This window comes from Pseudomonas sivasensis (assembly GCF_013778505.1).
GTDB lineage: Bacteria > Pseudomonadota > Gammaproteobacteria > Pseudomonadales > Pseudomonadaceae > Aquipseudomonas > Aquipseudomonas sivasensis.
Map to the genome: position 1 here is coordinate 57,672 of NZ_JAAOWU010000015.1, position 57,671 is coordinate 115,342.

At 60.1% G+C, this 57,671-nt stretch carries 47 protein-coding genes and 2 tRNA genes (2 of these 49 cut by a window edge); 18 read left to right on the forward strand and 31 right to left on the reverse strand.

The features are described 5' to 3' along the window. Positions 1–41: the 3' portion of a DMT family transporter gene (locus tag G9Q84_RS21815; protein WP_181644086.1), read on the forward strand. The gene continues 838 nt to the left of window position 1, outside the view; only the last 41 of its 879 coding nucleotides appear in the window; its start codon lies off the left edge, out of view; its stop codon occupies positions 39–41. Here G9Q84_RS21815 and G9Q84_RS21820 read toward each other — a convergent pair. After that, the gene (locus tag G9Q84_RS21820; RefSeq protein WP_122764184.1) at positions 38–928 is read right to left on the reverse strand and encodes an esterase/lipase family protein; all 891 of its coding nucleotides are present in this window, start codon (positions 926–928) and stop codon (positions 38–40) included. The genes G9Q84_RS21815 and G9Q84_RS21820 overlap by 4 nt on opposite strands. 175 nt (positions 929–1,103) lie before the next feature. Here G9Q84_RS21820 and G9Q84_RS21825 point away from each other — a divergent pair, with 175 nt between their 5' ends. Continuing rightward, positions 1,104–1,634, forward strand: coding sequence for a ferritin-like domain-containing protein (locus tag G9Q84_RS21825; protein WP_032890557.1), 531 nt, complete (start codon positions 1,104–1,106; stop codon positions 1,632–1,634). Positions 1,635–1,743: 109 nt separating this feature from the next. Here the strand turns inward: G9Q84_RS21825 and G9Q84_RS21830 are convergent, their stop codons facing one another. Continuing rightward, the gene (locus tag G9Q84_RS21830) at positions 1,744–3,813 is read right to left on the reverse strand and encodes an AsmA family protein (RefSeq protein ID WP_032890555.1); all 2,070 of its coding nucleotides are present in this window, start codon (positions 3,811–3,813) and stop codon (positions 1,744–1,746) included. Between the two features lie 345 nt (positions 3,814–4,158). On the opposite strand from G9Q84_RS21830, the gene G9Q84_RS21835 reads away from it, so the two are divergent. Together G9Q84_RS21835 and G9Q84_RS21840 are read left to right on the forward strand one after the other, a co-directional pair. Continuing rightward, positions 4,159–4,530 carry a hypothetical protein gene (locus G9Q84_RS21835; RefSeq protein WP_032890553.1) on the forward strand — a complete coding sequence of 124 codons (372 nt, stop codon included), beginning with the start codon at positions 4,159–4,161 and terminating at the stop codon, positions 4,528–4,530. A 153-nt stretch (positions 4,531–4,683) separates the two neighbouring features. Further along, entirely contained in the window at positions 4,684–5,316 is a 633-nt protein-coding gene (locus G9Q84_RS21840) for a TetR family transcriptional regulator (protein WP_032890551.1), read from the forward strand. 5 nt (positions 5,317–5,321) lie between these two features. Here the strand turns inward: G9Q84_RS21840 and G9Q84_RS21845 are convergent, their stop codons facing one another. Continuing rightward, positions 5,322–5,852 (reverse strand): C40 family peptidase, encoded by a 531-nt coding sequence (locus G9Q84_RS21845; RefSeq protein WP_032890549.1) that lies wholly within the window; start codon positions 5,850–5,852, stop codon positions 5,322–5,324. 341 nt (positions 5,853–6,193) lie between these two features. On the opposite strand from G9Q84_RS21845, the gene ureE reads away from it, so the two are divergent. The 5 genes from ureE (at position 6,194) to G9Q84_RS21870 (ending at position 9,884) form a co-directional block, all read left to right on the forward strand. Next, positions 6,194–6,694 (forward strand): urease accessory protein UreE, encoded by a 501-nt coding sequence (gene ureE / locus G9Q84_RS21850; protein WP_032890547.1) that lies wholly within the window; start codon positions 6,194–6,196, stop codon positions 6,692–6,694. Beyond that, positions 6,691–7,365, forward strand: coding sequence for an urease accessory protein UreF (locus G9Q84_RS21855; RefSeq protein ID WP_181644087.1), 675 nt, complete (start codon positions 6,691–6,693; stop codon positions 7,363–7,365). Before ureE ends, G9Q84_RS21855 begins: the two co-directional genes overlap by 4 nt. A gap of 24 nt (positions 7,366–7,389) precedes the next feature. Next, complete coding sequence (gene ureG, locus G9Q84_RS21860; RefSeq protein WP_032890544.1) at positions 7,390–8,007, forward strand: urease accessory protein UreG; 618 nt, start codon at positions 7,390–7,392, stop codon at positions 8,005–8,007. A 22-nt stretch (positions 8,008–8,029) separates the two neighbouring features. Next, positions 8,030–8,602, forward strand: coding sequence for a HupE/UreJ family protein (locus G9Q84_RS21865; protein ID WP_095186053.1), 573 nt, complete (start codon positions 8,030–8,032; stop codon positions 8,600–8,602). Positions 8,603–8,765: 163 nt separating this feature from the next. Next, positions 8,766–9,884 (forward strand): AGE family epimerase/isomerase, encoded by a 1,119-nt coding sequence (locus G9Q84_RS21870; protein WP_095186054.1) that lies wholly within the window; start codon positions 8,766–8,768, stop codon positions 9,882–9,884. Here G9Q84_RS21870 and G9Q84_RS21875 read toward each other — a convergent pair. The 9 genes from G9Q84_RS21875 to amaB all read right to left on the reverse strand — a co-directional run bounded on the left by G9Q84_RS21875 (position 9,856) and on the right by amaB (position 20,947). Next, entirely contained in the window at positions 9,856–10,761 is a 906-nt protein-coding gene (locus G9Q84_RS21875; RefSeq protein WP_095186055.1) for a cation diffusion facilitator family transporter, read from the reverse strand. The two genes, G9Q84_RS21870 and G9Q84_RS21875, sit on opposite strands and share 29 nt — an antisense overlap. Positions 10,762–10,965: 204 nt before the next feature. Next, on the reverse strand, positions 10,966–11,730 hold the full coding sequence (locus tag G9Q84_RS21880) for an SDR family oxidoreductase (protein ID WP_032890536.1): 765 nt from the start codon (positions 11,728–11,730) through the stop codon (positions 10,966–10,968). 785 nt (positions 11,731–12,515) lie between these two features. After that, on the reverse strand, positions 12,516–13,232 hold the full coding sequence (locus tag G9Q84_RS21885) for an ABC transporter ATP-binding protein (protein ID WP_032890534.1): 717 nt from the start codon (positions 13,230–13,232) through the stop codon (positions 12,516–12,518). Then, positions 13,229–14,104, reverse strand: coding sequence for an ABC transporter ATP-binding protein (locus tag G9Q84_RS21890; protein ID WP_027607703.1), 876 nt, complete (start codon positions 14,102–14,104; stop codon positions 13,229–13,231). Before G9Q84_RS21890 ends, G9Q84_RS21885 begins: the two co-directional genes overlap by 4 nt. After that, entirely contained in the window at positions 14,101–15,378 is a 1,278-nt protein-coding gene (gene livM / locus G9Q84_RS21895; protein ID WP_032890532.1) for a high-affinity branched-chain amino acid ABC transporter permease LivM, read from the reverse strand. The genes G9Q84_RS21890 and livM overlap by 4 nt, the downstream gene beginning before the upstream one ends. A gap of 2 nt (positions 15,379–15,380) precedes the next feature. Next, positions 15,381–16,295 carry an ABC transporter permease subunit gene (locus G9Q84_RS21900; protein WP_003188099.1) on the reverse strand — a complete coding sequence of 305 codons (915 nt, stop codon included), beginning with the start codon at positions 16,293–16,295 and terminating at the stop codon, positions 15,381–15,383. 184 nt (positions 16,296–16,479) lie between these two features. Then, positions 16,480–17,616, reverse strand: a complete 1,137-nt coding sequence (locus G9Q84_RS21905) for a branched-chain amino acid ABC transporter substrate-binding protein (protein WP_099602068.1) — start codon at positions 17,614–17,616, stop codon at positions 16,480–16,482. 374 nt (positions 17,617–17,990) lie between these two features. Continuing rightward, positions 17,991–19,286 (reverse strand): L-pipecolate oxidase, encoded by a 1,296-nt coding sequence (gene amaA, locus G9Q84_RS21910; RefSeq protein WP_181644088.1) that lies wholly within the window; start codon positions 19,284–19,286, stop codon positions 17,991–17,993. Positions 19,287–19,456: 170 nt separating this feature from the next. Further along, positions 19,457–20,947 (reverse strand): L-piperidine-6-carboxylate dehydrogenase, encoded by a 1,491-nt coding sequence (gene amaB / locus G9Q84_RS21915; RefSeq protein WP_032890526.1) that lies wholly within the window; start codon positions 20,945–20,947, stop codon positions 19,457–19,459. Between the two features lie 154 nt (positions 20,948–21,101). On the opposite strand from amaB, the gene G9Q84_RS21920 reads away from it, so the two are divergent. The 3 genes from G9Q84_RS21920 (at position 21,102) to nadE (ending at position 24,243) form a co-directional block, all read left to right on the forward strand. Beyond that, positions 21,102–21,992, forward strand: coding sequence for a LysR family transcriptional regulator (locus G9Q84_RS21920; protein WP_032890523.1), 891 nt, complete (start codon positions 21,102–21,104; stop codon positions 21,990–21,992). Positions 21,993–22,197: 205 nt separating this feature from the next. Beyond that, positions 22,198–23,412 carry a nicotinate phosphoribosyltransferase gene (gene pncB / locus G9Q84_RS21925; protein WP_032890522.1) on the forward strand — a complete coding sequence of 405 codons (1,215 nt, stop codon included), beginning with the start codon at positions 22,198–22,200 and terminating at the stop codon, positions 23,410–23,412. A 3-nt stretch (positions 23,413–23,415) separates the two neighbouring features. Further along, positions 23,416–24,243 carry an ammonia-dependent NAD(+) synthetase gene (gene nadE, locus G9Q84_RS21930; protein WP_181644089.1) on the forward strand — a complete coding sequence of 276 codons (828 nt, stop codon included), beginning with the start codon at positions 23,416–23,418 and terminating at the stop codon, positions 24,241–24,243. Positions 24,244–24,379: 136 nt separating this feature from the next. On the opposite strand, the gene azu is transcribed toward nadE, so the two are convergent. Beyond that, positions 24,380–24,826, reverse strand: a complete 447-nt coding sequence (gene azu / locus G9Q84_RS21935; protein ID WP_032890518.1) for an azurin — start codon at positions 24,824–24,826, stop codon at positions 24,380–24,382. 332 nt (positions 24,827–25,158) lie between these two features. Here azu and G9Q84_RS21940 point away from each other — a divergent pair, with 332 nt between their 5' ends. Next, entirely contained in the window at positions 25,159–25,341 is a 183-nt protein-coding gene (locus G9Q84_RS21940) for a hypothetical protein (RefSeq protein ID WP_032890516.1), read from the forward strand. A 47-nt stretch (positions 25,342–25,388) separates the two neighbouring features. On the opposite strand, the gene G9Q84_RS21945 is transcribed toward G9Q84_RS21940, so the two are convergent. From G9Q84_RS21945 to G9Q84_RS21970, 6 genes are all read right to left on the reverse strand, one after another. Further along, the gene (locus tag G9Q84_RS21945; protein WP_032890514.1) at positions 25,389–26,279 is read right to left on the reverse strand and encodes a transglutaminase family protein; all 891 of its coding nucleotides are present in this window, start codon (positions 26,277–26,279) and stop codon (positions 25,389–25,391) included. Next, a complete protein-coding gene (locus tag G9Q84_RS21950) occupies positions 26,279–28,765 on the reverse strand; it encodes a circularly permuted type 2 ATP-grasp protein (protein ID WP_181644090.1) in 2,487 nt (828 codons plus the stop codon). The genes G9Q84_RS21945 and G9Q84_RS21950 overlap by 1 nt, the downstream gene beginning before the upstream one ends. Positions 28,766–28,913: 148 nt before the next feature. Next, positions 28,914–32,204 (reverse strand): transglutaminase family protein, encoded by a 3,291-nt coding sequence (locus G9Q84_RS21955; protein ID WP_181644091.1) that lies wholly within the window; start codon positions 32,202–32,204, stop codon positions 28,914–28,916. A 187-nt stretch (positions 32,205–32,391) separates the two neighbouring features. Next, on the reverse strand, positions 32,392–32,841 hold the full coding sequence (locus G9Q84_RS21960; protein ID WP_095186062.1) for a hypothetical protein: 450 nt from the start codon (positions 32,839–32,841) through the stop codon (positions 32,392–32,394). Next, the gene (locus tag G9Q84_RS21965; protein ID WP_032890506.1) at positions 32,838–33,770 is read right to left on the reverse strand and encodes an Ssp4 family T6SS effector; all 933 of its coding nucleotides are present in this window, start codon (positions 33,768–33,770) and stop codon (positions 32,838–32,840) included. Before G9Q84_RS21965 ends, G9Q84_RS21960 begins: the two co-directional genes overlap by 4 nt. A gap of 209 nt (positions 33,771–33,979) precedes the next feature. Beyond that, positions 33,980–36,283 carry a YgiQ family radical SAM protein gene (locus tag G9Q84_RS21970; protein ID WP_032890504.1) on the reverse strand — a complete coding sequence of 768 codons (2,304 nt, stop codon included), beginning with the start codon at positions 36,281–36,283 and terminating at the stop codon, positions 33,980–33,982. A 218-nt stretch (positions 36,284–36,501) separates the two neighbouring features. On the opposite strand from G9Q84_RS21970, the gene G9Q84_RS21975 reads away from it, so the two are divergent. Beyond that, positions 36,502–40,497, forward strand: coding sequence for a dermonecrotic toxin domain-containing protein (locus tag G9Q84_RS21975; protein WP_181644092.1), 3,996 nt, complete (start codon positions 36,502–36,504; stop codon positions 40,495–40,497). Between the two features lie 5 nt (positions 40,498–40,502). On the opposite strand, the gene dnaB is transcribed toward G9Q84_RS21975, so the two are convergent. The 7 genes from dnaB to rnr form a co-directional block, all read right to left on the reverse strand. Further along, the gene (dnaB, locus tag G9Q84_RS21980) at positions 40,503–41,897 is read right to left on the reverse strand and encodes a replicative DNA helicase (protein ID WP_003217484.1); all 1,395 of its coding nucleotides are present in this window, start codon (positions 41,895–41,897) and stop codon (positions 40,503–40,505) included. Positions 41,898–42,007: 110 nt separating this feature from the next. Beyond that, entirely contained in the window at positions 42,008–42,454 is a 447-nt protein-coding gene (rplI, locus tag G9Q84_RS21985) for a 50S ribosomal protein L9 (RefSeq protein WP_003171376.1), read from the reverse strand. Between the two features lie 18 nt (positions 42,455–42,472). Continuing rightward, the gene (locus G9Q84_RS21990; protein WP_032890500.1) at positions 42,473–43,363 is read right to left on the reverse strand and encodes a YybS family protein; all 891 of its coding nucleotides are present in this window, start codon (positions 43,361–43,363) and stop codon (positions 42,473–42,475) included. A gap of 36 nt (positions 43,364–43,399) precedes the next feature. Then, positions 43,400–43,630 carry a 30S ribosomal protein S18 gene (gene rpsR / locus G9Q84_RS21995; RefSeq protein ID WP_003171373.1) on the reverse strand — a complete coding sequence of 77 codons (231 nt, stop codon included), beginning with the start codon at positions 43,628–43,630 and terminating at the stop codon, positions 43,400–43,402. Positions 43,631–43,659: 29 nt separating this feature from the next. Further along, complete coding sequence (rpsF, locus tag G9Q84_RS22000; protein ID WP_003171371.1) at positions 43,660–44,082, reverse strand: 30S ribosomal protein S6; 423 nt, start codon at positions 44,080–44,082, stop codon at positions 43,660–43,662. Positions 44,083–44,393: 311 nt separating this feature from the next. Next, positions 44,394–45,155 carry a 23S rRNA (guanosine(2251)-2'-O)-methyltransferase RlmB gene (gene rlmB, locus G9Q84_RS22005; RefSeq protein ID WP_095186064.1) on the reverse strand — a complete coding sequence of 254 codons (762 nt, stop codon included), beginning with the start codon at positions 45,153–45,155 and terminating at the stop codon, positions 44,394–44,396. Continuing rightward, the gene (rnr, locus tag G9Q84_RS22010) at positions 45,152–47,785 is read right to left on the reverse strand and encodes a ribonuclease R (RefSeq protein ID WP_122682076.1); all 2,634 of its coding nucleotides are present in this window, start codon (positions 47,783–47,785) and stop codon (positions 45,152–45,154) included. Before rnr ends, rlmB begins: the two co-directional genes overlap by 4 nt. 224 nt (positions 47,786–48,009) lie before the next feature. Between rnr and G9Q84_RS22015 the strand changes: the two genes are divergently transcribed. The 4 genes from G9Q84_RS22015 (at position 48,010) to G9Q84_RS22030 (ending at position 51,069) form a co-directional block, all read left to right on the forward strand. Beyond that, positions 48,010–48,096: transfer RNA gene (locus G9Q84_RS22015), tRNA-Leu, on the forward strand. 153 nt (positions 48,097–48,249) lie between these two features. Next, a tRNA-Leu gene (locus G9Q84_RS22020) sits at positions 48,250–48,336 on the forward strand. Positions 48,337–48,478: 142 nt separating this feature from the next. After that, positions 48,479–49,504, forward strand: coding sequence for an iron ABC transporter substrate-binding protein (locus G9Q84_RS22025; RefSeq protein ID WP_181644093.1), 1,026 nt, complete (start codon positions 48,479–48,481; stop codon positions 49,502–49,504). Next, positions 49,504–51,069: an ABC transporter permease gene (locus G9Q84_RS22030; protein WP_181644094.1), complete on the forward strand. Its 1,566-nt coding sequence runs from the start codon at positions 49,504–49,506 to the stop codon at positions 51,067–51,069. Before G9Q84_RS22025 ends, G9Q84_RS22030 begins: the two co-directional genes overlap by 1 nt. Positions 51,070–51,088: 19 nt before the next feature. Here G9Q84_RS22030 and G9Q84_RS22035 read toward each other — a convergent pair whose 3' ends face one another. From G9Q84_RS22035 to hflK, 5 genes are all read right to left on the reverse strand, one after another. Then, the gene (locus G9Q84_RS22035) at positions 51,089–53,023 is read right to left on the reverse strand and encodes a methyl-accepting chemotaxis protein (RefSeq protein ID WP_095186067.1); all 1,935 of its coding nucleotides are present in this window, start codon (positions 53,021–53,023) and stop codon (positions 51,089–51,091) included. Between the two features lie 139 nt (positions 53,024–53,162). Beyond that, positions 53,163–54,452: an adenylosuccinate synthase gene (locus G9Q84_RS22040; protein ID WP_032890489.1), complete on the reverse strand. Its 1,290-nt coding sequence runs from the start codon at positions 54,450–54,452 to the stop codon at positions 53,163–53,165. Positions 54,453–54,506: 54 nt separating this feature from the next. Next, entirely contained in the window at positions 54,507–55,694 is a 1,188-nt protein-coding gene (locus tag G9Q84_RS22045) for an ATP phosphoribosyltransferase regulatory subunit (protein WP_032890487.1), read from the reverse strand. Between the two features lie 293 nt (positions 55,695–55,987). Then, on the reverse strand, positions 55,988–56,854 hold the full coding sequence (gene hflC, locus G9Q84_RS22050; protein ID WP_010213607.1) for a protease modulator HflC: 867 nt from the start codon (positions 56,852–56,854) through the stop codon (positions 55,988–55,990). Then, a protein-coding gene (gene hflK / locus G9Q84_RS22055) for an FtsH protease activity modulator HflK (protein ID WP_032890485.1) crosses the window boundary here: on the reverse strand, positions 56,854–57,671 show its 3' portion. The gene runs 358 nt beyond the window's last position; only the last 818 of its 1,176 coding nucleotides appear in the window; the start codon falls outside the window, past its right edge — the gene reads right to left on this strand; the stop codon is at positions 56,854–56,856. Before hflK ends, hflC begins: the two co-directional genes overlap by 1 nt.

Genomic DNA, 57,671 nt, shown 5'->3' on the forward strand with positions numbered 1-57,671 from the left:
TGTCGGAGCGCTGGACCACACCGGTGCGCCGCCTGGCTTAAACACCCGCCGCTTTCAAGCGCCGGGCATGCTCCACAAACAATCGGATCGGCTCGGCGCCCTTGCCCACCAGCCCCATGGACTGATTGACGATATCAAAATGGTCCAGGGCAAAATCATCACCAATCACCGTGCCCAGGTGTGAGCTGTAGCGCCCGACCATGCCATCACACTGGCCCTTTTCCCGCACAAAGCTGCGGGCGAACAAGCGGCAACTGCGGTGGGTACCATCAAACAAATTACGGCCCCGATCCGTGATGCCCGGCTGCAACGTGCCGGACCACGAGTAATAGCGCACGCCGTTGACCACCTCCGCACCCTGCCCGCCCCATGTCTCGGGTAAGCCTTGGGGATAACGGCGATTGAACAAAGCCACACCTTCACTGGTGAGGGAATGGTGAGACGCCTGCAGATCCGCTTTAAAGCGCGGCCCGCGATAACCGGTTTCCAGCACACCCATCACCCAGGCGACCAGGTGAAACAGTGCGCTCATGATCCGGCCCTTGGCGCCGTCGATGGGGTAATGGAGGTGGATATGGTCCGCCAGCTCAGAACCGTGGTTCGGCCCCGCCACCGAAGTCACCGACGCCACCCAATCCGGGCGCAGGGCTGCTGCATAGCGCGCAGTCAGTGAGCCTTGGCTATGGCCGATCAAGTTGACCTTTTCCGCCCCAGTCTCGCGGCGTATGCGCTCGATCTGCACCAGCAGTTGCTCGCCACGCACCTCGCTGGAGTCCAGCGGTGCCACCTGTATCGGGAATACCTGAGCCCCACCAGCCCGCAAAGCCGGGACGATGCCATACCAGTAGGGAAAAAACCCGATGCGCACAAATCCGAGCATGCCGGGCACCAATACCAGGGGATAGCGTGTGGCCAACGACTGTGACATGAAGCGAATATCCTCGCAGCGCGTTTGATGCAATGCAGCCTAGCCCAGTTGCAAGTCGGGCTCGTGACGCGCGAGGTAAATCCGATAAAACTTTTTGCGCTGCCCGGCACTCACAACTTGGAGCGATCACGCCGACAGAGCGTGGCGTAACCCGGATTAGCCCCAGGAGATTGAGATGACTGAAGCAAACTTGACCGACGTTGCGACCCTGCGCAGCCGCGCCCGCCAGAACGTCGAAAACGGTGCCGTGACCGAAGGCTACGACGCCGACCGCGAAGAAATTATCCGCCTGCTCAACGCGTCGCTGGCTACCGAGCTGGTGTGCGTGCTGCGCTACAAGCGCCACTACTTCATGGCCAGCGGCGTTAAAGCAGCCGTCGCTGCAGAGGAATTTCTGGAGCACGCCACCCAGGAAGCCGAACATGCCGACAAACTGGCCGAGCGCATCGTGCAGCTGGGCGGCGAGCCGGAGTTCAACCCCGATCTGTTGTCGAAGAACTCCCACGCGCAGTACGTGGCCGGTAACAGCTTGAAGGAAATGGTCTACGAAGACCTGGTCGCCGAGCGCATCGCGGTGGACAGCTACCGCGAGATCATCCAGTACATCGGCGACAAAGACCCGACCACTCGCCGCCTGTTTGAGGAGATCCTCGCTCAGGAAGAAGAGCATGCGGACGATATGGCCGACATCCTCGAAAGTCTTTAAATAGCGTAAATCCCATGTGGGAGGGGGCTTGCGCCCGATAGCGGTGATTCAGTCTCAGAGGTACTGACTGACATACCGTTATCGGGGGCAAGCCCCCTCCCACATTTGGTTAGCCTTTAACGGTCTTCGGCGCCTTGCCTTCTTTCATCTGCTGCAGCAGCGGCGCGCACTCATTGGGCTCGCCACCACTTGGGGCGACCAACGCAAGCAAGCCGGCAGCAGGACCAGCGATCACGCCCAGCGCCACCATGCCCGCGCCGCGCAGGGCTAATGGAATGGCCTTGACCCCTGCATTCGGCTTGATAAAAGGCCCGTTCACATACAGCGGCGAGCGCAGGGAGAAGAGACGGAAGCCTTTGGATTCCGGGGTGACCGTCAGGTCCAACTGCTCAGTCGCCATGTTCGCGGTGCCATCGATGTAGATGATGGCGTTCTCGGTATCGAACACAAACAGCCGCGTAGTCGCCAAGCCGGTCTTGATGCCGAAGTCCGCGGCGGCACAGTTAATCTTCACTTCCTTATCGCCGAACAAGCGGCCCACCACGTAGTTGCCCACGTTGAGCCCGGCGATTTCCATCAGGCCACGGCTGATGGCGCCGTCGTTGATCAGCATCTTCAGGTCACCATTGGAGCTGCCCAGCAGCGCCGCCACGGAGTTACCTCGCCCGGCAATATCGGCATCGCCGTTGAGTTCACCGAAGCTGGTTTTCATCGGCTCGAAGCTCGGGAACAGTTGCTTGAGCTTGAAATTGCGCGCGGTCAATTTGGCGCGACCTTCCATCGGTGTGATGCGGCCATTCAGGCGAATCTGCGCATCGAGCTTGCCACCAGCGACGCCGAAACGCAGTGGCTCCAGGCTCAGCTCGCCGTCGTTGAGCACCAGATGGGTATAAAGATCGGTAAAGGGTAATTCGGCACTGTGCACGATACGTTTACCGGTGAATTCCACATCGGCATCCATGTCGCGCCAGCGTTCGGTGCGGAACTCTTCCACCGGCAGCACTTTGGTCGCCGGCTGTTTGCTTTCGCCGCCACGGGCCTTTTGCTTGGCGTTGGAGTCGGCGCCGATCAAGGGTGCAAGGTCAGTCATCAGCAACTGGTTGGACACCAGCGCGCCGCTGAGCTTGGGCCGTGGCTGGCTGGCGACGTAGGCGAGGTTGCCGTGAATGTCGCTGTTGCCGATCTTGCCGTTGAAGTTGTCGTAGCGGAAGGACGCGCCGCTGGCATCGTGCAGCTTGGCGATCAAGTGACCGTCGGTGGCGTAGGCCGGCGAGTCCGGCAGAGTGACGCCGGTCAGTGGATACAGGTTGCCCAGGCTGCTGCCGGACAGCTTAAGGCGCAGGTCAAGAGCGCCGAGGTTGAGCGGGTCGGTCAGGGTGCCAGCCAGGGCGATGTTGGTGTCAGCGATCTTGACTTGGGCCTGTAGCGGGAACGGCTTGGCCGCATCCTGCAGGGCCAGCAGGCCGCCGATCTTGCCGGTGCCGTCGAGCTTCTGGCCGTGGTACTGGCCTTTGACCTTGAGGGCGAACGCATAGTCCTGGGGCGCCGAGCCTTTCTCCAGAGCCTTCTTGGCATCGGCATCGCCGACGATTTCACCGAAGGGAATCGGTTTGCCCAAGGGGTCAATGATCACGTCGAGCTGGGTCTTGAGGGTCTGGTCATCCAGCGTCACGTGGCCTTTGTCAAAGCCGATGGCACCGATGTCCACCACCCAGTTGGAGGGTTCGGCATTGGGGTCTTTAGGGTCGAACGTGAAGGTCCAGTTGGCGCGACCATCAGCCAGGCGCTGTAACTCTGCACTCGGTTCGGTGAGATCGATACGCGGGATAACCACACGCTGTGCCAGCAGAGCCAGGGGCGAAATACGCAGCTCGACTTTCTTCAACGAAACCATCTGCGGTTTTTTCGACCAGTCCGGGTTACCTAGGGTCAAGTCTTCGGCAATCACATGAGGCCACGGTACCCAGGCACGCCAGCCGCCTTCATCGGGCTCTCGCTGCCACACCACGGCGAGGTTGCCGTTGATGGCAAACGGGCGATGCAGTTCTTCGGAGACTTTGGCATTGAGGGGCGGTTTGATGCGATTCCAGTCAAAAAACACCAGGACCAGGACTGCAACGGCGATTAACAGAACGAAGCTGGCGCAGCTCCAAGCGACGATTTTACGAGTGCGCGTCATTGCACAGGACTCCTCAACACGAATAGCTGAAATACAGCTCATAAGAGTACGACTGGCAAACCGTCCGGGGGTTTAACCCAGTGGTCAATTTAGTCGCAAAAAGCCATTTTCCTGATCGATCAGACAAATCCAATCATCAACGGCGCACCATTGTTACCCAGGTTCGTGTCGAAAATACCCACCACGGTGCAAAACCGCGTGCTTGAGAGGTCCGGTCTAGAGCCTCTGCGAGGAACAATCAATTCTGTTGATTATTACCATTGTGTTTATGAACTTTTATATCGACATATCGAGAGTAGCATTAGCCCTGTACCCACTTTATCGCCCTCCCAAGGAGCAACCATCATGAAACGCCAAGTACTCGCTACCGTCCTGTTGTCCATCATGGCTTCCAGCGCCTTTGCCCTGCCAGCCGCCGAACAAGTGACCCCACAAGTCAAAGCCGACGCCGTGCACGCCAGCCAAACTCTGGCCCGCAGCGGTTCGCAAGAAGAAGATAGCCGTGACTACGCCAAAGGCGCTGTTGCAGAAAACGGTTCGGATCAGATCAGCAAACGCGCTCACGCCGAAGGCCTGACCGAAAACGGTCGCGATCGCCTGCAAGAGAAAGGTCTGGTTGAAGACGGTGCCGATCAAATCAGCAAGCGCGCTTACACTGAAGGTGTTGCCGAAGACGGTTCTGATCGCCTGAAAGAACAAAACCAAGCACAGAGCTAACCCTGTGGTAGCCCAGAAAAAAGCCCGATCACCCGACCGGGCTTTTTGACTTTTTGTAGAACCTGTCACGCAACGCGCCCCCGCCAAGTTCGACGCCAACAGAGCTGTTTTGCTAGAGTGCGTCGCTGTACTTGCCGACAAAGCCCCCCGCCCATGCTGCCCCGCGCCGAACAGAAGCAACAGACCCGCCTTGCCTTGATGGACGCTGCCCGCCATCTGATGGAGTGTGGCCGTGGGTTTGGCAGCCTGAGCCTGCGTGAAGTAGCCAAGACGGCCGGCATCGTTCCCACTGGTTTCTATCGCCATTTTGCCGATATGGACCAGCTTGGACTTGTCTTGGTGAGTGAGGTCGGCCAGACCTTTCGCGCTACCATCCGCCTGGTGCGCCACAACGAATTCGTGATGGGCGGCATTATCGACGCCTCGGTGCGGATCTTTCTCGATGTGGTCTCAGCCAACCGTTCGCAATTCTTGTTCCTGGCCCGCGAGCAATACGGTGGCTGCCTGGCCGTGCGCCAAGCCATCAGCGCCCTGCGCGAAGACATCACCCGCGACCTGGCGGCGGACCTGACGCAAATGCCCAAGTTGCAGCACCTGGACCCCGATGGCCTGCACGTGATGGCGGACCTTATCGTCAAAAGCGTGTTTGCCACCCTGCCCGATATCATCGACCCGCCGGCTCATGCGTTGCCGGCTCACCTCACGCCCCAGGCGAAAATCACCCAGCAACTGCGCTTTATCTTCATCGGCCTCAAGCATTGGCAGGGCTTGGGCAGTACCGAGTAAACCGGTCACCCGGCCGAATGGAAACGCTTGGCGGTGGTGTAGTTTTTGCTCCAATAGCGATTGCTCAGTGAATCGATACGCACCGTCTTACCGGTTCGGGGTGAGTGAATGAATTTGCCCTCGCCTATATAGAGGCCGACATGGCTGACCTGACCGCGCCCATTACCTTTGAAAAACACGGCATCCCCAGGTTTCAGCGCATGACGCTTGATCGTCATCGCATCTGAACGGTGCATTGCCGCCGTGGTGCGGGGTATACGGATATTGGCCTGGGTCTTGAACAGATAAACCAGAAAGCTACTGCAGTCGAACCCCTGCTCTACCGTGCTCCCTCCCCACTTATAGGGTGTGCCCAGCAACTCATGGGCGCGGTCGATCACATCGTTGATGGACGGTTTGGACGGCAAGGCCTGTAGGGCTTGCAGGGGAGTGCTGGCCGCGATCGGAGCCACCGCACGCTTTTGGACATTGGCCGAAGATGAGGGCGTAACCAGATAAAGACTGAACACGAATAAACACAAAATTGATCGAAACATGATGGAACCCGTCGTGAATGTTTAGCACGCGGCGAATCCTAAAGATCCTGCGCGTAAGCCGACGAACTCCAAATCCTCAATTCCCGTAGGACTAATCCGAAAACACCCAGAAACGAAAAGGACGAAAGGAACTTCATACACGCCGCATCGCCCTCGACGCCAAAATGCCCCTCTTTGGCGCTATAAACGTGTCAACGCACCAATTTGAAACACTCCCACCAAGCACTAACGCCCTATTCGGTAGCACTCCCCCGCGTACCGACAGAGATTTCCTACATCAACCCGTGATTGGCAAGCCACTTGCTCTAGCTGTTTCATCGCTCATAGCTGGAAGCTTCCTGATGCTGGTGATCCACCGCCGAATCGCCCCCCAAGCCCTCTGGGCCGCTGAGTTGCTGCTCACTTTCGAAGCGCGCAGCAAGAGCCGCCTGCGCTGTTTCAGTACTGACGGCGAAGACGTTGGCCTGTTCCTGGAGCGCGGCCAGCCGCCGTTGCACGATGGCGAATGCCTACAGGCTGAAGACGGACGTGTCGTACGTGTATGCGCACGGCCTGAACAACTGCTGCACGTCACCTGCGCCAATGCCTTTGAACTGACACGCGCGGCCTATCACCTCGGCAACCGCCATGTGGCGTTGCAGGTTGGGGATGGCTGGCTACGCCTGCTCGACGACTACGTGCTCAAGGCCATGCTTGAACAGCTGGGCGCCACCACGCAGACCCTCGAAGCGCCATTCCAGCCGGAGCACGGCGCCTATGGCGGTGGCCATCATCATTCGCGCCATGGCGATGAAGACTTCAACTATCCGCCCAAGCTGCACCAGTTCGGCGTGCGTTTATGAACCCAGCCTGGGCGTTGCTGCGTCTGGCCAGTCCGCAATTGCCGATTGGCGGCTACAGCTATTCCCAAGGGCTGGAAATGGCCGTGGAGAACGGCCGCGTGAAGGATGCGGCCAGCGCCCGCCGTTGGATCAGCGACCAGTTGCTGCTGAACTTGGCACGTTTCGAAGCACCGTTGCTGCTCGCCCATTGCCGCGCCGCTGCCGCCGAGGATTGGCCGACACTCTCGCAACTGTGCGAAGAGCACCAAGCCAGCCGCGAGACCCGCGAGCTGTATCAAGAGAGCCGACAGATGGGCTACTCCCTGCAACAACTGCTCAACGGTCTGCCGGAACTGGACAGCCAGGCCCACACCTTTCTTGAGCAACGCAGCGAACCTCATCTGGCTCTGGGCTGGGCCCTGGCCGCACGCGCCTGGACCATCAACCCCGACGACGCCCTCGCCGCCTGGCTGTGGAGCTGGTTGGAAAACCAATTGGCGGTGCTGATGAAAACCCTGCCCTTGGGCCAACAAGCCGCCCAGCGCCTGACCAGTGAACTGCTGCCGCTGCTGCAACAAGCCCAGCAGGACGCGGGCCGCGTCGACCCCCACCATTTCGGCAGCGCAGCGTTCGGCCTGTCACTGGCGTGCATGGCCCACGAGCGCCAGTACAGCCGCCTGTTCCGTTCCTAGGAGCTCTTTATTTTGGAGAAGCAAATGAACACACAACCCCTGCGCGTCGGCATCGGCGGCCCGGTCGGCTCCGGCAAAACCGCCCTGACCCTTGCCCTGTGCCTCGCGCTGCGCGACCGCTACAACCTGGCAGTGGTCACCAACGACATCTACACCCGCGAAGACGCCGACTTCTTGGTACGTAACGAGGCCTTGGCGCCCGAACGCATCATCGGCGTGGAAACCGGCGGCTGCCCGCACACGGCCATCCGAGAAGACGCCTCGATCAACCTGGAAGCGGTGGACCAACTCAACCGTCGCTTCCCCGGCCTGGACCTGATCCTGGTGGAGTCCGGCGGCGATAACCTGTCGGCCACGTTCAGCCCGGAGTTGTCAGACCTGACCATCTACGTGATCGATGTCTCCGCTGGCGACAAACTGCCGCGCAAAGGCGGCCCAGGTATCTGCAAGTCAGACCTGCTGGTGATCAACAAGATCGACCTGGCGCCCTTGGTCGGCGCCTCGCTGGAGCTGATGAACAGCGACACCCAGCGCATGCGCAACGGCAAACCCTTTGTGTTCAGTAACCAGAAAACCGGCGTCGGCCTGGACGAGATCGTCGCTTTTATCGAGCGCCAGGGCCTGCTGACCACTGCCGCCTGATCAACCCATAAGGAACCTGTTTATGAGCCTCAACAAACTCTTCGCCGCCGCCGCTCTGCTGCTCGCTCCGGCCCTGGCTTTCGCTCACCCCGGCCACGGCGACAATGGCCTGATGGCCGGTATCAGCCACCCACTGGGCGGCCTTGATCACCTGCTGGCCATGGTTGCAGTCGGCCTGTGGGCAGCCCAGCAAAAAGGCGCCGCCCGTTGGGCCCTGCCGTGCACCTTCGTCGGCACCATGTTGATCGGCGGCGTGCTGGGTTTTGAAGGGCTGGCATTACCCGCGCTGGAAAGCGGGATTGCCGCGTCGGTGCTGGCGCTGGGCCTGGCAGTGGCGCTGGCGGTGCGTCCACCACTGTTCATGGCTGTGGGCGCTACGGCGTTGTTTGCGCTGTTCCACGGGGTGGCGCATGGCCTGGAGCTGCCGGACATGTCCAGCCCTTGGACGTATGCGGCCGGTTTTGTCGGGGCAACTGCTGCGTTGCACGCTGCCGGCTATGCCGTGGTGCGGTTTCTGCCTGCGGCGGCGGCCCCGTTGGTGCGGGTTGCCGGTGCTGCTTCAGCGGCGACCGGGGTTTGGCTGCTCGCGGGCTGAGTTGCGGGGCTATTGAGGGCCTCATCGGCCCCCTCCACATTTTGATGCGTGAACACCTTCAAAGGTGGGTGGGGGCTTGCCCCCGATAGCGCTGGCACAGACACCACAGAACGCAAGCCTGCTACCATGCGCGCCTACACCCCTGCCGTGACGACGCCAGCCAATGCCCATCGCTTCCCAGCCCACGTTGAATTCTGTGCTCACCCACTTCCATACCTTGATCGTGCCGCTCTGGCAGGGCCCGGGCTGGAATGCCGAGTTGGCGTTGCCCTATGAGGCGCTGGATGCCGATCATCGGCCTTTGCCGCCGCAACGCTACCGCGCCATGGCCTGTGCTCGACAGCTGTACCTGTTCGCCAGTCTGATCGGCGAGCCCGGTGCTGCCTTTGCCGAAGAACGTGCCGCCGCGTTGTTCCGTTCCCTGCAACGGCACTTCCACGACGCCGAATACGGCGGCTGGTTCTACAGCGTCGACCCCGCCGGGCAGCCGCTGGACAAGCGCAAAGACCTCTACACCCACGCCTTCATCATCTTCGCCTGCGCCCATTACTGGGCCAAAGTGCGCGAGCCGCTGGTGGAATCGGTGCTCAATGCCGCCCTTGAAGTGGTCGCCGAGCGTTTCGCCACGGGCGATGGCCTGTATGAAGCGGTACTTGAGCGTAACTGGTCTTCCCTCAAGTCCGGCCCCCTGCAAAATCCCTTGATGCACCTGGCCGAGGGCTTCCTCGCCACCCTCGCCGTGCGTGAAGACGCCGACGTACAAGCGGCCCTGCTGGGCTTGGCGACGGCCATGCAGCAGCGCTTCATCGACCGCCAGCATGGCGTGATGATGGAAAAACCGCTGGGTGCTGTGGATAACTGGTTTGAGCCAGGGCATCAATTCGAGTGGTTCTTTTTACTGGAGTCGTCGCCCGCCTTACGCGGCACGCCGTTGCATGCCTCACTGACCCGGGCGTTTACCTACGCCGAGCAAAAGGGTGTGGATCCGTTAAGCGGCGCGGTCAGCGGCATGCTTGCCCTCGATGGCAGCGTGCGTGACGCCACCCAGCGTATCTGGGCCCAGGCCGAATACCTGCGGGCACTGACCTTGCGGCCCGACAGCGAAGCGGTGCTGCAACGCCAATTGCTGGCACTGCAACAGCATTTCCTGCATGAGAAAGGCTGGCACGAATGCCTGGATGCCAACGGCGCGGTGAGCCGACGGGATATGCCGTCGACCACGCCTTATCATCTGGCGACCTGCTATCAGGGCCTCACGCAATCCATTTACGGTCGCCCGTAAAACTGATCGTTAACCAGCGCGCCGCATCCGGCGTGCCGAGCCCTGTGGATATCTCTTCGCGCAACCTATCCAGGGTGGCGACGTTATCCACCGGGTAATCCGCCGGCAGCACCACGTGAATCTCGATAAACCGCGCCCGCCCGTGCTTTTGCACGTAGGACACGTAGTCGTCGAAACCATGCCTGGCGCGGACCGCATCCATGACTTCGCGAACCTTGTCGTCCAAATGGTCGGGGGCAATCCCCAGCACCTCGCGTAACGCTGGGCGCAGGATCTTGAAGGCCGGCGCCAGCATGCTCAGGGCCAGCAGGATCAGGATCAAGGGGTCGACATACACCGCCCACTCGCCATAGCCCTGGGACTTGAGCAACAGCGCGGCCAGAAAGCTGATCAGCAAGCCCACCGACAGCATCGCGTCCACCAGCCAACTGATGTTATCGAACTGGATCAACGACGATTTGAGCGCGCGGTTGCGGTAGCGCACATAGAAGAAGTAGGCGAACTCAACGACGGTGAACACCGCCGCGTAGATGATCACCAGGCCCAACTCGATCTCGCGCCCGCCATTGATCATGCCGAACACACCGTTGAGGAATGCATAGATGGCGATCAACAGCAGAAAGCTGCCTTCGATCAGCAGCACCAACGGCTCCAGGTGCCAGTAGCCGAACTGGAAGCGCGCGTTGCTTTTCTTGGCGATCAACTTGGCCGTGATCAGCATCAACACCTTGATGGCGGTGGCGATCAGCGAGAAAAAGCCGTCGAACAGAATAGATTGGGCGCCGGATATCACACCCGTGACAATGCCGGCGATCGCTACCGCGAACATCAGAATCGTCGATTGTTTGAGCAGTGCCTGCTCACCTCGGTTACTCACATTTCCTCCCGTCAAAACCTTTGAACCGCACGATGCGGTGGGGTTTTCAGGAGTGGAGTGTACCTTATGGCCTGTTTTGGCCGATTTGACGCCATCGGGAGCGAACCCACTCCCACATGGGATTGGGTTCCCACGTTCCGACTTGTGAACACAGTCAAGTGTGAGAGGGGCTTGCTCCCGATGGCAGCGACGCGGTTTAAAGCCTTACTTACCGCCCCGCTCAATCGCAAACCCGGCCCAGGTCTGGCTCACCGGCATCAGCTCCAGGCGGTTGATGTTGACGTGCGCCGGCGTGTTCATCACCCAGAAGATGGTGTCGGCAATGTCCTGCGGCTGGATCGGCTCAGCGCCGGCATAGGTCGCGTCATAACGCGCCTGATCACCGCCGAAGCGCACTAGCGAGAATTCACTCTCACACAGGCCTGGCTCGATGTTCGTCACGCGCACGCCGGTGCCTTGCAGATCGCAACGCAAGTTCAGGGAGAACTGCTTCACAAACGCCTTGGAGCCGCCGTACACGTGGCTGCCAGGGTACGGGTAGTTACCGGCGATGGAACCGAGGTTGATGATGCCGGCGCCACGGCCGTGGGCGATCAAGCGCGGCAGCAGCAGGTTGGTGGTGGTCAGCAGGCCCTTGATGTTGGTATCGACCATGGTCTCCCAATCGTCGAGGCTGCACTTGGGCGCAGGATCAGTGCCCACGGCCAGGCCCGCGTTGTTGATCAGGCCACGCAGTTTGGCGAACGACGGCGGCAGACTGGCGATGGCGTCTTCCATGCCCTTGCGGTCACGCACGTCCACGACCAGGCCGTGCACTTCGGTCTGCTTGGAAAGCTCTTCAACCAAGGCATTCAAACGCTCGGCGCGGCGGCCAGTGAGCACCAGTTTCCAACCGGCTTCAGCAAAACGACGGGCGCAGGCTTCGCCAAAACCTGAAGTTGCGCCAGTAATAAACAGCGTGTCGGACATGGTGTTCTCCTTGCGGGCATCGGGAAAAAAACAGCCAGCAGAATGCCCTTACACCGCCGTCGCGGCAACCGCTAAGCACACCCTTTCATGTAAAGCTGATCACTTTTTGATCATATCAAGCAAAGCCTTATGAACCGTGGCCTGCAGCCATATGCGCGCAGGTTATCCACAGCTGCGCCCACAGTCTTTGGGGGCAAGTACAAAATACCGAAAGCCTCTGTGTACAAGGCCTGCAGGCGGTTTTAGAAAGTTTTTTGCTTGACCTTAGCGAGGTCGTATGTAGGCCCATCGACAGAGTGGAAATCCGGACGATGGCTCCAGGCCAGTCATTCCGGCCTCTGCGGAGGTCTTTCCAGAGTTTAATCACAGACTTATCCACAGGCTGAAGAGTCATATTTCGGTCATATACCTGTGTCTTTAAACAGGTTGACAAACCCCTTGGCCGGTCGCCAAAAAGCCGCTGATCAAAAAACAACCACCACGCTGTAAGCCACGGTTTTAAAGGCGTTCAGGCAGGTACTCCCACGTTACCCACAGCCGGTTCCACAGTGGATGGGGACAAGTCAAAAGCGTGACAAAACAGGTATTTGCGGCGGCTATATGTCGCGCTTTGGAGGGGGGCTGGATTTGTTTTCCACAATTTGGGATCGGCCTTATGAACACCGCAAAACAAATGTGGGAGCGGGCTTGCTCGCGAAAGCGGTGGGTCAGTTCCAGTCTACTGACTGATACACCGCATTCGCGAGCAAGCCCGCTCCCACAGGGGGTTTGCGTCAGGCTTTAGATCAGTGCCCGCCGAGGTAGGCGTTGCGCACTTCCTCGTTCACCAGCAGCTCCTTGCCGGTGCCTGTGAGGCGAATCTCACCGTTGACCATCACATACGCCCGGTCCGACAAGCGCAGTGCGTGGTTAGCGTTCTGCTCCACCAGGAAGATGGTCATCCCGGTGGCTGCCAGCTCGCGCAGGGTGGAAAAGATCTGCTTCACCACAATCGGCGCCAACCCCAGGCTCGGCTCATCCAACAGCAACAGCTTGGGCCGGCTCATCAGCGCGCGTGCGATGGCAAGCATTTGCTGCTCACCACCGGACATGGTCATGGCTCGCTGGTTGCGCCTTTCCTTGAGCCGGGGGAACAGCTCGAACATGCGCTGCATGTCTTCCTGAGCATATTTGTCGCCAATGGGGATAGTGCCCATCAGCAGGTTTTCCTCGACAGTCATGTCGGGGAACACCCGCCGCCCTTCAGGCGACTGCGCGATGCCGTTGGAGGCGATGTAGTGGGACGACTTGTGGGTAATGTCGACACCGTTGTAGATGATCTGCCCCGACTCAGCCCGTGGCTGGCCGAAGATCGACATCAGCAGCGTGGACTTACCCGCGCCGTTGGAGCCGATCAGGCTGACGGTTTCGCCTTCGTTGATGTGCAGCGAGACTTTCTTCAGGGCCTGGATCGGACCGTAGAACACGTCCAAGTCCTTCATTTCGAGGATAGGTGCACTCATACCAGCTCCTCTTCGTCTGCGCCCAGGTAGGCGGCAATCACTTTAGGGTCGTTGCGGATCGCTTCCGGCCCGCCCTCGGCGATCACGTTGCCGTGGTCCAGCACCACGATGTGGTCGGAAATACTCATCACCATGCCCATGTCGTGTTCGATCAGCACCACCGTAAGGTCGTGTTCGTCGCGCAGCAGGCGAATCATCGCGCTGAGGGCTTCGGTTTCCTGGGGGTTCAGGCCCGCTGCCGGTTCGTCCAGGCAGATGATCTGCGGCCGGGTGCACATGGCGCGGGCGATTTCCAGGCGGCGCTGTTGGCCGTAGGAAAGCTCACCGGCCAGGCGGTTGGCGCAGTCCACCAGGTCGACAACTTCCAGCCAGTAGAACGCGTGGTCGAGCGCATCGCTTTCGGCCTTGCGGTAGCCCTTGGTGTTAAGGATGCCTGCGAGCATGTTGCGGTTGACCCACATATGCTGGGCCACCAGCAGGTTTTCCAACACCGACATTTCCTTGAACAGGCGAATGTTCTGGAAGGTCCGCGCCAAACCGGCACGGTTGACCAGGTGGGTGCCGCCGAACATTTTGTAGTACACGCGGCTGAGGAAGCTTTTCGGCGACACAAAGTCGACGGCCTTGAAGCGCTCGCCCAGCAGTTGGATCACGTTGGTCTGTTTGCCACGAATGTTCAGTTCGATCTTGCCGCCGCTGGCTTTGTAAAAACCGGTGAGGCAGTTGAATACCGTGGTTTTGCCGGCGCCGTTAGGGCCGATCAGGGCAAAGATCGAGTTGCGTTCGACCTTGAGGCTCACATCGCTCAAGGCCTTGATGCCACCGAAGTGCATCATCAGGTGTTCCACGGAGAGGACGACTTCCTTGCTCATGGCGCCACTCCTTTACGTGGGGTCACACCGGTACGGCTGATGCGGATCAAACCGCGCGGTCGCCAGATCATCATCACCACCATCAACACACCAAACAGCAGCACGCGATATTCGCTGAAGCTGCGTAGCAATTCAGGCGCCACGGTCAACACGAAGGCCGCGATGACCACCCCGACCGTCGAGCCCATGCCGCCCAAGACCACGATGGCCAGGATCAGCGCCGACTCGAAGAAGGTGAACGACGACGGGTTGACGAAGCCCTGGTAGCTGGCAAAGAACACCCCGGCCAAACCCGCAGTAGATGCGCCGATGGTGAATGCCGAAAGCTTGACCAGCACGTGGTTCAGGCCCATGGAACGGCAAGCGATCTCATCTTCACGCAAGGCTTCCCAGGCGCGGCCAACCGGCATGCGGGTCAGGCGGTGCTTGATGTACAGCACGGCCAGCACCACCAGGAACAGCACGATGTAGATGAACATGAACTTGATGTTGGGGTTGTAATCGAGGCCGAAGAATTCGTGGAACGGAATCCCACCCTCCTTCGCCTTGCGCCCGAACTCCAGGCCGAGGAAGGTCGGTGAAGGCACCGGCATACCGTTCGGGCCACCGGTGAACGACAGCCAGTTATTGAGCACCAGACGGATGATTTCACCGAAGCCCAGAGTCACGATGGCCAGGTAGTCCCCGTGCATTCGCAATACCGGAAACCCGAGTATGCACCCCGCCAGTGCCGCCGCGATGGCGGCCAGGGGCAGCACGCTCCAGAAGCCCAGGCCGAGGTACTGATAACCCAATGCCAGACCGTAGGCACCGATGGCGTAGAACGCCACGTAACCCAGGTCGAGCAAGCCGGCCAGGCCAACCACGATGTTCAGGCCGAGGCCGAGCAACACGTAGATCAGCCCGAGGATCACCACGGTCAGCAGGTACTTGTTGGCGAAGATCGGGAACACGATGGCGATCACGATCAGTGCCGGAATGATCCAGCGCAGCCGCGACTTGTAGTCCGGTGGCAGTACATGCACGCCGGAGCCACTGCTCTCGAAGCCCTGCAGAATCTTCACGCCCTTGGGGGTTTGCAGGAACAGGCTGAGGGCAAAGCGCCCGGCCATCACGATGGCGACCAGGATGGCCACGCGCGCAGGTTCCAGGTTGAAGCTGTAGCCGTCGAGGACCACGCCGACGATCGGACCGAACACGATCAGCGAAATCAGCCCGGCAAGGATCGTATCGACGACACTTTTCTTGATATCGATAGGTTTGGCAGCAGACATGTTTACACCTTCGCCACGAGTGGGCGACCAAGCAGGCCCTGAGGACGGAAAATCAGAATCACCACCAGCAGGGAGAAACTGAACACGTCTTTGTAGTCAGAGTTGATCAACCCTGAGAACAACGACTCGGAGATACCGAGGATGATCCCGCCCAACATCGCCCCAGGCAGGGAGCCGATGCCGCCGAGTACCGCTGCGGTAAATGCCTTGATGCCGATGATGAAGCCGGCATAGAAGTCGAAGGTGCCGTAATTGAGGGTGATGAGCACACCGGCCAGTGCGGCCATGGCAGCACCGATGACAAACACGTAGGAGATCACGCGGTCGGTGTTGATGCCCAGGATCGAGGCCATCTTGCGGTCTTGCTGGGTCGCGCGGCACATGCGGCCGAGCTTGGTGTACTTGATGATGTAGGTCAGCAATGCCATGCCGGCGAATGCCGCGACCAGGATGAACACTTTGGTGTACGTAAGCTGCACGAAGCCTGTGCCGATATCGACACGCCAGGCCCCGGCCAGCAGGGTTGGGATACCTTGTTGCTTGGCGCCCTGGGCGATCTGCGCGTAGTTCTGCAGGATCAGGGAGATACCGATGGCGCTGATCAGCGGAGCCAGTCGGGTGGAGTTGCGCAGCGGTTTGTAAGCGACACGCTCAATGACCCAGCCGTAAACGCCGGTGACGACCACGGTGAAGATCAGAGTGCCGAGAATGAGCAGCGGGAAGGATTCGATGCCGAAGTAAGCCAGCAGTGCCAGACTGATCGCCGCGAGGTAAGCGGAAATCATATAAACCTCGCCGTGGGCGAAGTTGATCATGCCAATGATGCCATAGACCATTGTGTAGCCGATGGCGATCAGGCCATAGACCGACCCGAGGGTCAGGCCGTTGACCAGTTGCTGCAGGAAAATACCATCCATAACGCAATCTCACGCGGTGAGCACCTGCACACCGGCGGGTGTGCGGCGCTTCTGGAGGAAAAAACAGATCTCGATAACAACACGGGTCCCAATGTGGGAGGGGGCTTGCCCCCGATGCGGTGGGTCAGCTGAACACCTGTTGACTGACACTCCGCGATCGGGAGCAAGCCCCCTCCCACATGGATTACTTCTGCTTTTCCAACTGATGGTATTTGCCGTCTTTATCCCACTGGTAAACCACGTAGTCGGAGATTTTCAGGTCGCCCTTCGCGTCCCAGGTCTTCTCGCCCATCACGGTTTTGACCGGGTGCGCTTTCAGCCATTTGGCCGCGTCTTCGCCCTTGTTGGACTTGGCGCCGTTGAAGCCGGCGGCCAGGGCCTGCAGCGAGGCGTAGGCGTACAGGGTGTAGCCTTCTGGCTCGTAGCCGGCCTTGCGGAACTCTTCCACGACAGCCTTGCTGTCAGGCAGCAGGCGCGGGTCGGCACCAAAGGTCATGTAGACGCCATCGACGTATTGCGCGCCGCCAGCGGTGGCCACCAGTTCATCAGTCACCACGCCGTCATCGGACATGAACTTGACGTCTTTCAGGCCAGCTTCACGAATCTGGCGAACCAATGGACCGGCTTCCGGGTGCAGGCCACCGAAGTACACGACGTCGGCGCCCAGGGAGCGGATCTTGGTGACAAGCGCACTGAAGTCCTTCTCGCCACGGGTCAGGCCTTCTTCCAGCACCGGCTTGACGCCGCGCTTGGTCAACTGGGCAGCGGTGGCGTCGGCCAGGCCTTTGCCGTAAGTGTCCTTGTCGTTGATGACCGCGACTTTCTTGCCCTTGAGCACATCGACGATGTAGTCGCCGGCGACGATGCCTTGCTGGTCGTCACGGCCGCACATACGGAACATGGCGCCAAGGCCACGTTCGGTCACTTGTGGGTTGGTAGAGCCTGGGGTGATCGCGATGATGCCCGCTTCGTCGTAAACCTCGGAGGCCGGGATAGTGTTCGACGAGCAGAAGTGCCCGACTACACCAATCACTTTGTCCTGGTCAGCCAGGCGGTTGGCCACGGCAACGGCCTGTTTCGGCTCACAGGCATCGTCGCCTGCCACGAGCACAACTTTCTCGCCGTTGATGCCACCGGCCTTGTTGATCACCTCGGCTGCCGCCTGGGCACCCTTCATGTACTGCTCACCGAACGAGGCGTTGGCGCCGGTCATCGGCCCCGCTACACCAATCTTCACATCAGCTTGAACAAACGTAGAAACACCCAGCGCCGCTGCAACGGCGAGGGCCAGAAAACCTTTCTTGTAAAACGTCTGGGACATGAGTGGTGCTCCGATATTTTTGATTTTTGGCACTACAACTTGCGTTCAAACTTTTCACTGAAAGCTCAGAGCAAGCCCCGTGCCATTACGTTTTTATTCTTCAAAAAGACACGGTGTCATTGTTATTACAGGCGTTTCGACGCCGCTTGCCAGGACGTGCAACCCTCTAGCCTCGACAGGTGCAACCAGCCAGTTAAAAAAGTACAACCGTGACGGGTCGCACCTGCAACCGAATGGATAAACACCCCGCTCCACACCTGTAACAGCGTGCGTAACGGAACTGCACATTTACAGTGCGTGATTGCTACGACCTGCACCAATACAGATTAGTAGCCTGCTAAGAAAATGCAGGCTTCTGAGCGGTATTTCGCTGATCAGATCACGATCCTCAAGCATTGCCCGGCGTGATACAGCGAGAATCCCGCCTCGTACAGGCAACTGCGCAGACCCACTCCGGCCAACGGTTGCATGGGCGCGAAGGGAATCGGCAGTGCTTGGGGATCCTGGTGACACAAGTAGTCGGCGAACGCCTTGCCGACCACACTGCCGGTGGTCACGCCGCGTCCGTTATAGCCCGTGACAGCGACCAGTCCAGGGGCCGGTTCGAACAGGCGCATCAAGTGATCGGGGGTGAACGCGATGCAGCCGGTCCAGGTGAATTCCCACTGCACCGATTTGAGGTACGGGAAGTAGTGTTGCTGCACCCGATCGGCCCACGCCTTGAGGAACCACGCCGGTTTCTGGTTGCCATTGCCCAGGCTGCCGAGCAATAAACGACCATCGGCATCGCGGCGGATACTGCTCAATACCTGACGCGTGTCCCACGATCCCTGGCCGCCAGGGAGAATCTGCTGGGCGGCTTCGTCGGTGAGCGGAGCCGACGCGACCTGGTAGTAATAACCGGGGAAAAAGTTACGCCGCAGCTCGGTCCATTCGCCTTCGGTGTAGGCATTGGAGGCAACGACCACTTGTGCAGCCTGCACTGCCCCGTGCTGGGTCTGAACCGACCAAAGTGCACCTTGGCGCTCCAATTGGGTGACCGGTGAATGGTCAAACAACTGCCCGCCGAGCCCGACCGCAGCATTGGCCAGCCCAGAGGTGTAGGCCATGGGATTCAAGGTGCCCGCACGCCGATCCAGCAAGGCGGCGGCAATTTTTTTAGTGCCGGTGGCTTGCTCGCAGGCCTGACCGGTGAGCAACTCCACTGGCGCGCCACGGCGCTTCCATTGTTCTTCACGACTGCGCAAATCCGCCTCGCCACGGGCGTTGTGCGCCATGTGCAAGGTGCCCTCGCGGCGCAGTTGGCAATCGATGTTGTATTTGTCGATGAGGCTGAACACCAGAGACGGTGCCGCGCCCAACATGCGGTTGAGCTGGCTGCCCACCGCTTCGCCGAAACCGGCTTCGATGTCGTCCGGGGGGATCCATAAACCGGCGTTCACCAGCCCGACATTGCGCCCCGAACCGCCGTGGCCAGTGCGATGAGCCTCCAGCACGGCGACGCTTTTACCCTGTTCCAGCAAGTGAATGGCGGCCGACAATCCGGTGATGCCGGCGCCGATCACGCACACATCCACCTTGACCTCGCCCTTGACCTCGCCCTTGAGCGCGGCACGATCCGGCCGGCCAGGGGTGAGGTGTTCCCACAAACACGTTTCGCGTAATGCCATTGCCAGACTCCGGTGAGACCCAACAAACATCTATTCCGAACTGCAAATGAGGTCACATGTGGGAGGGGGCTTGCTCCCGATGGCGGTGTATCAGACAACACTTCAAACCTGATTCACCGCCATCGGGAGCAAGCCCCCTCCCATACTCACCTCACTCCGACTTGAGGAAATCAGTCGAAGGTGATGCCCTGGGCCAGCGGCAGTTCCAGCGAGTAGTTCACGGTATTGGTCTGGCGGCGCATATACCCGCGCCACGCATCCGAACCCGACTCACGACCGCCGCCGGTCTCTTTTTCACCGCCAAACGCGCCGCCAATTTCTGCGCCGCTTGGGCCGATATTGACGTTGGCAATGCCGCAGTCACTGCCGACTGCCGACATGAACTGCTCGGCTTCACGCACGTCAGTGGTGAAGATGCACGAGGACAGGCCTTGGGGCACCGCGTTGTTCAGGCGCAGGGCTTCGGCGAAGTCGGTGTAGCCGACGACATACAGAATCGGCGCGAAGGTTTCGGTGCACACCACGTCGCTTTGCTCGGGCATCTCCACAATGGCCGGCGACACGTAGTAGGCGTTGGGGAATGTGTCTTCCAACTGGCGCTTGCCGCCGAACACTTTGCCGCCTTCGCTCAGCGCTTGCTCCAGCGCGTCCTGCATATTGTCGAAACCGTGCTTGTCGATCAGCGGGCCGATCAGGTTGCCTTCCAGCGGGTGGCCGATGCGCACTTTGGAATAGGCGGCCTTGAGGCGGGTGACGATTTCTTCCTTGACCGATTCATGGGCAATCAGGCGGCGCAGGGTGGTGCAGCGCTGGCCGGCGGTGCCGACGGCGCTGAACAGAATGGCGCGCACGGCCATGTCCAGGTCGGCACTTGGGCCGAGGATCATCGCGTTGTTGCCGCCCAGTTCCAGGATGCTGCGGGCGAAACGTGCGGCGACTTTCGGCGCCACTTCGCGGCCCATGCGCGTACTGCCGGTGGCGCTGATCAACGCCACACGCGGGTCATCCACCAGCGCGGCGCCTGCATCGCGACCACCGATGATCACTTGGCTCAGATACTCAGGGGCGCCGTCGAATTTCTTCAGCACGCGCTCGAACAGCGCCTGGCAAGCCAGGGCCGTGAGCGGGGTCTTTTCCGAGGGTTTCCAGATCACGGCGTTGCCGCACACCAGGGCCAGGGCGGTGTTCCATGCCCACACGGCGACCGGGAAGTTGAAGGCGCTGATGACGCCGACCACGCCCAGCGGGTGCCAGGTTTCACGCATGTGGTGGCCTGGGCGCTCGGAAGCGATGGTCAAGCCGTACAACTGACGCGACAGACCGACCGCGAAATCGCAGATGTCGATCATTTCCTGCACTTCACCCAGGCCTTCCTGGGTGATCTTGCCCGCTTCCCAGGACACCAGCTCGCCCAGGTCGGCCTTGTATTCGCGCAGCACGTCGCCGAATTGGCGCACCAGCTCACCGCGACGCGGCGCCGGTACTTTGCGCCAGGCGTCGAATGCATGCTCGGCGCGACTGACCTGTTGCTCCACCTCGGCGGCACCTTCCCAATGCACACTGCCGATTTGGCTGCCATCAATCGGCGAATGCACGGGCTGTTTGCCCGTCTGGTACAGCGACGGGTTCACCCCGAGACGATCAAGCAATGCGGCAACCATGGGTCACTCCTTCAAACTGCAAACAAAAAATTCGCGCCGCGGCGCGCACGGCAATCCAGACCTTATTTGTAGCTGGCTCAAGACTTGCCAACAAACGACGATTAGGCGAGATATCATTCCGTTTATTCATGCAAAGCATAAAAAGAGGCACGCCGTGCTGAACAAAAGACATTTGCCCTCGATCACCGCCCTGCAGTGTTTCGAAGCAGCCACCCGCCACCTGAGCTTCACCCGCGCCGCCGAGGAGTTGAACCTCACGCAAAGCGCGGTCAGCAAACAGGTGGCGCAGTTGGAAGAGCTGCTGCAACACCTGCTGTTTCGCCGCGTGCGTCGCCGCTTGCAGATGACCCCGGCGGGCGACCTGTACCTGGTGGAAGTGCGCAAGATCCTCACGCAAGTGGAGATGTCCACCCACTACCTGCGCTCCTACGGCGGCGAGACCGAAGTGCTGCGCGTGTCCACGCCTTACACCTTCGGCGCGCGCTGGCTGGTGCCGCGCCTCAAGGGTTGGCGGTTGCGCCATCCGCAGATCCACCTGGACCTGTGCAACGAGCAGGAGCCGGACGAACTGCTGCAAGGCAAGGCCGACATGGCCTTCTACTTCGGCCAGGGCTCGCGCCCCGGCACCGAGAGCCTGAAGCTGTTCAGCGAAGAACTGGTGCCGGTGTGTGCACCGGAAAGTCTGCCCGCGAAGCCCTTCAACGACCCCACGCAACTGAGCGAACTGGTGCTGCTGCAAAACGCCTCACGCCCCCAGGGCTGGCATGACTGGTTCGCCGATCAGGGTTATCACACCGAGCACAGCTACCACGGGCCGCGTTTCGACACCTTTTATATGTGCATTCGAGCGGCGCAGGTAGGCTGCGGTGTAGCGCTGCTGCCGCGGTTTCTGGTGGAAGAAGAACTGGCCGACGGCAAGTTGGTGATCCCCTGGCAGCACGCGATGCCGAGCCAGGATGCGTATTACCTGGCTTATCCCGAGCATTCGGCGGAAGTGCCCAAGGTGCGCGAGTTTGTGAAGTGGATGATGGAGCAGGTTCTTTAGTGCCTGGAATACCGCCCTCGGGGCAATCCCCCTCCCACATTTGAAACACATTCCAAGTGTGGGAGGAGGCTTGCCCCCGATGACGCCAGTGGCCTCACTGAAAAAATCACTGGCAAAACCCCACAGGTCTATGCGCCACTAGCCCCCTTCCTTAATTGTGCGTAAAGGCCGGCGCCCATCGCCGACCCGTCTGGAGATTCCCGTTATGAGCGAGAGTGTGTTTGCCGATCGCATCGTGCAGAACCTGCTCGACACCGACTTCTACAAGCTGACCATGATGCAGGCGGTGCTGCACAACTACCCCAACGTGGAAGTTGAATGGGAATTCCGTTGCCGTAACAGCGAGGACCTGCGCCCGTACCTGGCGGAGATTCGCTACCAGATCGAACGCCTCGCCGAGCTGAGCCTGAGCCCGGACCAACTGGGCTTCCTGGAACGCATCAGCTTTATGAAACCGGACTTCCTGCGCTTCCTCGGGCTATTCCGCTTCAACCTGCGTTATGTGCAGACCGGCATCGAGAACGGCGAGTTGTTTATCCGCCTGCGCGGGCCGTGGCTGCATGTGATCCTGTTTGAAGTGCCGATGCTGGCCATCGTCAGCGAAGTGCGTAACCGCTACCGCTACCAGACCGTGATCCTCGAACAGGCCCGCGAGCAGTTGTACCGCAAGTTCGATTGGCTGACGGCGAATGCCAGCAGCGAGGAACTGTCGGAGCTGCAAGTGGCCGACTTCGGCACGCGCCGACGCTTTTCGTACCGGGTGCAGGAAGAAGTGGTCAATGTGCTCAAGCATGACTTCCCCGGGCGCTTTGTCGGCACCAGCAACGTGCACCTGGCCCGCGAGCTGGACATGAAGCCCCTGGGTACCATGGCCCACGAATGGATCATGGCCCACCAGCAACTCGGCCCACGCCTGATCGACAGCCAGATCGCCGCCCTCGATTGCTGGGTCCGCGAATACCGTGGCCTGCTGGGCATCGCCCTGACCGATTGCATCACCACCGACGCGTTCCTCGGCGACTTCGACTTGTACTTCGCCAAGCTGTTCGACGGCCTGCGCCACGATTCTGGGGACCCGGTGCAGTGGGCGGAAAAAGCCATCGCTCACTACCACAAGCTGGGTATCGAGCCGATGAGCAAAACCCTGGTGTTCTCCGACAGCCTGTCGCTGCCCAAGGCCTTGGAGATTTTCCGTGCGCTGCGCGGTCGCATTAATGTGAGCTTCGGCATCGGCACCAACCTGACCTGCGATATTCCAGGAGTGGAACCGATGAGCATCGTGCTTAAAATGACCGCCTGCAACGGCCAGCCCGTCGCCAAAATCTCCGATGAAGCGGGCAAGACCCACTGCACCGACCCGAATTTTGTCGCCTATTTGCGTCACGTTTTCAAAGTACCTGCCATTTCCAGCAAGGAGTGAATCATGCAAGCCGTACAGCGCGAGATTGCTGAACAGCTCAAGGTGCAAGCGCCGTTCAACGACCAAGCCGCCCTTGAGGCCGAGGTTGCCCGACGCGTGACCTTTATCCAGGACTGCCTGCGCAATTCCGGACTCAAAACGTTGGTGCTGGGCATCAGTGGTGGCGTCGATTCCCTGACCGCCGGCCTGTTGGCCCAGCGCGCGATGCAAGAACTGCGCGCCAGCACCGGTGACGAGGCCTACCGCTTTATTGCCGTGCGCCTGCCCTACGAAACCCAGTTCGACGAAATCGACGCCCAGGCATCGGTGGACTTTATCGAGCCCGACGAGCGCCACACCGTGAACATCGGCCCGGCGGTGAAAGCCCTGGCCAGTGAAGTGGCGGCGTTTGAAGGCAAGGCGGCGGTGTCCCGTGACTTCGTGCTTGGCAACACCAAGGCGCGCATGCGAATGGTGGCCCAATACACCATCGCCGGCGCGTCCGGTGGTTTGGTGATCGGCACCGACCATGCGGCGGAAGCGGTGATGGGTTTTTTCACCAAGTTCGGTGACGGTGCATGCGATCTGGCGCCGTTGAGCGGGCTGGTAAAAAACCAGGTACGCGCGATTGCACGGCACTTTGGCGCGCCGGAGTCGTTGGTGGAGAAGGTGCCGACGGCCGACCTTGAAGACCTGTCGCCAGGTAAGCCGGATGAAGCGTCACATTGCGTGACGTATGCCGAGATCGATGCGTTCCTGCACGGTGAACCGGTGCGCGAAGAGGCGTTCAGGATTATCTGCGAGACCTATCGCAAGACTGAGCACAAGCGGGTGATGCCGTTTGCGCCGTGAGGTGAGCCAGATATTTTTGTGTTGATTGGCAGGCCGCTATCGGGAGCAAGCCCCCTCCCACATTTGATCGCATTCTCATGTTGGAACTCGGTCAAGTGTGGGAGGGGGCTTGCTCCCGATAAACGATAACGCGGTCTTATTTGACGACCACAGTGCCTTTCATCATCGAGATGTGGCCTGGGAACGAGCAGAAGAACGCGTAGTCCGTACCAGCAGCCAGCTTGGAAACATCGAAAGTCACCGAATCTTTCTCGCCGGCACCGATCAGCTTGGTGTGGGCGATGATGCGGTCGTCACCCTCTTTCAGGTAGTTCTTGTCGATGCCAGCGGCCATGCCGTCAGTGGCAACCGGTTGCATGTTGGCGGCAGTGGTCAGCACCCAGTTATGGCCCATGACGTTTTTCGGCAAGCTGCCCGAGTGTTCCAGGTTCACGGTGAACGTCTTGCAGCTCTTGTCGATCACGATTTCCTTGGTGTTGAAGGACATCTGATCGGTGGAGTCGACGGTGACATTGCACTCTGCGGCAAACAACTGGCCACTGGCCAAAGTCAGCAGGGAAACAGCAACGAGTTTGGCAAACATGTGAATCTCCAAGGCAGGGTTTATAAAACGCGGATTGCGGTAAGGGTGCCTCAAGCAGGCTTGAATTCTTATGATCTGAATCAACAGATTGTATACAACTTTAGGCTATCAGACTTATCAACACAATCTACCAGCCAAAGTAGCAGTACCTGCCTATGATCGGCCCATCACCCACTGGAGTCCGAACCATGCGCCTCAATCACCTGTTCAATGGCCTGCTGGCCGCGTACGCCTGCGGTAAGTGAAGGCAAAGCGCCCCTTGAAGCTGCTACCATGTCGTCACAAGGCAGCTGCGCGCCGCCACCCTCACCTTCGACCCTAGAGGATCGCCCATGGCCAAACCTAATTACTCCTTCGCCAAACGTCAGAGAGACTTGGCCAAGGAACAGAAGAAAGAGGAAAAACTGCAACGCAAGAAAGCCGCTGTCGATGAAGAAGCGGGCGCACTGAACCCGGACGCGGAAGGTGAAGTGGCAGCAGACGAGACCGAAACCCCGAAAGACCCGGCTGAATAAATTCTGTTGTGGTGAGCAGGCCCCCCCTGTCTCACCACACTCCACCATTATTCCAGCGGCATCACCGTCACCCGCACCTCCGGGTCATGGTTCCCTCCCCCCAGAATTACCCCACGCAACGGCGACACATCGGAAAAGTCCCTGCCCCAGGCCAAGGTGATGTGCTCCAGTGCCGGCTGCACATTGTTCGTCGGATCAAAATCCACCCAGCCTGACACCGGGCAAAACACTGATACCCACGCGTGGGACGCATCAGCACCGATCAGCCGTGGCTGGCCGGGCGGTGGCTGGGTGAGCAGGTAGCCGCTGATATACCGCGCAGCCAAGCCCCGCGAGCGCAGGCAGGCGAGCATCAGGTGGGCGAAGTCCTGGCACACGCCACGGCGGCGTTCCAGCACTTCCACCAGCGGTGTGGCGACTTGGGTCGCTTCGGCATCGAAGGTGAATTCACTGAAAATCTTTTCCATCAGCGCCTGCACGCCCAACAACAAGGGTTCGCCAGGGGGAAAACAACTTTCGGAGAACTCGACGAAGGTTTTTTTCAGGTGCACGTAGGGTGATTCAAAGCGATACCGACAGGCTTCGATTCGCTCAGGGGTCATCGGCTGGCTGCTGTAGGTCAGGCTGTCACGGGTCTGATCCCAGGCCGGCGACTGCCGAAAATCCAGTACAGGCCGCGCCAGCACCTCCACGGTCAGCCCAGCGTTGACCAGCAATTCATCGTGAGGCCGTTCGAACGCCAGGCGGGTGATCGGGTTGCCGTATACATCCAGCTCATCGCGGCGCGAGGTCGGCTCCGGGCTGATATCCAGTTGTTGCGATGTGCAGCGCTGCCAGGCACAGGGTCGTGGCCATAAGTGCGCCAACTGCTGGGCCAGGGACACCGGGCTGTCGTAGTGGTAGTGGGTATCGTGGAAAATCTGATAGCGCGCGCTCATTACACCGACACCGTTTGCTGGCTGACATCATCCACATGGGCAAAATGGCGCAACGCGAGGCGATCCGACACTTGCCCGCTTTCATCGGCCACCGCTTGCAGCAGGTCGGCCAGGCCGTCCAACGCAGCACGTACGCTGGACTCGCCAAACAACGGGTTCTCCAGGCAACTCAAGTCGAAACGCGCCAGGCGCTCCACCAAGGGCGCCAAGCCTGTTTCCCGTGGCACACCAAAATCATCATTAAGGCGACGCAAAGTGCGACTGACCAATTTGAGCTGGAACAGCACGGCATGGGGGTTCTGCTCGTCGAGCAGCAACAGGTCGAGCACCGGAATCAACTGCGGCACCGCCAAGTAGCGCGAGCGGTATGTGATGCTGCTGTTGCCCAACTCCAGCAACCACTCCAGCCCCGCCTGATCGAACACCGCGACGCCACGCAGGAACGCCGCCAGGCTGCTGCTTAAGAATTGCAGGCGTTCTATGCGCCGCCCCATCATCAGGAAACGCCAGCCTTCGTCGCGGGTCATGTCGTCCAGGGCAAACCCGGACAGCGCCGCCAAGGACATCACCAGGCGGTTGAGAAAATCCAGCAACTCGCCAAAGTCCGGCGCTTCACTTTCCAGCTCCATGGCTTCGCGTTGCAGCTCCACCAAGGCCTGCCAGTTCTCGCGGGACAACTTGCCACGCACCTGGGACGCCGCCCACTGCAAGCGTTGCAGGTTGGCGCGCAGGCTCGATGGCCAGTCATCGCCGAGCAACGCTGCGAGCAGACGCTCCGGCAGTTCGCCCTCTTCCGGCAGCAGGCGCAGGTTTTCGCCCAGCTCCACCGCCGCCAGCAACGCCAAGGGATCGTCGCCGTCGACATAACGCGCCAGCACAATTCGCAACCAGCGCGCGCTGTCATCGCAGCGCTCGCAGTAACGGCCAAACCAGAACAGGTTTTCCACCACCCGCGACGGCAGATAAGGATCGCGGCGCACCAGGTCATGGGCACCAATCGTGCGCTGGGCACGCCACTGCTCACCACCGGGGGCGCGTTCGCCGAGCACCCAGGTGTCTTTGCTCGCACCGCCGCGTTGCATCGACACCACTTCGGCATCGGCTTCAGCAGCCACACGGGTCAGGCCCCCGGGTAATACGCGATAGCCCTCGTTACTGGCCACGGCGTAAACACGCATACCAATGGCACGGTGCTGCAGGTGGTCATCCACGGTGTGCCACACCGGCGCCTGGGACAGTTGCGCCAGCTCCTGGGCGACGTAGGCGTAAGGCCGCGCACGCATGCGTTCGGCCAGGGCCTCGCGCTGCTCATCGTTCAGATCGCGGCCAAACACCGGGGCGAAACTCTGCGAGGGGAACGCGGGTTTGATCAGCAGCTCCGGCAGTTTTTCCAAGGCTTCGGCGAGCACCGGTGCTTCACCGCACCACCAGGTGGCGATGGACGGCAGGATCAGTTCTTCGCCAAACAAAAACTCGTTGATTTTCGGCAGGAACCCCAGCAACCCGGGCGACTCCAGCACGCCGCTGCCCAAGGCATTGGCCACCAGCACATTGCCCTGGCGCACCGCATCCAACAGGCCCGGCACGCCGAGGGCCGAGTCGGTGCGCAGTTCAAGCGGGTCGCAGAAGTCGTCGTCCAGGCGCCGCATGATCGCGTGCACCCGGCGCAGACCACTGAGGGTTTTGAGGAACACGGTGCTGTCGCGCACGGTGAGGTCGCCACCTTCCACCAGCGGATAGCCGAGCTGGCGCGCCAGGTAGAGATGTTCGAAGTAGCTTTCGTTGAAGCGGCCTGGGGTGAGCAGCACGATCAGCGGTGTCTGGTCATCGCCGGGCGCCTGGCGGACCAGGGTTTCCTGGAGCGTGCGGAAGAAACCGGTGAGGTGCTGCACCTGCAAGTCACGGTACAAGTCCGGGAAGGCGCGAGACACGATGGTGCGATTTTCCAACGCATAACCGGCGCCCGATGGGGCCTGGGTGCGGTCGGCCGTCACCCACCAACGACCATCCGGAGTGCGCGCCAGGTCAACCGCGTACAGATGCAGGAAAGCACCGTCGGGGGGCTGGATACCCTGGCACGGCCACAGGAAATTGTTATGCCCGAACACCAACTCCGCCGGCAGCAAGCCTTCTTTGATCAAGCGTTGCGGGCCATACAGATCAGCGAGCACAGCATTGAGCAGGCGCGCCCGCTGGGCGATACCGGCCGACAGGTGCTGCCATTCATCCGCCGCCAACACATGGGGCAGCAGGTCCAGCTCCCACGGCCGATCGGCGCCCTTGGGGTCGGCATAGACGTTGTAGGTCACGCCGTTTTCCTGGATCTGCCGCGTCAGCAGCGCCTGGCGCTGGGCCAACTGCGCGGGGGTGCTGCGTTGCAGGTGATCAAGCAAGCGCCGCCAATGGGCACGCACCGCGCCGCTGTCATCCAGCAGTTCGTGATAAGTGCCCGCAGTTAGCGGGTAACGGTCGAGCAAGTCGGACATGGAACGCTCGGCAGAGGCAAAGGGGCTCAGATTACCCTAACAAACACTGCAAATCCCTCTGTGGTTTCCAGGCTTTGTGGTGAGCGGGCTTGCCGCGCGCGAGGCATGCTCGCTCACTACATTATCTGGAGTCACAGTTGGATAGGGCTCAGTCATTTTTATTGGGGAAACGCCGCAGATCCAGGGTCATAGGGAATTCGTCATTGATCACAACACTCGGTACGGTGAGCTTCCCAGGCGTGTGGCCGAGACGGAAAAACCGCGCCATGCGCCGGCTCTCAGCCTCATTGGCGTTCACCGGTAAGCTGTCGTAATTGCGTCCACCCGGATGCGCGACGTGGTACTGGCAACCGCCCAACGAGCGTTGCATCCAGGTGTCCAGCAGGTCGAACACCAGCGGCGCATGGACCGGGATGGTCGGTTGCAAACAGTTGGCCGGTTGCCAGGCGCGGTAACGCACGCCAGCGACAAACTCGCCGACTCGCCCGGTCGGTTGCAGCGGCACTGGGATGCCATTGCAGGTCAACAGGTAGCGTTGCGGTGGCAACCCGCTCAACTTCACTTGCAGACGCTCCAGGGACGAATCCACATAGCGTACCGTGCCGCCCGCTGCGCCCTCTTCGCCCAGTACATGCCAAGGTTCCAGGGCCTGGCGCAGTTCCAGTTCGATACCGCTGACGGCATAGTCGCCGACCTTGGGGAAACGGAACCCCAAATGCGCGGCGAACCATTCGGCACGCAGTGGGTAGCCGGCGGCGTTGAGTTCGACGATCACGTCGGCAAAGTCCTGCTCGATAAAGTGCGGCAGCAAAAAGCGGTCATGCAACTCGGTGCCCCAGCGCGCCAGTTTCGGCGGTGCGTAAGGCTCACGCCAGAACCGCGCCACCAGCGCCCGCAGCAGCAGTTGCTGAGTCAAACTCATGCGCGCGTGGGGCGGCATTTCAAAGGCGCGCAGCTCCAACAGGCCCAGGCGGCCGGTGGCGCCGTCGGGCGAGTAAAGCTTGTCGACGCAGAATTCGGCGCGGTGAGTGTTGCCCGTCACGTCGATCAGCAGGTTGCGCAGCAGGCGGTCCACCAGCCAGGGCGGGCACTCCTCGCCGGGCTCGGGCATTTGCGCGAAAGCGATTTCCAGCTCATACAGCGCGTCGTTACGCGCCTCATCCACTCGCGGCGCCTGGGACGTCGGGCCGATAAACAAGCCAGAAAACAGGTAGGACAGTGACGGGTGGTTATGCCAGTAGCTGATCAGGCTGCGCAGCAAATCGGGACGACGCAGAAACGGTGAATCCTTGGGCGTCGCGCCCCCGAGCACAAAGTGGTTACCACCACCGGTGCCAGTGTGGCGCCCGTCGATCATGAATTTTTCGGTGGTCAGGCGGGTCTGTCGCGCCTCTTCGTAGAGAAACTCGGTGCGCTCGACCAACTCATCCCACGTGGCGGACGGCTGCACGTTGACCTCAATCACACCCGGATCCGGCGTCACCCGGAAGTTGCTCAGGCGCATATCGAACGGCGGTTCGTAGCCTTCCAACAGCACCGGGCAGTGCAGCTCTTCGGCAGTGGCTTCGATGGCGGCAACCAGTTCCAGGTAATCCTCGACGCGCTCCAGCGGCGGCATGAACAGGTACAGGCGCCCTTCCCGTGCTTCGGCGCACAGTGCGGTGCGGGTCAGCCAGTCAGCGGACTCGTCGACCTCGGGCACTCGCTCATCGCTCGGCGCTGCTTCGCCGTGGCTTTGCAGTTGGGCACTGGTTGGCAGTTCCGGCTGATCCTGATTAGGGTCGGTGGGGTGCACGAACGGATACTCCGCCGCCGTCACCCACGGCTGCGAGGCCAACGGCAGGCGATAGCCAAGCGGTGAATCCCCCGGTACCAGGCGGCAGTGGTTATCGCGCAGGTACCAACGCCCACTTTGCCAGCGGTCATTCGCGGCCGTACGTGCCAGCGGCAGCACCTGGCCGATGACTTTATCCAGGCCCTGGCTGAACACTTTGCGCAGGCGTTCGCGCTCTAGGTCGTCGCTCAAGCGCGGGTCCTGGGCGGTGACGTTCTGAGGCAACGCACCTTCGCGCCACAGGTAGTAAAAATTGTCTTCGAAGGCCGGGAATACAAAACGCGCCGGCAACTTGAGGCGTTCGGCAACACTGGCCAGGAAGCGCCCGGCCAGCACGCCATCGGCACCGTAGTCCTCTTGCTCATCGGCAATCAGTGCACTGTTGTGCCAGATCGGCACGCCGTCGCGGCGCCAGTAACAGTTGAGCGACCAGCGCGGCAGTTGCTCGCCGGGGTACCACTTGCCCTGGCCAAAATGCACCAGGCCCTTGGGCGCGTAGTGCTTGCGCATGCGCTGAAACAGTTCGGCGGACAGGCGGCGTTTGTCGGGGCCAAGGGCCGCGGTGTTCCACTCGGCGCCGTCGGGGTCGTCGATGGACACAAAGGTCGGCTCGCCGCCCATGGTCAGGCGCACGTCGTCCTTGAGCAGGTCGCCGTCGATCTGCCGGCCCAGGGCCTGGATCGCCAGCCACTGCTCTTCCGTGTACGGCTTGGTCACCCGGGGGGCTTCCCAAATGCGCTCTACCGACATCTCGTGGGTGAATTCACACTCGCACGGTTCCACCAGCCCGCTGATCGGCGCGGCAGACGATGGATCGGGACTGCAGGCCAACGGGATATGCCCTTCACCGGCAAACAATCCGGAGGTTGCATCCAGCCCGATCCAGCCGGCGCCGGGCAAATACACCTCGCACCAGGCATGCAGGTCGGTGAAGTCCACCTCAGTGCCGGACGGGCCATCCAGGGCTTTGACGTCGGCGGTCAGCTGGATCAGATAGCCGGACACAAACCGCGCCGCCAGCCCCAGATTGCGCAGCAATTGCACCAACAACCACGCCGAGTCGCGGCAGGAGCCGGAGGCGTTTTCCAGGGTGAACTCCGGGGTTTGCACGCCAGGTTCCATGCGGATCAGGTAACCGATATCGGTGGCCAAACGCTGATTGAGCCCCACCAGGAAGTCCACGGCGGGCAGTGGCGTGCGGTCGATGCCGGCCAGGTAGGCGGCAAACCTCGGCGTCAGCGGCAGGGTTTCCAGGTACGGCGCCAGCTCGCGCTGCTCATCGGCGGCGTAGCTGAAGGGGATTTTTTCGGCATAAGGTTCGAGAAAGAAGTCGAACGGATTAAAGACTGCCATCTCAGCGACCAGGTCAACTTCGATCCGCAGCTCATCGGTCTTTTCCGGGAATACCAGGCGCGCCAGGTAGTTGCCCTGGGGGTCTTGCTGCCAATTGATGAAGTGCTGCTCGGGCAGCACTTTGAGTGCGTAGGACAAAATCCGCGTGCGGCTATGGGCCGCCGGACGTAAGCGCACGATCTGTGGCCCGAGTTCGACGGCACGGTCGTAGCGGTAATGCGTAACGTGGTGCAACGCGACATGAATCGACACGGCGGCCTCCTGCGAGCCAGGGCATGAACACAACGCGCGCAAGACTTATGCCAGAGCGGCAGCCATTGCGCTTTATCGTAAGACCCGGTGCAGTACAGCACCAAAACGGCGCCATCGTAGGTGCCGTGGTGCGAGGGTTGCACATATTTGTGGCGAGCGTGTGCAAACAGGTGGCGAATCTACCCAGTCAGCCGCGCTTACCCTTCGCGATCACCGCCTGGCGCAGGTGGCGTATTTCGAAGAGCTTTTGGCGCATTTCACGATGGCGCTTGCTGTTAAGCAGCAATAACCCCAGCAACGGAAACAGCACGGCCGAGCCATAGACCCAGCCATTGAGGCCGTATTGAATCATCGGCAGTACGAACAATAGGCAGGCGCCCAAATACCCCGCGACGAGCCGCGTCGCCCAGGGATACCCGCGCGCAATCATGACATTGCCAAAAACCAGCACCGCCACCAGCACCAGGATGGCGCCTCCCGAATAGCTGGACTTGAGGGCAGGATCGACACCGCGCAGATACGTCACGCCGGCCATGGACACCGCAGCCGAACCGGAGAAGATCGCCATGAAAATAGTGCCCATGAACACCGGGAAATATCGGGCCAGGAATCCGCCCATATCGGGAAAGCCGTTCATTCCGTCAGATCCTCGTACAGGCCGATAGCAATAGTTTCGGCCGTGCCCACGTGGCCGGTTCGATGGCTGCCCCAGATCCCCAACAGCCCCCCGATGGCATCCTTGAGCTGAGTCAGTGTGGCATGCCGGATTTCGGTGGAGCTGTAGCTCTTGGTCAACGTGCCGGCGCGCTGCTGCAATTTAAGCAACTTGGGGGTCAGGCTGGGGTCTTTCAGGCTCAGCAGTTCTTTGGTCAGCTTCTTGCGTTCCTGGCGGCTCAGGCCCTTGAGCAACTCGTACCAACTTTTGCCCAACGCAGCTGCTTTGTTGGCCTTGAGCAACCGAATCGTGGTCAAGGCACCTGTTCCGATACCCACCAACGAAGCCGCATCGAGAAGGGGGGAAACGGCGCCGTACCATGCGGCGTCATCCATGCGGTCGTTGGCATCCGGATCAAGCACTTCGTTATAAGTGCGCGCCACACCAAACCCGCATTGAGCGCTGCTGGCCAATGCCGCCGTGATGCCAATGCCGACCACAAACGCGCTGGCACCTGCGGTGAACGGCACCGCGACGCTGCCGCTGAATACCACGATCCAACCGATCACCGCGGCGCTACAGGACAGGCCCATGTCAAACGCTTCCTTCTGGAGGCGCCCTTCCCGGGGATCGGTCTTCACCTGCTCCACAAACTGTGCGGGCGAGATGTACTTCTGCGCCTCGCGCAAGATGATGCGCTTGGGTTTGATGCTGCAGATCGGCTTGAATTCGCGCAGGGTGATGACGTTGAAGTCGGCGTCGATGTACACAACGCCCGCGCCGACGATGCCGGGGTCGGCGTCGATGGCAGCGAACAGGCGCGGTAGGTTGATCTGGCTTTCGATGCGCTGGCGCGCCATGAACTGCGAACGGTTGAAGTCCATGCCGATGCCGGCCAGGGGGTTGCCCATGGGGTGTTCTTCCTTGAAGGGGTGGAGACCGAACTGACGCTATCGGGGGCAAGCCCCTCCCACATGTGATGTGTGAATACATTCAAAAAGTGGGAGGGGGCTTGCCCCCGATAGCGATTTAATGGGCGCCACCTTAACAAACAGACTCCCCACCGCCTAGAAAGCAAAACGCCAGCACGAGGCTGGCGTTTTACATAGTCAAGCGGCGATCAACGCGGCACAACCGGCTTACGCGCGGGCTTGCCGCCCTTGCCCTTGGCCGCATCGCTGCGCTCTTTGGCCGCCTGTTTGTTACGTGCCTGGGCCGCGGCCTTGGCTTGCTCACGCTTGTCCCACGGGTTGCTGCCATCGCTGCCACGAGGCGGCAGGCCAGTATGCTGGGTGAGGATCTTGGTGGTGGTTTCCTTGGCGACCTTATGGCTGCCGACCGGCGTCGAATTCTTGCGACGGGCGCTCTGGTAGCTGTCGGTGCTCGGCTGGTGCAGCGGGATCAGTTGGTCCTTGCCCGGCCCGATCAGGTCGGCACGGCCCATGCGGGTCAACGCTTCACGCAGCATCGGCCAGCCTTTCGGGTCGTGATAGCGAAGGAATGCCTTGTGCAGACGGCGCTGCTCCTCGCTCTTGACGATGGTCACCGCGTCGCTCTTGTAGGTGACCTTGCGCAGCGGGTTTTTGCCCGAATGGTACATCGCGGTGGCAGTGGCCATCGGCGACGGGTAGAACGCCTGCACCTGGTCGGCGCGGAAGCCGTTCCCCTTGAGCCACAGGGCCAGGTTCATCATGTCTTCATCGGTGGTGCCTGGGTGGGCGGCGATGAAGTACGGGATCAGGTACTGCTCCTTGCCCGCTTCCTTGGTGTACTTCTCGAACATGCGCTTGAACTTGTCATAGCTGCCGATGCCCGGTTTCATCATCTGGTTGAGCGGACCTTCCTCGGTGTGTTCCGGGGCGATCTTGAGGTAGCCACCGACGTGGTGCGTTACCAACTCTTTCACATATTCCGGCGACTCGACCGCGAGGTCGTAGCGCAGGCCGGAAGCGATCAAAATCTTCTTCACACCCGGCAAGGCTCGGGCGCTGCGATACAGCTGGATCAACGACGAATGGTCGGTGTTCAGGTTCGGGCAGATACCAGGGAACACGCACGACGGCTTGCGGCACGCGGATTCGATTTCCGGGCTCTTGCAGGCGATGCGGTACATGTTCGCGGTCGGGCCGCCGAGGTCGGAGATCACGCCGGTAAAACCAGGCACCTTGTCGCGGATCTCTTCGATCTCGCGGATGATCGACTCTTCGGAACGGTTCTGGATGATGCGGCCTTCGTGCTCGGTGATTGAGCAGAAGGTGCAGCCGCCGAAGCAGCCACGCATGATGTTCACCGAGAAGCGGATCATGTCGTAGGCCGGGATTTTTTCCTTGCCATACGCCGGGTGCGGAACGCGTGCGTACGGCATGCCGAACACGTAGTCCATTTCTTCGGTGGTCATCGGGATGGGAGGCGGATTGAACCATACGTCCACTTCACCGTGCTTCTGCACCAGGGCGCGGGCGTTGCCTGGGTTGGTTTCCAGGTGCAACACGCGGTTAGCGTGGGCATAGAGCACCGCGTCACCACGGACTTTTTCCACCGATGGCAGGCGGATCACGGTCTTGTCGCGGGTCATGCGCGGGCTGGCCAGGATCTGCACGACCTTGGCTTCTTCCGGGTCATCAACCGGACCCTTTTCCTGCTCGATGGCGCAGGCCTGGGTGTCTTGGGTGTTGACGTACGGGTTGATGATCTTGTCGACCTTGCCCGGACGGTCGATGCGGGTGGAGTCCACCTCGTACCAGCCTTCGGGCGTGTCACGGCGAATGAACGCGGTGCCGCGCACATCGGTGATGTCTTCGATCTTGTGACCCCACGACAGGCGCTGGGCGACTTCGACGATGGCCCGCTCGGCGTTGCCGTACAGCAGGATATCGGCGGTGGCGTCGATCAGGATCGAGTTGCGCACACGGTCCTGCCAGTAGTCGTAGTGGGCGATGCGGCGCAGGGAGGCTTCGATGCCGCCGAGTACGATCGGCACGTTCTTGTACGCTTCCTTGCAACGCTGGCTGTACACCAGGCTCGCACGGTCCGGGCGTTTGCCGGCCATGCCGCCTGGAGTGTAGGCGTCGTCGGAACGGATTTTCTTGTCGGCGGTGTAGCGGTTGATCATCGAGTCCATGTTGCCGGCCGCGACGCCGAAGAACAGGTTCGGCTCGCCGAGCTTCATGAAGTCGTCTTTGGACTGCCAGTTCGGCTGGGCAATGATCCCGACGCGGAAGCCTTGGGACTCCAGCAGCCGGCCGATGATGGCCATGCCGAACGACGGGTGATCCACGTAGGCATCACCAGTGACGATGATGATGTCGCAGGAATCCCAGCCAAGCTGATCCATCTCCTCCCTGCTCATGGGCAGGAATGGCGCAGGACCGAAACATTCGGCCCAGTACTTGGGATAGTCAAATAACGGCTTGGCTGTTTGCATGACGGTGACCGGTGTTGAGATGAAAAATCGCGGGCGCGGAATATAGCACAAATTTTGACCAATTCCGACGGTAATGGTCGGCTTTTAAACCGGCGATCTGCCGCTTCCGTATTCACCCCAGTTAATCAAGCACATACGGGGCTATTCCACTAACTCATCGGCAAAAACATCCTCGATAGGCTGGTTTCAATCAACCACAGCCCCTGGTGGCCCAGCCCATGAATACACGCCCCACCCCACCACCACGCCGCCCTCTCCTGACGGCACATCACGCGATGATAGGGCCTCAGTTGCCGTCCTGGCTGCGTCAGGCACCCGCCTCGCAGCTCAAGGATTTTCGCGACTGCCTGATCAACAGCAACCTGGCCCGGCACGACCTCAAAGCGCTGCTGGGCGAGATCCAAAGCCCTGAAGACTTTGCCCGCCCCCGCTTGCGCGCGGCACTGACTGCGCAGTTTTTCACGCTGATTGCCGACGAAAACGCGATCCTAGTGCGCGAATGGAAAAACCATCACCTGCTCGGGCTGATAAAAACCCATGCCAGAACCACCCGGCAAACGCTGCTAGAGGCGGCCCTGCAGAACTTCGAAGCCTCTGAAGCGCAAGAAGGCGGCATGGAAACCGGCACGGCAATTTATAACGTCACGGCAACCGGCGAGGTATCCAGTTCGATCACTGGCCCGGCATTCGCCAAGTTCTGCCGCAATCTGGACCTGGGCGGCCAATACCTTGCGCATATCTTCAGCGCGCTTGAGCCGTCGTCGAGCTCCGCCTCGGGGCGCACGCCGCAAGAGGTGCGAAGGGTGTTTCGCGCTCAGGTGCAGCATGCCTTTGGGGTCGCGATACATATCGCTTATATGAACCGCCGCCTCACCGCCAAGCAGCATCTGCAACTGAACAGTCTGTACCGGTCGGGGTCACCCCCGGATATGCAGTGCCATCACCTGACGATCAACGAGGTGGTATTGCCGGGCGTGCTGGTGATTGAGGCGCCAAAGATCGGCCTCCCGTTCATCCTCTACACGCCCGACGATCCAAGCGCTGCGCTACGTCCGCACGCGAGCCTAGCCGAACTCAAGCGCAAGCTGGCCGAACGGCTGCTGGATGAAAACTACCGCGCCGTCTTCGAGCGGCTGGTGCCCTTGCAGCACCAAGGCAGCCTGCTGGACGCAACGCCGGAGCATTCCGGCTCAGACAATATCGAAATGGGAGGACGGATCTACACCGAGCCGGCCCATCTGAACCTTCCTGTGGACCTCACCGCATGCAGCGCAGATGTGTTCCTGTCCATCGCCGAGCACACCATCGCGCAGATCAAAAGTGATGCCCAAACCCTCGCGGCACTCACCGCAAACGTCGACGTGCTGAGCCGGCAAAAGCGTCTGCAGGGCTATATCGATGCGGGCAAATCCGTGCTGTTCTTTGCAGCGTCGTTCATTCCGGTTGTGGGCGAAGTGCTGCTGGTGGTCAGCGCCGCCCAGTTGATCGACACAATTTACGAGGGGTTCTCCGCCTGGAGCCGCGGCGACAGTGACGAGGCGCTCAACGATCTGCTGGATGTGGCGGACAATCTCGCCCTCGCCGCTGCAACCGCCGGCGCGATCAAGACCGCAGGTTTCACCGCCGGCTTGATAAAAGTCCGAGTGCGCAACAAAGGCTGGCGCCTGTGGCACTCGGACCTCACGCCGTACCGTCATCCCGACGGGCTGCCGGAACATCTGGTTGCCGACAGCCAAGGCTTGTATCAGCACGGACAACAGCAGTTCCTGAAGCTGGATGATCACGCCCACGCCGTACGCCGTACCGCTGAGGGCAAGCAATGGGAACTGGCGCACCCGACTGACCCACACGCCTATTCACCACCGCTGCTTAGCAACCAAGCGGGCGGCTGGCGCCATCTGCACGAAACGCCCGGCGAGTGGGAGGACATCAAGCTCATTAAGCGTCTGGGCCCGGATGCGACGCAGATCAAGCAAGCGGCGGTGGAGCCGATCCTGTTGCTCAGCGGCGTGGATAAGGCGGCGCTGCGTCAGATCCATCAAGAGATGGTGCGCCCACCGCCATTGCTGCTAGATACCCTCAACCACTTCAATCTGGAACAAGAAATCAATGACTTCGACCTGAGTCGCGCCGAGGGCACGACGCTCAGCCCGCATTCGCCGCAGATTCAATTCCACCTCCTCACGTCACTGGCGCAATGGCCCGCCAACCGCGTGCTGAAAATTGTCGATGAACAACAGCAGGAGGTGCTGAGCCATGGCACCGGTACAGCCGAAACCCGGATAGACGCGGCGCGTTTCCGGCGTGGCGAGTTGCTGCACGCACTGCAAGAGCAACTGCCCCAAGACGAATTCAACGCGCTGCTGCCACCGGTGTATATCGACTACTTCACCAAAGTCGAAAACCTGGCGCGGACCTTGGAAGAGCAAGCCGTGGGGCAAAAGCAGCGGCTGTTTACCTTACTCACCGCGCCGAATGAAAAACTGATGTCTCAGACCGAAAAGAGCCTTCACACCGCCGCGCCGACACTCTCCAAACGCCACCTTGAAGACATGCAAGGCACGCTCTCGCAATCCGAGCGCCAGCAGCTGGAGGGGCTAACAACCTTACCGAACGCACAGCGCTGGGAAGCCGAGCAATACGCCCAGACCCAACAGGCAACGCGTTTGGGTGAAAGTATTTTTCTTGAATGCCTACGCAGCCGTGAGAGCGTGCCACTTGTTCTGCACACTCTGGAGCGCATCCCTGGCTGGCCGAAGGCGCGCCTGATCGAAGTACATGACGTAAGCCACGGCGGCCCGCTGCTGGGTCGGATCGGCACCGCGGAGGTCACAGCCCGCGATGTGTTGATTCGCCAAGGCGAGCTTTCCGCCCTCCACAATGACAAAGGTGCGCCCATGCCTTTGCTCGGGGCTATCGAGCGCATGCTGCCGGAGTCAGAGCTCAGCGTAATCCTGCAACGCTCAGGAGCCGATTCGCTCGAGCAGGCGCTTTATAAAACCGGCTTGTCGGTGATGAACGAAGGCCCGCCACCCATTCGCACCCGAGTCGCCTCCGCACAGACATCAAGCGCAGTCGGCTTACCCTTAGACCCCTTATTCAGCGACCCCTCGCCGCCGTTGGGCCTGACACTACGCGCAGACGGCATTCATCAAGCTCCCCCGCTGGCCAACGGCAACTATCGCTATTACATCCAGGACAACCAGAAATATTACCAAGTCAAATACGACACCATGGGATGGCGCCTGCTCGATGCCCGCAGCCGCTTTCGTGCCTATCAGCCCTACCTGCGCCAGAAAACCGAGGGCGGCTGGGAAATTGATCAGGCCAAAGGCGCATTGCTCGGCGGCAAGGACTCACCTGTACGGCTGGAGGAAGGCATGGAATCCGGTGAGGAGTTTGAGTCGGCCGAATCGGTTAGTTTGAGCAGCGACTACGAGTCAGCCGAAGAGGGCGTGGTGAGGGCGCACTATTCTGCAACCGAGCTTAGCCAAATGCGCACCCACCGCGGCTACCAGTACAGCCAGAACTACCGGCGCATCTACGACCGCGCCAACAACGGCCGATACCCGTTGCGCGACACACTGGGCCGGCCTATGCGAATCCGGCAGATACAGAGCCACGGCAAATCGTTGACCACAGAAGCCGTCTTCGCCGCCAGCGAATTGCACCCCTACATTCGGTGGCAAGGTTACGAAAATGTGGCCCGCCTGTATGAAGACAAGCTTGAGGTCACCTCCTTCACCGCAGCTCATCAGAAGTGTGCACAGGAAGCGTCGCTGATTGGCGAGGCCACAGTCGTCACCCGCCGCGCCCTGAAAAAAGGTCAAGCATTGGGCGTCTACGGTGGAGAACTCTTGCCGCTATACGTCGCCAGAGCAAGGCAGGATCCTTACCTGATGCCGATCAAAAACCTCAGGCCTACTACCCCGCACGCCGTGAATATGCAATTGGTGCTCTCGGGAGACAACGCGCTCTCAAGGATAAACACGATTTTCGAGTACGAAGGCGAATTGCCGATCCGGCAGGCGAGCGTGGGCTATAACGTTGAGGCCGCGCAATTTCGTATCCAGGCGCAAGTGGACGACAACACACAGGAACAACTGATACTCACGGGTCTGTTCGCCAGCGAGGACATAGCCGCCGGCGCCGAATTACGCTGGAACTACCAGTACGACGAATCTACCATCCGGGAGCTGTTTCCTCGCCCTTAGTACGGTTACTCGTCTTCGAAGTTGTAACTGCCCGGCGCCAGGTTTTCGAAGCGGGTGTATTTGCCGATAAAGGCCAGACGCGTGGTCCCGATCGGGCCGTTACGCTGCTTACCGATGATGATTTCAGCGATGCCTTTATGCTCGGTTTCCGGGTGATACACCTCGTCCCGGTAAACGAACATGATCACGTCAGCATCCTGCTCGATCGCTCCAGACTCCCGCAAGTCGGAGTTGATCGGGCGCTTGTTCGGGCGCTGCTCCAGGGAGCGGTTGAGCTGCGACAGGGCAACCACCGGGCAGTTGAATTCTTTGGCCAGGGCTTTCAACGAGCGAGAAATCTCGGAAATTTCGTTGGTACGGCTGTCGCCGCTGGAGCCTGGGATCTGCATCAATTGCAGGTAGTCGATCATGATCAGGGCGATATCGCCGTGCTCGCGCACGAGACGTCGGGTGCGCGCGCGCATTTCCGACGGACTGATGCCCGCTGTGTCATCAATAAACAGCTTGCGGTCGTTGAGCAGGTTGACCGCCGAGGTCAGGCGCGGCCAATCATCATCTTCCAGGCGACCGGCACGCACTTTGGTCTGATCGATGCGGCCCAGGGACGACAACATACGCATGATCAGCGATTCACCTGGCATCTCCAGGGAGTAGACCAGTACCGCCTTGTCGCTGCGCAACACAGCGTTTTCCACCAGGTTCATGGCGAAAGTAGTTTTACCCATGGACGGACGGCCGGCGACGATGATCAAGTCAGCTGGCTGCAGGCCGCTGGTCATACCATCCAGATCGGTATAGCCGGTGGACAGGCCGGTGATGGCGTTGTCTGTGTTGAACAGGGTATCGATACGGTCGATGGCTTTGGTCAGCAGGTCGTTGACGCTGACCGGGCCGCCGGTTTTCGGCCGGGCCTCGGCGATCTGAAAGATCTGCCGTTCGGCTTCGTCAAGAATCTCTTCAGCGGTACGGCCTTCCGGGTTGAAGGCACTGTCGGCGATCTCGGTGGCGATACCGATCAACTGGCGCAACGTGGCCCGCGCACGAACGATCTGCGCATAGGCCTTGATGTTGGCGACCGATGGCGTGTTCTTCGCCAGCTCACCCAAGTAACCCAGGCCGCCCACTTGGGAGGTCTGGCCCTCCTTGTCCAATTGCTCGGCCAGGGTCACTACGTCGATCGGCGAGTTCTGGTCGGCCAGCTTGGCGATGGCACGGAAGATCAGGCGGTGGTCATGACGGTAGAAATCGCCATCCGAGACTTGATCCAGCACACGTTCCCAGGCGTTGTTGTCCAGCATCAAACCACCGAGCACGGCCTGTTCGGCCTCGATGGAATGCGGCGGCACCTTCAGGGCAGCGGTTTGCAGATCGTATTGCTCAGGAGCTGAAATATCGTTCATGGCCACTTGGAATTTGGGGTTTGTAGAAAAACAAAAGGCACGACCTGTAAACAGGATCGTGCCCGATGTTAACCGTCCGGCACACGAGGTGCCAGCCAGTTAGGTGTTGCTTAAGCTGCTACCACGACAACGCGTACGGTGGCTTCAACTTCAGCGTGCAGGTGCACGGCTACGTCGAATTCGCCTACGTTGCGGATGGTGCCGTTCGGCAGACGAACTTCGCTCTTCTGCACTTCAACGCCGGAGGCGGTCAGTGCATCAGCGATGTCGTGGGTGCCGATCGAACCGAACAGCTTGCCTTCGTCACCGGCGGTGGCAGTGATAGTCACTTCCAGCTCAGCCAGTTGGGCAGCGCGAGTTTCGGCCGAAGCTTTTTTGTCTGCTGCTGCTTTTTCCAGCTCAGCACGACGCTCTTCAAACGCAGCCAGGTTGGCAGCGGTTGCAGCGGTGGCTTTGCCGTATGGCAGCAGGTAGTTACGACCGTAACCGGCCTTAACGTTCACTTTGTCGCCCAGGTTGCCCAGGTTGGCGACTTTTTCCAGAAGGATCAGTTGCATGTGAAAATCCTCTAACTTTTAACCTTCACCGTTCGCGTTATCGGCGTCTTTCGGCGCAGAACGTCCGCGAAAATCAATCAGGCTGTCGACAATGGCCAAGACCACGAGTAACGGACCAATCAAGTGCATAAGCGGCAAGACAGTGACGTAAAACCCCACCAGCCAAAAACTGGCCAATTTTTTCTGCGCAACCAGCCCATGAATCAAGGACAGGCCAGCGAAGAACAGCGGTACACCGCACAACGGCAACAAGATCAAGGTGTGCCAACCGATAAACGGAGCGACACACATGACGGCCAGCAGTGACAGCGCAACGCGCTTGGGGATTCGGATTGCGCGAAACTCGCTTCCGAAACCTCCGGGGTTATACAACAACGCTTGCCAGTAGCGCCCAAGAATCAGGCACAACACACTAAAGATCTGCACCGAAACCGACGTTGAAATTATCAACAGCGGGACTGTCAACGAAGCGAGAACTGCTTTCTGATCCGCCGAGAACTTCTCGTAAGACTCACCCATCACCAGCGGCAAAACGTGTTGAAACGTCTGCGCCAATGACTCGATGAAAGAACCGAATACGGTCCCCAGGCTCACTGCACACAACAACCCCACGGCCGTGCTGACCAGCAGCACACGATTCCAGGAATGACCGGCGCGCAAAACCAACGCCAGACTACAACTCCCAAACAGCACAAGAAGCGCTGTCGGGTCTTGCAGGAAATGCCAGCTCACCAACACTGACAACAACCCTAGACCCAGGACGCTCAAAGCGTCCGAACCGCGCCGCAGAAGCACAAGGCAACCTGCAGCAGCACTCAACCAAAACAACATCGGCAACACTGCACATCCAGCCACTACCAGAGTGGCCTGCACACGACCGCGCATGATGAACTCAGCTAAGGCGCGCATGCATTCAATCCCTTACTACTTGTCGACTGCCCGGTCTCAGCGGCCGTGGCTGTCGGTGTAGGCCAGCAGGGCCAGGAAGCGGGCGCGCTTGATAGCGGTGGCCAGCTGACGCTGATAACGTGCTTTGGTACCGGTGATACGGCTTGGAACGATTTTGCCGGTCTCGGATACGTAGGCTTTCAGAGTGTTGAGATCTTTGTAATCGATCTCCTTCACTTCTTCAGCGGTGAAGCGGCAAAACTTACGACGACGGAAGAAACGTGCCATTTGATAGGCTCCTTAATAAGGTCCGTGGATTACTCGTCAGCGTTATCGCTGCTGTCGCTGTCATCACTATCAGCGCTATCAGCGCCTTCGTGCTCAGGACGGTCGCGACGCTCACGGCGCTCACTGCGGTTTTCTTCAGCCTTGAGCATCTCGGATTGGCCGGTAACGGCTTCTTCGCGACGGATGACCAGGTTACGGATCACTGCATCGTTGTAGCGGAAGTTGTCTTCCAGCTCGGCCAGGGCCTTGCCAGTGCACTCAACGTTCAGCATCACGTAGTGAGCCTTGTGAACATTGTTGATTGCGTAGGCCAGTTGACGACGACCCCAATCTTCCAGACGGTGGATTTTGCCGCCGTCTTCTTCGATCAGCTTGGTGTAACGCTCAACCATGCCGCCGACTTGCTCGCTTTGATCCGGGTGGACCAAAAAGATGATTTCGTAATGACGCATGAATGCTCCTTACGGGTTGTAGCCTGCCGCTCAAAAACGGTCAGACAAGGAGTGAATGACACTTATGGATCTTGCCGCAGGGAGGCACATGCGTGCCTGCCGAGTGGGCAAGGGGCGCAATTGTAGAGAAGGGGAAGAACGGGCGCAAGGTGATTGGTGATTATTTGAACAATCTCCCACACCTCACAAAAACAAATGTGGGAGGGCGCTTGCTCCCGATTGCAGCGGGCCAGTCACAACAGCTGTAACTGAACCACTGCTATCGAGGGACAAGCCCCCTCCCACATTTTGACGCTATATCAGGATCAGAATTACTTCTTCACCTTGGCCTTGATCTGGGCACCACGCTGACGCTGAGCTTCAAACAGGCACACGCCGGTCGCAACCGACACGTTGAGACTGCTGACGCTGCCTGCCATCGGCAAATGCACCAGATAATCACAATGCTCACGGGTCAAACGACGCATACCCTTACCTTCAGCCCCCATGATCAGAATGGTCGGTCCAGTGAGGTCCTGGTCATAAATACTGACCTCGGCCTCCCCCGCCGTACCCACGACCCACAGGCCTCGCTGCTGGAGTTTCTCCAGAGTGCGCGCCAGGTTGGTCACGGCCACCAACGGAATCACTTCCGCCGCGCCGCAGGCGACCTTGCGCACAACCGGCGTCAGGGTAGCCGACTTGTCTTTAGGCACAATTACTGCCAACGCGCCGGCAGCATCCGCCGAACGCAGGCAGGCGCCAAGGTTGTGCGGGTCGGTCACGCCGTCCAGCACCAGCAACAGCGGCGCGCCTTCGGTGCGGTCGAGCAGTTCGTCGAGCATGGCTTCGCCCCAGACCTGGCTAGGACTCACGTCCGCGACCACACCCTGGTGAACGCCTTCGACCCACACGTCCATTTCACGACGCTCGGCCTGGCCGATGGCAACCTTGTTTTGGGTGGCCAACTCAACCAGCGCCTGCACGCGAGGCTCGCTGCGACCTTCCGCCAACCACACTTGTTTGACGCGTTTTGGGTGATGACGCAGCAGTGCTTCTACGGCATGGACGCCGTAGATTTTTTCCAGACTCATGACTTGGCCTTAGGTTTGCGCGACCCGCCGCTTTTCGCGGGGGCCGAACCCGCTTTTGGCGGGCCTTTACGATGTTTACTGGGTTTGCTCGACGGCTTTTCCGCCCCTTGGGACTTTCCCCCAGACGCCGCTTTACCACCGCTTTTGGCTTCGTTGAGCAACTGCTGCTTCAACTCGCGACTCTTGCGCAGCTCGGCGTTTTTCGCCGCTGCGTCACTTGGACGGTAGGCTTCGGGGGCCTTGTCCTTGACGGAGGACCGGCGACCAGCCTTGGCTGGCGCAGGCTCGGCGGCCGCTGCTTTCGCAGGAGTTCCTTTGCCTTTGGCGGTCGGCGCTGCGGTTTCGACGCCGCGCTTTTTACGACCCGCCGGTTCGGCTGGCTTGTCTGGCATACCGAAGTCGATCTTGCGCTCGTCAAGGTCGACGCGCATGACCTGCACTTCCACCGTGTCGCCCAGACGGAAGCTGCGACCGGTGCGCTCGCCCGCCAGGCGGTGATGCACGGGATCGAAGTGGTAGTAATCACCCGGCAAGGCCGTAACGTGCACCAGGCCTTCGACGTAGATGTCGGTCAGCTCGACGAACAGGCCAAAGCCTGTCACGGCGGTGATTACACCCGGGAAGGTTTCGCCCACGCGGTCTTTCATGAACTCGCACTTGAGCCAGTTCACTACGTCGCGCGTGGCTTCGTCGGCGCGGCGTTCGCTCATGGAGCACTGCTCGCCCAGCTGTTCCAGGGCCGCCTCGTCGTACGGATAGATCCGTGCTTTCGGTATGGTCATGGCGCCAGCGCGCTTAACGTGCGGGGTGTTCTGCTTGGAATGGATCACGCTGCGGATCGCGCGGTGCGTGAGCAGGTCAGGGTAACGGCGAATTGGCGAGGTGAAGTGGGTGTACGCCTCGTAGTTCAAGCCGAAGTGGCCCTGATTGTCGGCGCTGTACACCGCCTGACTCAACGAGCGCAGCATCACGGTCTGAATCACATGGTAATCCGGACGGTCCTTGATGCTGGCCAGCAATGCCTGGTAGTCCTTCGGCGTCGGACCGTCCTTGCCTTTGTGCAGGGACAGGCCGAGCTCTCCGAGGAACGCGCGCAGTTTTTCCAGACGCTCCGGCGGAGGACCATCGTGCACGCGGTACAACGCAGGAATCTCATGCTTCTTCAGGAATTCAGCGGTGGCCACGTTGGCCGCCAGCATGCACTCCTCGATCAGCTTGTGCGCATCGTTACGGGTCGTCGGGGTGATTGCGGCGATCTTGCGCTCGGAACCGAAGACAATACGGGTTTCCTGGGTTTCAAAATCGATCGCGCCACGCACATGACGAGCACCCAACAGCACCTTGTACAGCGAGTAAAGCTGCTTGAGGTGCGGCACGACATGCCCGTACTCACCACGCAAAGCCTTGGCTTCGCTTGTTTTCGGCTGTTCCAGAATGGTACTGACCTTGTTGTAGGTCAGGCGCGCCTGGGAGTGGATCACCGCTTCGTAGAACTGGTAGTCGGTCATTTCGCCGGTTTTCGAGATAGTCATCTCGCACACCATGGCCAAACGGTCGACTTTCGGGTTCAGGGAGCACAGCCCGTTGGACAATTGCTCAGGCAGCATCGGGATCACGCGCTCCGGGAAGTACACGGAGTTGCCGCGCACCTGGGCTTCGTTATCCAGTGCAGAACCGATCTTCACATAGCTGGACACGTCGGCAATCGCGACGAACAACTTCCAGCCGCCAGAGAACAGACGCAACTTGCCGGGCTTGGCTTCGCAGTAGACCGCGTCGTCGAAGTCGCGAGCATCTTCGCCGTCGATGGTGACAAACGGCAGATGGCGCAGGTCGATGCGTTTTTCTTTGTCTTTTTCTTCAACTTCAGGCTTGAGCTTGGCGGCTTCTTTCAGCACAGCTTCAGGCCAGACGTGAGGAATATCGTAGGTGCGCAGCGCGACGTCGATTTCCATCCCCGGCGCCATGTAGTTGCCGACAACTTCAACGATGTCGCCCTGAGGCTGAAAGCGCGCAGTAGGCCAGTGGGTGATTTTCACCTCAACGAACTGACCGACCTTCGCAGCGCCATTGCGGCCCGGGGTAATCAGCACTTCCTGCTGGACCTTTGGGTTATCCGGCACAACAAAGCCAATACCGCCTTCTTCGAAGTAACGACCAACGATGGACTCGTGGGCACGGGACACCACTTCGACGATCACGCCTTCACGGCGACCGCGACGGTCCAGGCCGGAAACGCGCGCCAAGGCACGGTCACCATCGAACACCAAGCGCATTTGCGCCGGGCTCATGAACAGGTCGTCACTACCGTCATCCGGGATCAAGAAGCCGAAGCCATCACGGTGACCGGCAATGCGGCCAAGGATCAAGTCGAGCTTATCCACAGGTGCGTAAGTGCCACGGCGGGTGTAGATCAGTTGAGCGTCGCGCTCCATGGCACGCAATCGGCGGCGCAGGGCTTCAAGCTGGTCTTCGGTGGTCAGACCGAATTCTTCAACCAACTGCTCGCGGCTAGCAGGCGAACCCCGATCGGCGAGATGCGCCAGGATCAGTTCGCGGCTAGGAATAGGGTTTTCATATTTTTCCGCTTCACGAGCGGCCTCGGGATCGAGGGACTGCCAATCGGCCATTAGAGAGTTTTCACCTTGTCTATATGTGGGTTAGTTTGGCATACGCGTATTGAAACGGGAAATTTCAGGCATCAACAAGCGTTTTAAAGCCCTTAATGGCCCTCGCTGCGCACCTTGCACGACCATTGGCGAAATATTCCAGGCTTTTTTCATAGCAGGGGTTTACAGCTTATAAGCCTCTCCGTATAGTGCGCGCCATCGACGACGGCAACGTTGTTGATGATGCCCAGGTGGTGAAATTGGTAGACACGCCAGCTTCAGGTGCTGGTGATCGCAAGGTCGTGGAAGTTCGAGTCTTCTCCTGGGCACCAAATTCAGATCAAACCCGCGAAAGCGGGTTTTTTCGTTTCAGGCTTCTGATTTTTAACGTAAATCCCGATTTATTTTATTGAATCAGGGGTTTACAGATCAAAAAGCCCGCCGTATAGTTCGCCCCATCAACAGCGGTAACGTTGCTTGATAAAGCCCAGGTGGTGAAATTGGTAGACACGCCAGCTTCAGGTGCTGGTGATCGCAAGGTCGTGGAAGTTCGAGTCTTCTCCTGGGCACCAAATTCAGATCAAACCCGCGAAAGCGGGTTTTTTCGTTTCTGGGGCTGAAACTTTGCAGGTGATTCCCTCCTGGGTCGCACTTGAGAAGTTTTATCGTTTATCCTTGTAAGAATTTGTTGCTTACAAGTGAGGAACACCCCGGATGATGATCCGCGATACCCGCCCCAAGACATCCCTTCTGCGTGGCCTTACCATCACTCTGCTCGGCCTGGCCCTGCTCTCGCCCGCGGCCTACTCTGCCGACAAAGTTTCCCTGACCCTATACAACGGCCAGCACAAAGAAGTCGGCGACGAACTCGCCAAGGCTTTCGAAGCCAAGACCGGCATTCACGTCAACGTACGCAAAGGCAGTAGCAACCAACTGGCCAGCCAGGTGGTGGAAGAAGGCGACCGCTCTCCCGCCGACGTCATCTACACCGAAGAATCCCCTCCCCTGAACAAACTCGGCGAGCAAGGCCTGCTGGCCAAGATCGACGGGAGCACCCTCGACGCGCTGCCCAAAGATTACGTCGGCAGCAACGGCGACTGGATGGGCGTGACTGCGCGCACCCGCGTCGTGGCCTTCAACCCGAAACTGATTGCCGAAAAAGACCTGCCCAAATCCGTGCTGGATTTCGCCGGCCCCGAATGGCAGGGCAAGGTCGGTTTCGTGCCCACCAGCGGCGCGTTCCAAGAACAGGCCGTGGCGATCATCAAATTGCACGGTCGAGAGGCAGCTGAAGAATGGCTGACCGGCCTGCGCGCCTTTGGCAAGGTTTACAGCAACAACATGGTCGCCCTTAAAGCCGTGGAGAACGGCGAAGTGGCCACCGTACTGGTGAACAACTATTACTGGTTTGCCCTTAAGAAAGAAAAAACCAACCTGGACTCCAAGCTGCATTACTTCACCGACGGCGATGCCGGCGGCCTGATTACCGTGTCGTCCGCTGCCGCATTGAAATCCAGCAAGCACCCCAAGGAAGCCCAACAACTGCTGGCGTTCATGGCCAGTGAAGAAGGCCAGCGGGTCATCACCAACACCTCCGCGGAATACCCGCTGCGTAAAGGCATGGAATCCAACCGAGGCCTTAAGCCTTTCAGCGAGCTGCAACCGCCAAAAGTCACGCCTGCGGACCTTGGCAACGCCGAAGAAGCGCTGGAGCTGGAACGTGATGTTGGCTTGAACTGATGAACCCATCGCTACCCGCCACCGCCCTGCGCAGGGGATTGAGCCCTCGACGCAAACGCCCGTCAATCTGGCTGCTGCTTCCAGTGCTGTTTCTGGTTGGCCTGAGCCTGCTTCCATTGGCCTATGTCGGCCTTAAAGCCTGGCAAGCTGGATGGGCGGAGGCGGTGCATCTGCTGTGGCGGCCTTATGTGTTCGGGCTGCTGCGCAACACCTTGGCGTTGATGGTTGGGGTAACGGTAACCTGCGGCGTGATCGGCCTGTCCCTGGCTTGGCTGCTGGAGCGCAGCAACCTGCCAGGGCGACGTATATGGGGCGTGATCCTGTGCCTGCCGTTTGCGGTCCCAGCGTTTGTCAGCAGCTTTACCTGGGTGTCCCTGAGCGCCAACTTTGAAGGGCTGGGCGGGGCGATCCTGGTGATGAGCCTGTCCAAATACCCGCTAGTGTTTCTGCCAGTGGCAGCAACATTGCGTAACCTTGACCCCTCCCTTGAAGAATCTGCTCGCACGCTGGGCCTCAATCGCCGGGCAGTTTTTCTGCGCATTACGTTGCCGCTGCTGTGGCCATCGCTGCTGGCCGGGGCACTGCTGATCGCGCTGCATATGCTGGTGGAATTCGGTGCGCTTTCGATCATCGGCTTGCAAACCTTCACCACCGCGATCTACCAGCAGTTCGAGCTGGAATTCAGCAACGCCAACGCTGCGATGCTTTCAGCGGTACTGCTGGTGATGTGCCTTACCCTGCTGTGGCTGGAACTGCGCGTGCGCGGCAAGGGCCGACATGTACGTATCGGCCAAGGCGCGGCGCGGCATGCCGAGCAGGTTCGATTGGGCAAGTGGGCGCCACTCGGCCAGGTGTACTGCCTGGCATTGGCGGTCATCGGTAGTGGGATTCCGCTGGGCATGCTCGGCTACTGGCTGGCCGTGGGTTCGTCGGCGGCTTTTCCAGTGGCAGAAATTGGCGAAGCGCTTCTGTCCTCGCTGGCGCTGTCCCTGGGCGGTGCAGCGTTGTGCCTGGTACTGGCCGTGCCGGTCGGCCTGCTGGTGGTGCGCTATAAAGGCAAACTGGCGATCTGGGCTGAGCGTCTGCCGTACCTGCTGCACGCGCTGCCCGGCCTGGTAATTGCGCTTACGCTGGTGTATTTCGCCTTGCATTACGTGCCTGCGCTGTACCAGACGTCCGCGTTGTTGCTGATCGCCTATGCGCTGTTGTTCTTGCCACTGGCTCAGGCGCCGATTCGCACCGCCTTGAATAAGGCCGCGCCGCAGCTGGAGGAGGCAGCGCGCACACTGGGTGCTTCGTCGTTCAGTGCGTTTTGCCGAGTGACTTTGCCGATTATCTTCCCGGCGCTGGGGGCAGCGTTTGCGCTGGTATTCCTGGATGCGATGAAGGAATTGACGGCGACGCTGCTGCTCAGCCCGACTGGGCTGAACACACTGGCCACGGCAGTGTGGTCGCATACGTCCAATGTGGAATTCGCGGCGGCAGCCCCTTATGCGGCGCTGTTGATACTGGTGTCGGGGCTGCCGGTGTATCTGCTCACAACGCGGATGTATCTGAGTCGCTGAAACCGCTATTGAGGCAATGCTAAGCGCGAAACTGCCCCAAGCTCGCCTTCAACTGCGCCGCCAACCCATCCAGGACTTTGCCACTGGCGGTCGTTTCCACCACCGCCTGCGCGGCACGCTCAGCCTGGGCATGGATCACCTCCACCCGACCACGCACTGCATGGGCGCCCTGGGCCTGATGCTCAGCCGCACGGGTAGCCAAGCCGATCGCGGCATGCACCTGCTCTACAGAAGCCTGCACCGTCTGCTGCAAGCGCTCGCTCTCACGCAGCACCAGTAAACCTTCGCTGGCCTGGCGCCCGGCCTTGCCAATGGTTTCCACAGCCTCACGCGCGCCCTGTTGCAACGCCACGATATGCGCCTGGATATCACCGGTGGAGCTCTGGGTTTTACTGGCCAGCGCACGCACTTCGTCCGCCACCACCGCAAAACCGCGCCCGGTCTCACCAGCGCGTGCCGCCTCAATGGCCGCGTTGAGCGCCAGCAAGTTGGTTTGCTCGGCGATACCATGGATTACCGTCAACACCACTTCGATCTGCTCACTTTGCTGAGCCAGCCGTTCGATCACCTGTGAGCCAGCCTGGACCTGCCCCGCCAACGCCTCGATCAAGCTGCCGACTTCAGCCGAAGTGCGTGAGTTTTCATCCGTGGCCTGGCGAATATCGACGACCTGTTGCAATGCCGCCTGCATGGCGTGGCTTTCGGCCTGGGCTTCGTCGGCCATCTGCGACAACGCGCGCAAGCTCTCGGCCACTTCGTCGCGCTGCAAGCCAGCCGCCGCATCAGCACCGGCATTACGCAAGGTCATGGCACCAATCTCCACACCGGTACGCTGGGCCACATCGCCCGCCTCGCGCACGATGGGCTGCAACTTATCCACAAAGCGATTGACCGCTGAGGCCATGTCGCCGATTTCGTCCTTGCTGCTGATCTGCACGCGCTTGGTGAGATCCCCCTCGCCCGCCGCCAGATCATCCATAGCGGCAATCAACAACTTCAGGCGATTGACCACGCGGCGACCGAGCACGACAGCGATCAACACCAATACGCCGAAACCCACTACGGCCAACCCCATGCCGATACGCCAGCGCAGCGTGCCCGCGGCCTCCTGCACGGCCTCGGTGGTGTTGGCAGTCATCTGGGTCGCAGTGGCCTGTGCAGACTGCAGGCGAGCGCCCATGGCCGCCGCACTGTCGGCTGCGGCGCCTTTGAGACTATCGCCGACCAACTGATCACCGCTGGCAATCAGGGCGGCAAAGCGCTTGTCCAGTGCTTGCAGGTCGGCCTCTACCGAAGCAGTCGATACGCCCATGAGCACTTTGCCGATTTCTACGCCATTGGGGCTGATGGAGGCCTCAACGTAGAACACCGAAGGGTCGTTTTTCGCGGCATTCAGCACTTTGTCCAAGGCGCGGTCACCTTGGCCTTTTTCCAGCAGCGCCTTGTTGATCGGATTTTCGCGATTCAGGTAACGGGTTAGATGCTCACCCGCTGCGTCGTCGTAGACCACAAACAGCACGTTGGGATTGCGCTGGGCGCGTCGGGCAAACTCGGACAATGTAGGTACGTCGCTGTCCCACATGGCGCGGGGCGCCACCGAAGCCAGCAGCTGCGCCATGTCGTTGGCGGAATCCTTCAAGTCTTTTTCCAGGGTCGCACGCAGCTGCTTCTGCTCTTCCTGCAGGCGTGTGGAAAGCCCTGCCGTCAGACGTTGCCGAGTGCTGGCAGACAAGCTATCGAGGCTTGACGTGACCTCCTTACCGGCTTGGGCCAACTCACCAGACAGCTTCTGGCTATCGATACCCAGACGATTACCCAAATCAGCTTCCAATGCAGTGACGGTGCTCCGGGTTAGAGCGACCGCCACCAGCACTTGCACCAAAAGGGCGATACCCAAGGTAACGAAGACCGGTCGCAACAGACGACTTTGTAACAACGACAGAACGGCAGACATCAAGAATCCCTCCACCACGGGTGCCATTAATTTGATAGCACCGCGAAAAAGAGAAACACAGCAAGGGTCGTGCCGCTTGGCAAACAGAAACGACAAAGGGCTCCCGAAGGAGCCCTTTGCTTTTTACATCAACAGCTTATTAAGCGAACGGATGACGCAGAACGATAGTTTCGTTGCGGTCCGGGCCCGTCGAAATAATGTCAATCGGCGCACCGATCAGCGCTTCGACACGCTTGATGTAAGCGCGGGCGTTGGCCGGCAGCTCTTCCAGGGTCTTAGCACCCACGGTCGATTCGGTCCAGCCCGGCACTTCTTCGTACACAGGCTGCAAGCCTACGTAGCTGTCAGCATCAGTCGGAGCAACATCATTGCCTTCCGCATCTTTGTAGCCGACGCAGATGTTGATGGTTTCCAGACCGTCGAGTACATCCAGCTTGGTGAAGCAGATGCCCGAGATGCTGTTCACATCGATAGCACGACGCAGGATAACGGCGTCGAACCAGCCGCAACGACGGGCACGACCGGTGGTAGCACCGAACTCGTGACCTTGTTTGGCCAGGTGCGCACCGACTTCGTCAAACAGCTCAGTCGGGAATGGGCCCGAACCTACGCGCGTGGTGTAAGCCTTGGTGATGCCCAGGATGTAGTCCAGGAACATCGGGCCAACGCCAGACCCGGTCGCAACGCCGCCAGCGGTGGTGTTGGAGCTGGTCACGTACGGGTAAGTGCCGTGGTCGATGTCCAGCAACGAACCTTGGGCGCCTTCGAACATGATGTCTTTGCCAGCACGACGCAGGTCGTGCAGCTCGGCCGTCACGTCCAGCATCAGCGGCTTGAGCAGCTCAGCGTATTCCTTGCACTCGGCCAGGGTCTTGTCGAACTCAATGGCTGGCTCTTTGTAGTAACCGACCAGCATGAAGTTGTGGTAGTCCACCAGTTCACGCAGCTTGTCTTCAAAACGCGGCATGTTGAGCAGATCGCCCACACGCAGGCCACGACGTGCAACTTTGTCTTCGTAGGCTGGGCCGATGCCGCGACCGGTCGTACCGATCTTCAGCTCGCCACGGGCCTTTTCACGGGCCTGGTCCAGCGCAACGTGGAAGGACAGGATCAGCGGGCAGGATGGGCTGATACGCAGGCGCTCGCGCACTGGTACGCCCTTCTCTTCCAGCTTGATGATCTCGCGCAGCAGGGCGTCAGGTGCAACCACCACGCCGTTACCGATCAGGCACTGCACACCTTCGCGCAGGACGCCCGATGGGATCAGGTGCAAGACGGTTTTTTCGCCATCGATGACCAGGGTATGGCCAGCGTTGTGGCCACCTTGGTAGCGCACTACGGCGGCAGCATGTTCGGTCAGCAGATCAACGATCTTGCCTTTGCCCTCATCACCCCATTGGGTGCCCAGGACTACGACATTCTTACCCATAACACTTGTCCTCATTCGCGCAAACTTGGTGCCGGCGATGGCCGGCAGGAAAACTCAAGAAGCCAGTGGCGATACTTGCCAAAGCCCGTTCTGCAGAATCAATTGCCGGTCGCAGTCCGCTTCACGGGCGGCGGCCAATGGCTGGCCAGGCAAGGCCTGGACAACACGCTGACCCTCACTGCGCAACTGGCAAACCTGCTGCCAGAGTGCTGCGTCCGTACTGTCGGGCATCCAAATGCCACCAGACGGCAGCTCGACCTCAGCACGCCCCAGGGTCACCAGGGTTTTCAAATCGGTGGAGAAGCCAGTCGCCGGACGCGCACGACCGAAGTCGGCGCCGATATCGTCGTAACGACCGCCTTGGGCGATGGCCTGGCCAACGCCCGGAACAAACACCGCAAACACCACACCGGTGTGGTAGTGGTAACCGCGCAGCTCGCCCAAATCAAAGTACAGCGGCAAATCAGGGAAACGTGCCGACAGCTGCTCGGCAATCGCCAGCACATCATCCAGCGCCGCCAGTACCGGCGCAGGCGCATTGGCCAGGCGTTCACGCGCAGCTGCCAGCACTTCACGGCCGCCGCACAGATTCACCAGCGCGCGCAGCATGCCAGCCAGGTCGGCAGGCACACCTTCGGTCAGTGCGATTACTTCATCGATAGCCTTACGCTGCAGGGCATCGAACAGCTGTTGCTCTACCTCACCGGACAAACCGGCCGCACGGGCCAGGCCACGGTAGATACCGACGTGACCCAGATCCATGTGGACATCAGGCACGTCAGCCAGTTGCAGCATGGCCAGCATCAAGCTGATCACTTCAACGTCGCTGCTCGGGCTGGCATCACCGTACAACTCGGCGCCCAGCTGGATAGGGCTACGGGAAGACGACAAGGCACGCGGCTGAGCATGCAGCACGCTACCGGCGTAGCAAAGACGGCTAGGGCCTTCGCGGCGCAGGGTGTGCGCATCGATGCGCGCCACCTGCGGCGTGATGTCTGCCCGAAAGCCCATTTGCCGGCCCGATTGCGGATCAATGACCTTGAAGGTGCGCAGATCCAGGTCCTGGCCCGCGCCGGTCAGCAGGGATTCCAGGTACTCGATATGAGGAGTTACGACAAACTCGTAACCCCAGCTCTGGAACAGATCCAACACCTGGCGACGCGCTACTTCAATGCGCGCAGCTTCTGGTGGCAGTACTTCTTCGATGCCATCTGGCAGCAGCCAGCGGTCTACCGTTGCCATTACGCCATTCCCCTTTGATCCGGGCGGCCAGCCCTCGGCCGAGCCTTGAGTGAAGCAGAAAATACCCGCCCCCTGCATAAACCACGCGCAAGAGCGACGTGACGAACGGCCTGTAAACGGCCTCGTCGGGCACTTTCCTCGAAAAACCTGTCACGCCTGCCGAATCAAACATGCAGACGCAAAAAAGCCGGGAATTTCCCGGCTGCCGCATCATACACCCGTTTTCTGAAAGGATCACCCCGCCAGGCATTTTAGCCGCCCGACGGAGTGCGCCCTACAAAATCACAGGCTGATTACTTGGACTTTTCCAGGTAGCGGAAAAAGTCGCTGCTTGGGTCCAGCACCATGACGTCGGTTTTGTTCGCGAAGCTTTCACGATAGGCGCGCAGGCTACGGTAGAACGCGTAGAACTCCTGGTCCTGGCCGTACGCCTTGGCGTAGATCGCCGCAGCTTGAGCATCACCATCACCACGGGCCTCTTCAGACTCGCGATAGGCTTCTGCCAGCAGTACGCGACGCTGACGGTCGGCATCCGCGCGGATACCTTCAGCCAGCTCGTTACCCTTGGCGCGGTGCTCACGAGCCTCTCGCTCACGCTCGGTGCTCATTCGCTCGAACACGCTGCGATTCACTTCTTTAGGCAGGTCGATAGCCTTGACCCGAACATCGACCACTTCGATACCCAGCTCTTTTTCCGCCATCGTGTTGAGCGAACGCGTGATGTCAGCCATCAGTGCGTCACGCTCACCGGATACCACCTCGTGCAGGGTGCGCTTACCAAACTGGTCACGCAGGCCCGATTCCAGACGGCGCGACAAACGCTCGTCGGCAATCTGCTTGAGGCCGGAGGTCGCAGTGTAGAAGCGCTCGGCATCCTTGACGCGCCACTTGGCGTAGGCATCAACCATCACGGCTTTCTTTTCCAGGGTCAGGAAGCGTTGTGTTGGTGCATCCAGGGTCATCAGGCGGGCGTCGAACTTGCGCACTTGGTTGACGTAGGGCACTTTCACATGCAAGCCCGGCTGGACATCCGCCTGAACCACGCGACCGAATTGCAGCAGCACCGCACGCTCGGTCTGAGCCACGATGTAGAAGCAGTTCCAGGCAGCGATGACCACCACGACGCCCACAATCAGGGCTGTCAGCGATTTATTGCTCATCAACGACTCTCCCTGGTACGTGATTGCTGTTGCAGCAAGTCAGCGGCGGCACGGGCGCTCGCTTCGTTGGCAGCGGCATTGGAGCCGGAGGCCGGTGCGCTGGTGCTGCTACGACCACCTTCGATCATCTTGTCCAACGGCAGGTACAGCAGGTTGTTCTGCCCACCCTTGCTGCCGGTCACGAGGACCTTGCTGGTGTTGCTGAAGACTTCCTGCATGGTGTCCAGGTACAGACGCTCACGGGTGACTTCAGGAGCTTTGCGATATTCGGCGACCAGTTTGGTAAAGCGATCCGCCTCACCCTTGGCGCGGGAAACCACTTCGTCACGGTAACCGTTGGCATCCTCAAGGATACGCTGGGCCTGACCACGAGCTTCCGGCACAACGCCGTTGGCATAGGTTTCAGCCTGGTTGCGCGAACGCTGCTCGTCTTCACGGGCGCGGATCACGTCATCGAAGGCTTCCTGCACTTCGCGCGGTGCAGCTGCGCTCTGTACGTTTACCTGAGTGACAGTGATGCCGGTGCGATAGGTATCGAGGAACCGTTGCAGGCGCTCCTTGATCTCGCTGGCCATCAATTCACGACCTTCGGTCAGCACCTGGTCCATCGCAGTGGAACCCACCACGTGGCGCAGGGCGCTTTCGGTTGCGTGCTGCAGGCTGATTTCCGGCTGATCAACGTTCAGCACGAAGTCCTGCAGGTTGCTGATCTTGTACTGCACAGTCAGCGGCACTTCGACGATGTTCTCGTCTTCGGTCAGCATCTGGCCCTGCTTGGTGTAGGCACGCTCACGCGTGACATTCTCCATGTACTTCT

What these genes read in the sequence shown, in the direction of transcription:
- G9Q84_RS21975 (WP_181644092.1), top strand. Translation starts at nt 36,502, where the DNA reads ATGAATACACGCCCCACCCCACCACCACGCCGCCCTCTCCTGACGGCA.
- G9Q84_RS21865 (WP_095186053.1), top strand. Translation starts at nt 8,030, where the DNA reads ATGAGCCTCAACAAACTCTTCGCCGCCGCCGCTCTGCTGCTCGCTCCG.
- G9Q84_RS22045 (WP_032890487.1), bottom strand. Translation starts at nt 55,694, where the DNA reads ATGGCAACGGTAGACCGCTGGCTGCTGCCAGATGGCATCGAAGAAGTA.
- azu (WP_032890518.1), bottom strand. Translation starts at nt 24,826, where the DNA reads ATGTTTGCCAAACTCGTTGCTGTTTCCCTGCTGACTTTGGCCAGTGGC.
- ureE (WP_032890547.1), top strand. Translation starts at nt 6,194, where the DNA reads ATGCTGGTGATCCACCGCCGAATCGCCCCCCAAGCCCTCTGGGCCGCT.
- ureG (WP_032890544.1), top strand. Translation starts at nt 7,390, where the DNA reads ATGAACACACAACCCCTGCGCGTCGGCATCGGCGGCCCGGTCGGCTCC.
- G9Q84_RS22040 (WP_032890489.1), bottom strand. Translation starts at nt 54,452, where the DNA reads ATGGGTAAGAATGTCGTAGTCCTGGGCACCCAATGGGGTGATGAGGGC.
- G9Q84_RS21845 (WP_032890549.1), bottom strand. Translation starts at nt 5,852, where the DNA reads ATGTTTCGATCAATTTTGTGTTTATTCGTGTTCAGTCTTTATCTGGTT.
- G9Q84_RS21965 (WP_032890506.1), bottom strand. Translation starts at nt 33,770, where the DNA reads ATGGGCAACCCCCTGGCCGGCATCGGCATGGACTTCAACCGTTCGCAG.
- hflC (WP_010213607.1), bottom strand. Translation starts at nt 56,854, where the DNA reads ATGAGCAATAAATCGCTGACAGCCCTGATTGTGGGCGTCGTGGTGGTC.
- G9Q84_RS21870 (WP_095186054.1), top strand. Translation starts at nt 8,766, where the DNA reads ATGCCCATCGCTTCCCAGCCCACGTTGAATTCTGTGCTCACCCACTTC.
- pncB (WP_032890522.1), top strand. Translation starts at nt 22,198, where the DNA reads ATGAGCGAGAGTGTGTTTGCCGATCGCATCGTGCAGAACCTGCTCGAC.
- rpsR (WP_003171373.1), bottom strand. Translation starts at nt 43,630, where the DNA reads ATGGCACGTTTCTTCCGTCGTCGTAAGTTTTGCCGCTTCACCGCTGAA.
- G9Q84_RS21840 (WP_032890551.1), top strand. Translation starts at nt 4,684, where the DNA reads ATGCTGCCCCGCGCCGAACAGAAGCAACAGACCCGCCTTGCCTTGATG.
- G9Q84_RS21890 (WP_027607703.1), bottom strand. Translation starts at nt 14,104, where the DNA reads ATGAGCAAGGAAGTCGTCCTCTCCGTGGAACACCTGATGATGCACTTC.
- livM (WP_032890532.1), bottom strand. Translation starts at nt 15,378, where the DNA reads ATGTCTGCTGCCAAACCTATCGATATCAAGAAAAGTGTCGTCGATACG.
- G9Q84_RS21885 (WP_032890534.1), bottom strand. Translation starts at nt 13,232, where the DNA reads ATGAGTGCACCTATCCTCGAAATGAAGGACTTGGACGTGTTCTACGGT.
- G9Q84_RS21880 (WP_032890536.1), bottom strand. Translation starts at nt 11,730, where the DNA reads ATGTCCGACACGCTGTTTATTACTGGCGCAACTTCAGGTTTTGGCGAA.
- G9Q84_RS21970 (WP_032890504.1), bottom strand. Translation starts at nt 36,283, where the DNA reads ATGCAAACAGCCAAGCCGTTATTTGACTATCCCAAGTACTGGGCCGAA.
- G9Q84_RS21900 (WP_003188099.1), bottom strand. Translation starts at nt 16,295, where the DNA reads ATGGATGGTATTTTCCTGCAGCAACTGGTCAACGGCCTGACCCTCGGG.
- G9Q84_RS21830 (WP_032890555.1), bottom strand. Translation starts at nt 3,813, where the DNA reads ATGACGCGCACTCGTAAAATCGTCGCTTGGAGCTGCGCCAGCTTCGTT.
- G9Q84_RS21825 (WP_032890557.1), top strand. Translation starts at nt 1,104, where the DNA reads ATGACTGAAGCAAACTTGACCGACGTTGCGACCCTGCGCAGCCGCGCC.
- nadE (WP_181644089.1), top strand. Translation starts at nt 23,416, where the DNA reads ATGCAAGCCGTACAGCGCGAGATTGCTGAACAGCTCAAGGTGCAAGCG.
- G9Q84_RS21960 (WP_095186062.1), bottom strand. Translation starts at nt 32,841, where the DNA reads ATGAACGGCTTTCCCGATATGGGCGGATTCCTGGCCCGATATTTCCCG.
- rplI (WP_003171376.1), bottom strand. Translation starts at nt 42,454, where the DNA reads ATGCAACTGATCCTTCTGGAAAAAGTCGCCAACCTGGGCAACCTGGGC.
- G9Q84_RS22035 (WP_095186067.1), bottom strand. Translation starts at nt 53,023, where the DNA reads ATGTCTGCCGTTCTGTCGTTGTTACAAAGTCGTCTGTTGCGACCGGTC.
- G9Q84_RS21940 (WP_032890516.1), top strand. Translation starts at nt 25,159, where the DNA reads ATGGCCAAACCTAATTACTCCTTCGCCAAACGTCAGAGAGACTTGGCC.
- rnr (WP_122682076.1), bottom strand. Translation starts at nt 47,785, where the DNA reads ATGGCCGATTGGCAGTCCCTCGATCCCGAGGCCGCTCGTGAAGCGGAA.
- G9Q84_RS22025 (WP_181644093.1), top strand. Translation starts at nt 48,479, where the DNA reads ATGATGATCCGCGATACCCGCCCCAAGACATCCCTTCTGCGTGGCCTT.
- G9Q84_RS21835 (WP_032890553.1), top strand. Translation starts at nt 4,159, where the DNA reads ATGAAACGCCAAGTACTCGCTACCGTCCTGTTGTCCATCATGGCTTCC.
- dnaB (WP_003217484.1), bottom strand. Translation starts at nt 41,897, where the DNA reads ATGAACGATATTTCAGCTCCTGAGCAATACGATCTGCAAACCGCTGCC.
- G9Q84_RS22030 (WP_181644094.1), top strand. Translation starts at nt 49,504, where the DNA reads ATGAACCCATCGCTACCCGCCACCGCCCTGCGCAGGGGATTGAGCCCT.
- amaA (WP_181644088.1), bottom strand. Translation starts at nt 19,286, where the DNA reads ATGGCATTACGCGAAACGTGTTTGTGGGAACACCTCACCCCTGGCCGG.
- amaB (WP_032890526.1), bottom strand. Translation starts at nt 20,947, where the DNA reads ATGGTTGCCGCATTGCTTGATCGTCTCGGGGTGAACCCGTCGCTGTAC.
- G9Q84_RS21855 (WP_181644087.1), top strand. Translation starts at nt 6,691, where the DNA reads ATGAACCCAGCCTGGGCGTTGCTGCGTCTGGCCAGTCCGCAATTGCCG.
- G9Q84_RS21820 (WP_122764184.1), bottom strand. Translation starts at nt 928, where the DNA reads ATGTCACAGTCGTTGGCCACACGCTATCCCCTGGTATTGGTGCCCGGC.
- rlmB (WP_095186064.1), bottom strand. Translation starts at nt 45,155, where the DNA reads ATGAGTCTGGAAAAAATCTACGGCGTCCATGCCGTAGAAGCACTGCTG.
- G9Q84_RS21945 (WP_032890514.1), bottom strand. Translation starts at nt 26,279, where the DNA reads ATGAGCGCGCGCTATCAGATTTTCCACGATACCCACTACCACTACGAC.
- G9Q84_RS21990 (WP_032890500.1), bottom strand. Translation starts at nt 43,363, where the DNA reads ATGCGCGCCTTAGCTGAGTTCATCATGCGCGGTCGTGTGCAGGCCACT.
- G9Q84_RS21950 (WP_181644090.1), bottom strand. Translation starts at nt 28,765, where the DNA reads ATGTCCGACTTGCTCGACCGTTACCCGCTAACTGCGGGCACTTATCAC.
- G9Q84_RS21905 (WP_099602068.1), bottom strand. Translation starts at nt 17,616, where the DNA reads ATGTCCCAGACGTTTTACAAGAAAGGTTTTCTGGCCCTCGCCGTTGCA.
- rpsF (WP_003171371.1), bottom strand. Translation starts at nt 44,082, where the DNA reads ATGCGTCATTACGAAATCATCTTTTTGGTCCACCCGGATCAAAGCGAG.